The sequence below is a fragment of the Phyllobacterium chamaecytisi genome, from assembly GCF_020164455.1.
In the GTDB taxonomy this organism is placed as follows: domain Bacteria; phylum Pseudomonadota; class Alphaproteobacteria; order Rhizobiales; family Rhizobiaceae; genus Phyllobacterium; species Phyllobacterium chamaecytisi.
In genome coordinates, this window is sequence record NZ_JAIQWW010000004.1 from 114669 (window position 1) to 172339 (window position 57671).

Consider the following 57671-nt stretch of genomic DNA (forward strand, 5'->3'; position numbering starts at 1 on the left):
CGGTTTTTCTCTGAGCTGCCTCGTCCTCGATTTTCCGCGCAAGGATCGCTGTTCGGACGTGGATTGGTGGTCGACCGTTCGAGGCTTCGAAAACGCGCTGACAACCAACCGGGCCAAAGGCGCCATTGTCGCTTCGTTGTCAGAGAATATTCCGGAAGAATACATGTCCGGCCTGATGGCGAAAGGCATCGCACCGCTCTGCGGCATAACAGAAGCTTTTGATGCGGCGGAAGCCGCAGCTTTCATAGGCAAAGCGTGGAAGATGCCGCTTGCGGAAGCCGTGGCGGTTATCGAGGAGCAAGCCGAAGCTCGCACGCGTACCCCGGATGAAGCCGAAGCCAAGGCCGTTCTCAAGAGTGCCGGGCTTCCCGTGCCGGATGGACAGCGCTGCACCACGAGTCTGGAGGCTGTCGCCATCGCCAACGCGCTCGGCTATCCGGTCGCGCTCAAGGCGCTCGGCATCGCCCACAAATCCGAACAGAACGCCGTTCGGCTCAATCTGAAGGATGCCGATGCGGTCAGATCCTCCGCCGACGATCTTGCTGGTCTTGGCTCCGGCCTGTATGTCGAGCGCATGGTGATTGGCGCGGTCGCCGAGCTTATCGTCGGTATCATCGATGATCCGCAATTCGGTCCGGTCATGACACTCGGCACAGGCGGCGTTCTGGTGGAATTGCTGCAGGATACGGCAACCCTGCTGCTGCCTTCCAGCCGCGAGGATATCGAGACGGCACTGCGCTTGCTGCGCATGTTCCCGCTGCTCGATGGCTATCGCGGCAAGGCAAAGGCCGACCTAGGGGCTGCAATCGACGCAATCATGGGCATTGCCGCATTTGCTGTGAACAATTCGGGCCGAATTGCCGAACTTGATATCAATCCGCTGCTGGTCTGCCGGCAGGGCGATGGCGCGTGGATCGCCGATGCGTTGTTGGTGACAAAGGGAGAGCTGAAATGAGCGATGTAATCAGGACGCGCCGCGAAGGCGGCATTCTCGAAGTCACGCTGGACCGGCCAAAAGCCAATGCCATTGACCTGACGACGAGCCGTCTGATGGGTGAAACGTTCAAAAAATTCCGCGACGATCCCGAATTGCGTGTCGCCATCGTACAGACCGAAGGCGACAAGTTTTTCTGCGCCGGTTGGGACTTGAAGGCCGCAGCCGGCGGCGATGCGGTCGATGGTGATTATGGCGTCGGCGGCTTCGGCGGTCTGCAGGAACTGATCGACCTCAACAAGCCTGTTATCGCCGCTGTCAACGGCATGGCAGTCGGTGGCGGGTTCGAACTCGCCCTCTCCTGCGATCTGATCTATGCCTCCGACCATTCCAGCTTTGCCCTGCCGGAAATCCGCGCAGGCACCCTCGCCGATGCCGCAACGGTCAAGCTGCCGAAGCGCATCCCCTATCATGTCGCCATGGATCTGCTGCTGACAGGCCGCTGGATGGACGTTAGCGAGGCGCATCGTTGGGGTCTGGTCAATGAGGTCCTGCCGAAAGACAAGCTGATGGAGCGCGTCTGGGAAATCGCCCGCATGCTCGAAAGCGGCCCGCCGCTGGTTTTCGCCGCCATCAAGGAAGTGGCGCGCGAAGCCGAGAGCATGGGTTTCCAGGAAGCCATGAACTGGATTACCAAACGCAAATTCCGTACAGTCGACACGCTCTACGCATCCGAAGACGGCCAGGAAGGCTTCAAGGCCTTCGCCGAAAAGCGTGAGCCCGTCTGGAAGGGGAAATGACCACCGACTATTCCACACTGATCGACGAGGAAACCTGGGCGTTCATAGAACGTACCAACAGTTTTTACCCACCCGACGCCATCGAGCTTTCGATTGCCCAGCAACGGGAGGTTTACGACACCATGTGCCGCGGGTTCTTTGCCGGCTACCCCGAGGCGGTATCGTCGGCTGATCGCTTCATCGACAGCGGCAATCACAAAATCCCACTTCGCGTCTACGAAAAACGTGAGATCGATCCGGAAGCCATCTGCCTCTATTTTCATGGCGGCGGGTTCGTCGTTGGTGGTCTTGAGAGCCACGACGATGTCTGCGCCGAATTGTGCGACGGCACGGGCTTCCGCGTGATCTCGGTCGACTACAGGCTCGCACCCGAACACCTGCATCCATCCGCATTCAGGGATTGTCTGGCGGCATTCGAGCACGTGGCTTCTACTTCAGATTTGCCGATCGTTTTTTGTGGCGATAGCGCCGGCGGTAACCTGGCGGCTGCGGTCGTGCACCACGTGCGCCGCCATGAACGCGCGCCGGTTGGCCAAGTTCTCATCTATCCCGGGCTCGGCGGGGCGACCGATCAAGGCTCTTACCTGACCCACGCGGAAGCGCCGATGCTGACAACGCGGGACACGCTATACTATTTCAAAGTCCGCGGCGGCGGGTTCAACTGGTCGACCGACCCGCGTTTTGCACCATTGAACGATACGGATTTCGCCGATCTGCCCGCCACTGTCGTGATTTCAGCCGAATGCGATCCGCTATCGGACGATGGCCGGCACTATCGCGACAAAATCCTGGCAGCAGGCGGCAAGGCGATCTGGAACAACGAACCCGGTCTGGTACACGCCTACCTGCGTGCGCGCCACAGCGTGGAGCGCGCGCGCTCCAGCTTCCGGCGCATTGTGACGGCGGTACATCTGCTTGGCCAGGGCCGCTGGCCCGGCCAGCTCTAGCCTTTATCTCCCCCCTTTGTGGGGGAGAAAGCGATTTCAGCATCTTAGCTCTTGCTAAGTGCTAGAAATCGCCAGAGAGGGGACAGCGCATTTTGATCTCAAATCCCCTCTCTTGGATTTTCTAAGAGTTTAGCAAGGGCTAAACTCAAGAAAACCCTTTCTCTCCCACAAGGGGAGAGATAATCGGCATCAGTTCCCGGCGCTCGCCATACGCCGGTGTTTCATCGCATCCTCAAGCCATCCTAGCTCCATCTCCGGAACTGACGACAGCAACAGATCGGTATAATCGTCGAAAGGCGGCGCCAGGACTTCCGACTTCGGCCCGTAGCGCACCACCTCGCCCCGATACATCACCGCGATGGAATCGGCGATCGATTTCACCGTCGCGAGATCGTGCGTGATGAAGAGATACGCAACATTCTCATCCTTCTGCAGATCGAGCAGAAGCTTCAATATTCCGTCCGCCACGAGCGGGTCGAGTGCGCTGGTTACCTCGTCGCAAATGATGAGCTTCGGCTTTGCCGCCAGCGCCCGCGCGATGCACACGCGCTGCTTCTGGCCGCCGGAAAGCTCCGCCGGATATCGATCGGCAAAGCCCTTGCCCATCTCGATCTTTTCGAGGAGCTCCGTGACATGCCTGTCGCGCTCCTTGCCCCTCATCTTGAAATAGAACTCGAGCGGCCGGCCGATGATCGTGCCGATGGTCTGGCGCGGGTTCATGGCGGTATCCGCCATCTGGTAGATCATCTGCAACTCACGCAGATCGTTGCGCGTTCGGTTCGCCAGCCGGGGAGACAGCGTTCGCCCGTCGAATGTTATGCTGCCCTCCATCGGCGGCAACAGCCCGGTTATCGCGCGCGCCAGCGTGGATTTACCCGAACCGGATTCACCAACGACAGCCAGTGTCTGGCCAAGATGGATATCCACCGAGACGTTCTTCAGGACCTTCACCAGTCCGCCGCCATAGGCCGCCGTGACATTGTTGACGATCAGGATCGGCGCGTCGGTCGGGTTCTTTTGCTCGTGCGGGATATGATGCACGGAGACCAGCTGGTTGGTGTATTGCTGGCGTGGTTCCTTGATGATCTGATGCGTATCGCCGTATTCGACTTTCTTGCCGTGCCGCAAGACGATGATGTCATCCGCCACCTGCGCCACGACGGCGAGATCATGGGTGATGTAAAGGGCCGCAACATTCGTGTCGCGGATCGCATCCTTGATAGACGCCAGCACATCGATCTGCGTGGTCACATCGAGTGCGGTCGTCGGCTCGTCAAACACGATCAGATCCGGTTCCGAGCACAGCGCCATCGCGGTCATGGCTCGCTGCAACTGTCCGCCTGACACCTGATGCGGAAAACGCTGACCGAAAGTTTCCGGATTGGGCAGGCCAAGCTTCTTGAACAGGCCGATCGCACGTTTCTCGGCTACAGCCTTCGAGCAGATGCCGTGCAAGAGCGCCGCCTCGACCACCTGATCCATCAGCTTGCGCGCGGGATTGAAGGCCGCGGCAGCAGATTGTGCGACGTAGCAGACTTCACGTCCGCGCACCTGCCGCAGCAGTCTTGGCCCGCCCTTCAATATGTCTCGGCCATTAAGCAGGACTTCGCCGCCGGTAATCCGCACGCCGCCCCGCCCATAGCACATGCTGGAAAGGCCGATCGTCGACTTGCCTGCACCGGACTCGCCAATGAGCCCCAGCACCTTGCCGCGCTCGACCTTGACGGAAACATCGTCGACAATGACGACATTGCGCGGCGGTTCTCCGGGAGGGTAGCTCGTCGCCTCGATACGCAGATTGCGGATATCGAGCAGGGTTCCACTTCTGTCTACGGGACGTTTGGCCATTAGCCGCGCCCTCCCTTCAGGCTGGTGGTGCGATTGAGGATCCAGTCGGCAACCAGATTAACCGAAATGGCAAGGACGGCGATTGCCGCGGCCGGGATGAGCGCCGCCGGAATGCCAAAGACGATGCCTTCCTTGTTTTCCTTGACCATGCCGCCCCAATCCGCGTCCGGGGGCTGCACGCCAAGACCAAGGAAGGACAGCGCAGAGAGAAACAGCACCGCAAAAATGAAACGCAGCCCGAGCTCGGCGATCAGCGGCGTCAGTGCATTCGGCAGGATTTCCCGGAAGATAACCCACATGCGTCCCTCGCCGCGCAGTTTTGCCGCCTCGACGAAATCCATCACATTGATATCGACAGCGACAGCGCGCGCCAGCCGGTACACCCGCGTCGCATCGAGGAAGCCCATCACCAGGATGAGCGTCAAGACGTTGGCAGGCAGCACCGAAAGCACGACAAGGGCGAAGATCAGCGTTGGAATTGCCATGATCAGATCGACGAAGCGCGACATGAGCTGGTCGAACCAGCCGCCGATAACCGCTGCGGCAAAACCCAGCACAGAGCCCAGGATAAATGACAATGCCGTCGCCATGGCGGCGATAAAGATGGTGATACGCGCGCCGTAGATCATGCGCGACAGCAGATCGCGCCCGAGATTATCGGTGCCGAGCCAGTACTTTGCGGAACTGGGCTCCCACACATCGCCGACTGTTTCGCCAACCGAATATGGGGCAACCCAAGGAGCGAAGATTGCCGCGAAGAGAAACAACGCTGTGATGATGAGGCCGATCCATGCGCTGATCGGTATGGTCTTTATATTCAGCATCTGCCGGGCCTCACTTCGGATGTCTGAGGCGGGGATTGGAAACAATCGCCACGATATCAGCAACAATATTGAGGCTGATATAGACAGCCGCGAAAACCAGCCCGCATGCCTGAACGACCGGAACGTCGCGTTTGGCAACGTGATCGACCAGATATTGGCCCATGCCGGGATAGACAAAAATCACCTCGACGACGACCACGCCAACGATCAGGAACGCGAGATTGAGCATGACGACATTGACGATCGGCGCGATGGCATTGGGGAAGGCGTGCCGCGTGATGATCTGAAGTGGCGTCAGCCCCTTCAGCTCAGCCGTCTCGATATAGGCAGATTGCATCACGTTGAGGATTGCCGCTCGGGTCATGCGCATCATGTGTGCGAGCACGACAAGCGTCAGCACCGTGACCGGCAGGGCAATGGCGCTCAGTCGTTCACCAAATGGCATCCCCTCGTAAACTGTCGATACACTCGGAAACCATTGCAGCTGCACGGCAACGAAGTAGATCAGCAGATAACCGGTGAAGAATTCCGGCAATGAAGTCGAGGCGAGACCAAGCCCGGATATGATCTTGTCTACGGGGCCGTTACGGTAGCGAACGGCGAGCAGCCCGAGGCCGATTGCCAGCGGAACCGAAACGACCGCCGCCGCCGAAGCGAGGAACAGCGTGTTCCACAGCCGGTCCTTCAGCGATGTGGCGATGTCCTGCCCGCTGGAGAGAGCCGTGCCGAGATTGCCGGTCAGGATACCGCCAAGCCAACGGAAGTAGCGGATATAGGCCGGATCGTTGAGGCCCATGTCACGCCGCAGGTTCTCAAGTGCTTGCGGCGTGGCGGATTGTCCAAGAATGGACTGCGCGACGTCTCCAGGCAGAATCTGCGTGCCGACGAATATCAGCACGGAAACAGCAAGGAGAAGGAGTACGCCCATCGCAATGCGCTGGGCGACCAGTTTAAGGACAGGCGTACTCATCCGCCGCGGTCCTACGCGATCAGCCAGCAGCGCGACAAAGCGTAACCGCCGCTCATCTCCTGATTGCCGTCCGGCACCCAGCCGCCAACCTTCTTGCTCGTCGCGTCGATGAAGTCGTTGAACATCGGCACGATGACACCGCCCTCATCGCGTACAATGACATTCATGTCGCGATACATGGCCTTGCGCTTGGCTTCGTCCAGTTCGCCGCGCGCCTGCAACAGCAGTTTGTCGAACTTCTCGTTGAAGAAGCGCGTGTCGTTCCAGTCTGCCTTGGAATAATAGGCGGTCGAGAACATCTGGTCCTGCGTTGGCCGTCCGCCCCAATAGGATTCCGAGAATGGCTGCTTGTTCCAGACCTGCGACCAGTAACCGTCGCCAGGCTCGCGCTTGACTTCGATGGTGATGCCGGCCTTGGCAGCGCTCTGCTGATAAAGCTGCGCCGCATCGATTGCGCCGGGAAATGCAACATCGGAAGTACGAAGCAGCACGGCACCATCGTGGCCGGACTTCTTGTAATGGAATGCCGCCTTGTCCGGATCGTATTTGCGCTGTTCGATATCGTCCGAGAACAGCGGGTATGCCTTGTTGATCGGCGTGTCGTTACCCACGGAACCGTAGCCGCGCAGAATGGTCTTCACCATCTCTTCGCGGTTCATCGCGTATTTCAGTGCCAGCCGCAGATCCATGTTGTCGAATGGCGCGGTGTTGCAATGGGCGATGAAAACGTAGTGCCCCTTGCCCGCAACGTTCTGGATTGTAACGCCCGGCACACGCTTGACGAGATCGACGATCTTCGGCTCGACGCGGTTGATCATGTGTACCTGACCGGACTGCAGAGCCGCCGTGCGGGCAGTAGCGTCGTTGATGACGATGATTTCGATTTGCTCGGCATGGCCGCGCTTGTCGCCGTCCCAGTAGTTGGGGAATTTCGTCCCGATATGACGTACGCCCGGCTCATCCGTCACCACCTTGTATGGTCCGGTACCGATACCGGCAGTCGGCTTGTCCTTGCCGCCGCCCGGCTGGATCATCAGGTGGTAGTCATCCATCAGGAACGGCAGATCGGCATTGGCTTCTTTCAGTGTGAAAACAACGGTATCGCCGTCTTTCTTCACGCTTTCGATGCCGCCCATGACGCCGAGCGCACCGGATTTCGAATTGGCATCCGAATGACGCTCCATCGTGGCGACGACATCGTCCGGCGTCATCTCCTTGCCGTCATGGAACTGCACGCCCTTGCGGATCTTGAAGGTCCAGACCTTGGCATCGTCCGATGAACCCCATTCCGTCGCGAGTTTCGGATTGAGCTTGCCGTCGGGCTGGATCTCGACAAGCTGTTCGCCCCACTGGCGGCCGAACTTGTACGGAACCTGGCTCTGCCACGTCGCAGGATCAAGACTGTCAGTGGAAGCGCCGCCCTGCATGCCGGCTTTCAACGTTCCACCCTTGACCGGACCTTCGGCAAGCGCGGCACTTGAAAGCAGGGAGTTGGCGAAGACGGTGGTGACACCAAGTGCCGCGGCGCGGCCGAGAAAGTCGCGGCGCGAAAGCTTGCCAAGTGCAACCCTGCGGCTGAGATAATCGAGTTCGTTTGACATATCTATTCCCCTTCTTCTGCTTGCGACGCCCGGCGTCCCAATTCTGGTTTTTGTGAATTATGCGACCTGATATCCGTAAATTTCAACCCTTTAAGTTTGGTATTTAAGACAGCGCTGCAGATGCAGCACCTGCATTCAGATGTAGTTGCGTGCAATCGTCTCGGTAAAATCGCGCTCGAACACCGCATTGTCGTTCTCGTATGCTTCGATGCGCCCGGTCAGATAGAAATTGTGCTTGTCCGACCGCATCGTCGTGAATGTCTCGGTGCGGATTCGCCAGTTGTCGCGCCCCGAAACTTCGGTCCAATGGGTCTCGCCATAGGCGGAAAGCGGATCGTCGGCGTTGATTTCCCAGCGCTCGCGCGCAACGCCGCCATGGATCAGTCCATGATCCTTGTCCCGCGCTTCGCCGAAATCGTCTTCGATCACGAGACTGATCTTGCCTGTGACCTGGTCATGTTCGATCGACCGGCTGTTGCCGCCGGTGCGCAAGGTTTCAAGCTGCCACGGCGACGCGGCTTCCGGCTCGGGAAAGGTCCATTCGTCGCCTGTCGCCAGTTCCCGCGAAGGAACGCTGATCTGCCCGGCTTCTATCGTCAGGCTGACATTTTCCGGCGAGGGCCAGACCATCGGCCAATAGGACGACGAGACGGCCACCCGCAGCGTATGCCCGGCCGGCACGCGATAGGCGATATCGTCGAGCTTGAAGCTGACGTCGATCGCTTCTCCCGGCACAAGCGGCTCCGGCCTGTCGTGCCCGTGGCGATGGCACAGATTGAATACACCATAGGTGATGCGCGTCGACGCACCATCCGGATGTACATCGCAAAGCCGCACCGCGACCATTGCAACCGGCCTGTCGCTCGACAGTGTCAATTTGATCTCCGGCGCACCGACAATATCGATCGGCTCGTCCAGAACCGTGTCATAGCAAACCGACAGCGCATCGTCGCGGCGCTGGTCGCCGGGCATTTCCGGTCCGAGCCAGATCGCGCAGTATTCGCCGCCCATCATGCCGCAATCCTGCGGCGACGCCACGAGATGGGAAAAGCCGTCAGATGCCTCGGACGCAAGGGATTTGTCGGCTTGCAGATGCAGCACCTCCGACGCAATCGTTTTGGACGGCCATTCCTGTTCTGCGATCCAGCGACCCGGGCGTTCCGTGTACCAGCTTTTGGGACGCACCGAATCCATCAGATAACCGCGATAGGCTGGATCGTTCTCGACGCCGGTATCGATATCCTTGAGCCAGCGATCCCACCAGCGCAGCGCCTCCTGCAGGAAGCCGATACGCGGTTCCGGCACGGCAAAATGTGGATATTTGTGCACCCAGGGCCCGATGATACCCTTGACCGGTGCGGTGATGCCCGCCATTAGCCGCGGCACGGCATTCTTGTAGGCGTCGCCCCAGCCGCCCACGGCCAGTGTCGCTGCCTTGATCGCGGAAAAGTCCTCGCAGACCGAACCGCGCTGCCAATAGGCGTCGCGCGTCTGATGGTTGAGCCAGACGGCCGGCAGGAAAGGCTCGTTGTCGAGCCGATCGAGCCACATATCGCGCCATTTCTCGCCAGCGAGTGCCGGGTCTGGCGCGCGCGACGAATAGGCGAGCATCGTTGCGCCCCAGCCGAGATTTTCATTGAGCAGCAGGCCGCCCTTGTAGTGAATATCGTCGGCATAACGGTCATCGGTCGAGCAGAGCGTGATGATAGCCTTCAGCGCCTCCGGTTGCAGGGCCGCCACCTGCAGCGAGTTGAAGCCGCCCCAGGATATGCCCATCATGCCGACCTTCCCGGTCGACCAGGGTTGCGCTGCTATCCACTTGATCACCTCGCAGGCGTCGGCGAGTTCCTGCTCGGAATACTCGTCCTCCATCAGCCCTTCGGAGTCGCCATTGCCGCGCATGTCAACGCGCAGGCAGGCATATCCGTGACCAGCAAAATATGGGTGGGTTAGGTTGTCCCGAGCGGTGGTACCGTCGCGTTTGCGATAAGGGAGAAATTCGAGAATTGCAGGAACCGGAGTCTGCTCGGCATCGTCTGGCATCCAGACTCTCGCCGAAAGCCGGCAGCCGTCAGGCAGGATGATGCCCATATCGGCGTGCTCGTGGATATTATGCTGAAAAGTCTCGACTGTCCGCATTATCACCCTTCGCCTCGTCAAAGAGTCGGAAAATGGCGAATGCTCACCGGCTTTGCACCGCCGGTGATACGCGTCCCATTTTCTCGTCTTTTGCGAGGTGTTCCTTTTGCCCACACTATGCGCATCTGCTCAGCGACACGCCTCCAACACTTGCGACATAAGTCCCGTCATTTGCGCCACCACGAGAAAACGCTCAACCAAGCTTCGACGGTATCAGTCTTTCCACGCGCCGGAACAGCATGACGATGATACCCGTGATCACGAGATAGCCCACCGCCAGCAAAAGCAGCGGTTCGTATGTAAGAAACGTATCCTGCCTGACGCGCGATGCAACCGAGTATAGATCGACGACAGTAATCGTCGCGACCAACGGTGTGGATTTCAGCTGCAGCACGGCTTCGCCCGCCAGCGTCGGCAGCGCCCTGTGAATGGCTTGTGGCAACCAGATACGGCGAAAGATGGTAAAGCGCGGCATGCCGAAAGCGCGCGCGGACTCCAGTTGACCCTTGGGAACACCCGCAAAGGCGCCCCGCATCACCTCGCCCTCATAGCCGGCGTAAGACAGCGTCAAGGCAAGGACGGCATAGGGCCACGCTTGTCGCAGGTAAGGCCAGAGCTCGGATCCTCTGATCCACGGATATTGCGGGAACAGCGACCCGAGGCCGTAATAGAGCAGCCAAAGCTGCACGAGCAGCGGCGTACCGCGAATGACCGTACAGAACGCACGCGCCGGAATGGCCAGGAACGCCGGGCCGGATGCCTGCGCCAATCCCAGGGGCACCGCCAGCAGAAAACCAAGGACGACGGTCACGACCAGTATCCAGATCGTCCGCCACAGACCCTGCAAGATCAGACCGCCATATTGCGGCAGCCAGTCCCAGCGCATGAACAACGCCGCCGAAGCCACAAGCGCCAACCCGATGAGAATAAGCACGATGCGATGCGGCGGTAGCTTGCTTGCCAGACTGCTTGCGTCCTTTTCCTTGTGAATAGGAAAGGTCTCTATCGGAACTTCAATTTCGCTTTCGCCAAGCGCATTGGACATCAGCGCGCCTCCTTCACCGAAGGCATGCCGCGCCGCGCCCGTTTCTCAACCCATTCCAGAATGACACTGGAGAACAGCGTAATGAACAGATAGAGCGCACCGGCGGCGAGGTAGAACGTCATATAGGCTTTCGTCGTCCCGGCGGCCTGACGTGTTTCCAGCGTCAGTTCGCTGAAGCCCACGACTGCCAGCAGCGCTGTGTCCTTCGTTGAAATGAGCCAGAGATTGGCAAGTCCGGGCAACGCGTGCGGCAACATCGCCGGCAGCGTGATGCGGCGCATCATCAGCACAGGCGACATGCCGTAGGCCCTCGCCGCCTCGATCTCGCCTTGCGGGATGGCTTTGATTGCGCCCCGCAGCACTTCCGTCGCATAGGCACCCTGGACAAAACCGAGCACCACGATACCGGCAACGAGCCCGCTGATATCGACGCGCTGATAGCCCATCCCCTCAAGGATACGGTTGATCAGGTCCGTCCCCGCATAATAAAGCAGGATAATCATCACCAGCTCGGGAATTGCCCGCACCAGCGTCGTATAGATTGCGGCCAGATCGCGTGCGATCGGGCCGCCATAGAGTTTCGCGTATGAGCCGAATGTTCCGATAATCAGGCCCATGCCGAACGCGCCGAAGGCAATCTGCAGGGACCGCACCAACCCGCGCAAGAGATTGGCACCCCACCCTGGCGCAACAGGAGATAGAAGATCGAACATGCCGGTAATTCCGGCGGGGATAATCGATGCGTCGGCCAAGCCGTCCTCGATTCAGCGTCAAATGCAGGTTTCGAACAATAAAAAGGCCGGAGTTGGAAACCCAACGCCGGCCCAAACTCAATCAGCCGCCATACATGTCAATGGTGAAGTACTTCTTCGAGATTTCGTCATACTTCCCGTTGGCCCTGATTTCTTTGATCGCCGCGTTGAACTTTTCCTTCATCGCAGTGTCGCCCTTGCGTATGCCAACGCCAACGCCCGGTCCGAGGATCTCCAGATCATCGGCGACCTTGCCCTTGATGTCGCAGCAAGCCTTGCCTTCAGGCGTGTCAGCAAAGGTCTGCAGCGCCAGTCCATCGGCCTGGGTGGCGTCAATACGTCCAGCTGCCAGATCCTGGTTGGCCTCATCCTGAGTCTGATATTCCTTGATCTCGGCCGCGGTGTCAGCGAAATGCTTCTTCGCATAGGCCTGGTGCACGGTCGAAACCTGCACGCCAAGGATCTTGCCCTTCAGACCTTCGGGTGTCGCGTCCATCTTCTCTTCCTTGGAGCCGAGAATCAACGTCGGGGTATTGTAGTACTTGTCCGAAAAATCGATCGTCTTCTCGCGTTCCGCGGTGATCGACATCGAAGCTGCAATGATGTCGATCTTCTTCGTCGTCAGCGCCGGAATGATACCGTCCCACGAAACCGGCGTGATGACGCAATCAAGTTTGGCCGCTTCACACATTGCCATGGTGATGTCGATTTCCCAGCCCTGCCATTTGCCGGATGCATCGGGCGACGCGAAAGGCGGATAGGGTTCGGCGGCGATGCCAACCTTGACCTGTTCGGCATTGGCTGCGCCAAGGCCGGCAACCACAAGCACAACGGCTGCTGCCGTTGTTTTCAGAAAAGACTTCATTCTCATCTCCATTGGTTCAACTGTTCCCCAGGGTTGCTCCCTGTATTGCTATTAGTCACTTATGAAATAGTTCGGATAAACTGTTTCAAACGTTCAGATTTTGGCGATCCGAATAATTCTTCCGGAGGCCCTTCCTCTTCGACGATTCCATTGTGCAGGTACATCACATGGCTCGCCACTTCGCGGGCGAACTTCATCTCGTGGGTGACCAGCAGCATCGTCCGGCCCTCTTTCGCAAGATCGGCTATAACCTTCAGAACCTCGCCGACAAGCTCGGGGTCGAGCGCCGAAGTCGGCTCGTCGAACAGCATCACACGCGGCTGGATGGCCAGCGCCCGCGCGATGGCACCGCGCTGCTGCTGTCCGCCGGACATATAGGCGGGATAGACATCGCGCTTGGCGGAAAGGCCGACCCGCTCGAGAAGCTGCTCGCCGATGGCCATCGCCTCGTCGCGCTTCATGCCGAGCACGTGCACCGGCACTTCGATGACATTCTGGATCAGCGTCATGTGCTGCCACAGGTTGAAATTCTGGAACACCATGCCGAGCCGGCTGCGAATGCGCTCGATCTGGCGGCGATTGGCCGGCACCTGACCGCCGTGACCGTCGCTGACCATTTTGACATCTTCGCCATTGATGCGAATGACGCCGCTGGTGGGATTTTCAAGGAAATTTATGCAGCGCAGGAATGTCGACTTGCCCGAGCCGCTGCCGCCGATCATGGCGACGACATCGCCGTCCTTGGCGGACATGGAAACGCCTTTGAGCACTTCAAGCGCGCCGAACCGCTTGTGCAGGTTCTCGATGTGAATAGCTTCAGCCTGTTCAGCCGCGCCCGGTTGGAAAGGATCGGCCGCAACGGCTACAGTCGCCGTCATTCCGGGATTCCCGCGCATAGCTGTCGTGCTTGCTCAATCATCAGTTATTCGATCCGCCTCTTTTGTCAGCATGGGTCTTGATTGCCCGAATTTAGCCCATCACACCACTTGCGCTCTAATTATGCAAGCGTATAAATACACAGACCAGCAATTTTTCGAGAGCACCCCCAAAACATGACATTCGGTTCGCAGTCGATGGCCCTTCCCTTGAAACGCGTCATAATGCGCATGCCGGACAGGGTCATGGCCGGTGCCGAGCGTGACGTCTGGCACTATGGCCCGCAGTTCGATCCGCGCCGGGCGTCCGAGCAGCACAAGGTCTTCGCCGATCTTGTCGCCCGGTCCGGTGCCGACATTACCTGGATACGCGACGGCAATGACGCGCTATCGGATTCGATATTCACCCACGACCCGTCGCTCGTCACAGATAAAGGCGCCGTCCTCCTGCGCATGGGCAAGAACCTGCGCCTCGATGAGCCCGATCTGCATCACGAAACCTACCGCGAGATGGATGTGCCTGTTCTCGGCCGCATCGAAGCGCCGGGCACCGTGGAAGGCGGCGATTGCGTCTGGGTCGATAGCAATACCTTGGCGATCGGGCGCGGTGTCCGCACCAATCAGTCCGGCATCGAACAGCTTTCAGCCATCCTGAAGCCTCTCGGCATCACTGTCCTTGGCTTCGATCTGCCGCTCTGGCATGGCGAAGAAGCCTGCCTGCATCTGATGTCGATCATTTCCCCATTGGCCGAGGATCTGGCGCTGGTGCACCTGCCACTGCTGCCTGCCGCCTTCTACCAACTCCTGAAGGAGCGCGGCATCCGCCTCGTCGTGGCACCGGAAGAAGAGTTCGCCGCGAGCAACGGGCTTAACCTGAATGTTTTGCCGACTGCCCCTTACGAGGTGATCGCCGTCGCCGGTTTTGAAAAGACCAAGGCCGCCATGGAAGCTGCGGGCTGCACAGTCACCACATTCGAGGCCGATGCCCTGTGCATTGCGTGCGAGGGCGGCCCCACCTGCCTGACCCGCCCCGTCTGGCGCCAATGACGGAGTCCCGCTCTACCACACGCAAGAGCTTCCGCCGCGAGGGCGAAGACAAGCGCCGCGAGGATCTGATCGCGGCGACGCTCGAATGTGTGGCTGAGCGCGGCCTCGCTGGCGCAACTGTGCGCGAGATCGCTCTGCGCGCCGATGTAACTGCCGGTCTCATCCGCTATTATTTTCCGGCCAAGGACGATCTTATCGGCGCGGCCTATCGCGCGGTCATGAACCGCATGACTGTTCAGGCAAGCGATGCACTGAAGAGTGCCGCCGATGATCCGCGTGACCGTCTCAATGCTTTCGTGAAGGCCAACCTCGGTCAGCCGATCATGGATCCCAACAATCTTTCCCTGTGGGCCGGATTCATTGGCATGGTTCACGCCGATCCAGCCATGGCTTTGGCGCACCGCGACGGCTATCTTGGCTTCCGCGACGAGCTGGAAGCACTCATCCGCGAAGCGTTGCTCGCCGCCGGCAAGCCGGCGGAGCCAATTCATACCCGCCGCCACGCCATCGCCGTCAACGCGATTATCGACGGGCTTTGGCTTGAAGGTTGTCTTGCGGGTGATATTTTTGCCGAAGGAGAGTTGGCCGAGACCGGTATAGCCGCTATCGAAGCCGTTCTTGCAATTTCTCTCAATCCTGAAAAAGGAGGCGCGATATGATGCGCTATGCGTCTGTCACCGACCGTCTGGCCGGACTTGGATCCGACAAATGGGCTGTCCATTTCCGTGCTCGCCAGATGAAGCAGGCGGGACACGAGATCATCGAATTGACCATCGGTGAGCCTGACATTCCGACGCCGACCGACATGATCGACGTCGCCGAACGGGCGATGCGCGCTGGCCGCACCGGCTATTCCAGCGGTCGCGGCGAACCCGCATTGCTCGCCGCGCTTTCGGCGAAATACACCGCACGCACGGGACGCCAGATTGGTCCGGAAAACATCATGTGTTTCTCCGGCACGCAAACCGCCTTGTCGATGGTCATGATGGGACTTGCCGAGGAAGGCGACGAGATCATCACCGGCGATCCGCTCTACGCGACCTATGACGGCGTTGTCCGGGCAACCGGCGCGACGCGTGTTTCCGTCCCGCTGCGGCCCGAAAAAGGCTTCCGTATGCAGGCCGCAGACCTTGAAAAGGTCATCACGCCCAGATCCAGGGTCTTGCTGCTCAACAGTCCTCACAATCCCACCGGCGCTGTCCTCAGCGCCGCGGAGATAGCCGAAATCGGCGAAGTCTGCATCAGGCACAATCTCTGGATCGTGTCCGATGAAGTTTATGAACTGATGATCTACAACGGCACGTTCGCGTCGCCGCTGGACCGGGCGGAACTTGCCGATCGCACGATTGCCGTTGCCTCTATCTCGAAATCCCATGCCGCTCCGGGCTTCCGCAGCGGCTGGTGCATCGCCCCGAAGGAATTCACGGAGCGCCTGCTGCCGCTGTCCGAATCCATGCTTTTCGGCGGACAACCCTTCATCGCCGACATGACGGCCTATGCGCTCAGCCGCCCATCCACCGCGGCGGCCACGATGCGCGAGAGCTTTCTGCGCCGCGCCCAGCGCATCTCGGAACGTCTGGATGGCAAGGCAGGCATCGTTGCCAAAATTCCGCAAGCCGGCATGTTCATTCTTGCCGATATTCGTGCAACCGGGCTGTCCGGACAAGAATTCGCGATGCGCCTTCTCGAAGAGGAGCTCGTCGCGGTCATGCCGGGCGAGTCCTTCGGCGACAACCTTGCGGGCTATCTTCGCATGAGCCTCAGCATTGCCGATGACAAGATCGACGCCGCCTGCGCCGGTATCGTCCGCCTCGCATCGCGCCTGCAACAACGGAAATCCGCATGACCACTGTCGGTGAAGCCCTCGTCCACTTGCTCGAATCCTATGATGTAGATACGGTTTTCGGCATTCCCGGAGTCCACACCATCGAGCTCTACCGCGGCCTCGCCGGTTCGAAGATCCGTCACATCACGCCGCGCCACGAACAGGGTGCGGGCTTCATGGCCGATGGTTACGCGAGAGCCACCGGCAAGCCCGGCGTTGCTTTCGTCATCACCGGCCCGGGCATCACCAATACGATAACCGCGATGGGTCAGGCCCGCGCCGACTCGATCCCCATGCTGGTCATTTCCGGCGTGAACCAGCGTGATTCGCTCGGCAAGGGCATGGGTTTCCTGCACGAACTGCCCAATCAGCGCGCCATGTTGCAGACTGTCGCGATGTTCTCCCATCGCATCGAAAAGCCCGACGAGCTGCCCATCGTGCTCGCCAGAGCCTTTGCCCTGTTTGCCTCGCGCCGTCCCGGTCCCGTCCATATAGAGATTCCGCTGGACGTGATGGCGCTGCAGCTGGGTGGCGCGGAACGCCTGTCCTCCGATGCACCGATCCCGCACGCTTCGGCCGAGACCATGGCGGAACTGACGCGCCTTTGCCTCGGCGCCGAGCGGCCGGTGATCCTGATCGGCGGCGGCGCCAAGGCTGCTGCCAGCGCCCTGCAAGCCCTGGCGGAGAAGCTCGACGCGCCGATCATCGCGACGACCAATGCACGCGGCATCATGCACGCTCACCCCCTGCTCATACCGGCCAGCCCCAGTCTGAAGCCCTGCCGCGAACTACTTGCCAATAGTGACCTTGTAATCGCGATTGGCACGGAGATGGGCCCGACAGACTACGACATGTACGGCGATGGTGGTTTTCCTGAGCTGAAACGGCTCGTGCGCATCGATATCGACGCGGGACAACTCGACCGCCATCCGGCCTTCATGCCGATCGAAGCCTCGGCCAGGGAAACGGTCGAGGTACTTGCGGCCGCCCTTCCCGAACGCCGCAATTCCCATTCCGGCGTAGAGCGCGCCAGGCAAACGCGCGATGCGGCTTGGGCTCATATCGGCCAGCGCTACCAGGGCATGGTCCGCTTCCTCGATACCTTGCGCGATACTTTGCCAGCTTCGCTCATCGTCGGCGATTCCACGCAGGCCATCTATGCGGGCAATCTGTACTACGATCATGACCGCGTCGGCGGATATTTCAATGCCGCCACAGGGTTCGGTGCGCTTGGCTTTGGCCCGCCGGCCGCCATCGGCGCATCGCTGGGAAAGCCGGAAACATCGACGATCTGCATCGTCGGTGATGGAGGCTTCCAGTTCGTCCTCGGCGAACTCGGCGCGGCGGTCGATGAGCGTGTGCCTGTCATTTTCATTGTCTGGAACAATCAGGGCTATCAGGAAATCGAACGTGCCATGGTCGAGGTCGATATCGACCCGGTTGGTGTACGCCCATCAGCACCCGACTATCTGAAAATCGCGGAGGCTTACGGCGTTCCGTCAAAGCGTCTGGACAATCTCGAAAAATTGCCTGCCGCCTTGCTCGAAGCCAAGGCGAGAAAAACGCCATATCTCATTGAAATCGATGAGAAACTGTTCGGTTAGTGGATTGCCCGGCGGCCTACCCAAGAATTGATGGCGGCGTCGCAAAAAATCAAGCCTTTGCCGCATCCGGGCTTCTTGCCTGTCTGGCGTAAGACTATCGTTGAACAACCTTTCCACACCAACAAAATCAACAAAAGGGGATATCTCATGAAAGCATTATTGATGAGCGGCGTCATGGCGTTCGCGCTGCTCGGCGCCGCAGGCGGTGCATCGGCTGCCGAGTGCGGCAACGTCACCATCGCCAGCATGAACTGGCAGTCGGCGGAAGTACTCGCCAATCTCGACAAGATCATTCTCGAAACGGGTTATGGTTGCCAGGCTGAAATCATTCAGGGTGACACGATCCCTACCCTGACCTCCATGACGGAAAAGGGCCAGCCCGATATTGCCCCTGAAGGCTGGGTCGATTTCATGCGCGATATCATGGATAAGGCAGTTGCCGACGGCAAGCTCGTCTACGCCTCCAAGTCGCTCTCGGACGGCGGTGTACAGGGCTGGTGGATCCCGAAATATCTCGCCGACGCCCACCCCGACATCAAGACGATCGATGATGCGCTGAAGCATCCCGAACTCTTCCCCGCCCCTGAGGATCCCTCCAAGGGCGCCGTGTTCAATGGACCTGCTGGCTGGGGCGGCACCGTCGCAACCACGCAGTTCTTCAAGGCCTATGATGCCGAAAAGAAGGGCTTCACGCTCGTCGACACGGGTTCCGCCGCCGGCCTCGATGGCGCGCTGGCAAAAGCCTACGAGCGCAAGGAAGGCTGGATCGGCTATTATTGGGAACCGACTGCGCTCCTTGGCAAATATCCGATGGTGAAGCTCGACCATGGCGCGAAATTCGATTCCGCCGAATGGAAGCGCTGCAACACGGTTGCCGATTGCCCGGACCCGAAGAAGAACGATTGGGAAATCGCCGAAGTCGATACGGTTGTCACCAAGAAATTCAGCGAAACGTCCGGTCCGGCGATGGATTATCTCAAGGCCCGCTCGTGGGACAACAAGACCGTCAACACGCTTCTGGCCTGGATGACCGACAATCAGGCGACAGGGGAAGACGGCGCGAAATACTTCCTGAAGAACAATGAGCCTGTCTGGACAAAATGGGTCAGCGAAGATGCTGCAGAAAAGATCAAGGCCGCAATCAAGTAAGCAGACAGCCGATGCCGATTATCTCTCCCCTTGTGGGAGAGAAAGCGATTTCAGCATCTTAGCTTCTTCAGCTAAGTGCTAGAAATCGCCAGAGAGGGGATTTCAAACTCTCTACACCATCCCCTCTCTTGGATCTTCTAAGGATTTAGCAAGGGCTAAACCCAAGAAAATCCTATCTCCCCCACAAGGCGGGAAATAGCCCCGCTAAAACCTTGTGGCGTATCTCAGCCCATCATAAATCGCCGCGTGGATGTTGCGGGCGTGGACAGCATCGCCGATGCGCAGCAGATCGAACTTGCCCTCTCCCCGCACCGGAAAGATCGCGCCGCCATTGACCAGCCGGTCGTAATCCACGGCGCCGCCATTGCGCGACAATGGCTTCAACTCGCGGTAGAGATCATCGATCGGCAAAGTGCCGTGCTCGACAACCACCTGATCGACCAACCGCTCCTCGCGATACTCCGGCGCAAAATCCGAGCCGAGCGTCGCGACAAGCTGGTTGCCGTTGCGGGTGACGCTGACAAGCCGCGTATTGATCGTCACGCGCACGCCCGTTTCCTGAAAGGCGCGCATGTAGGGCACGTGGTTCATGCCGCCCATCTCCGGCGCGAAAAACCGCTCTGGACTGACAAGTTCCAGCTTTGAACCGGCCCGCGCGATCATTTCGGCCGCGCTCATGCCCTGGTGCCCGCCATTGTCGTCGTAGAGCAGCACATTCTCGCCCGGCTTCACCGCACCCGCCAGAATATCCCAGCTCGAGACCACCAGATCATCGCCCGCCGTCAATGGCGGGTTTTGCGGCAGACCGCCGGTAGCGATAACCACCACATCGGGCTCAAGCCCCAGCACGTCGCCGGCTTCCGCCCAGACATTGTAGCGCATTGAAACGCCGAGCCGTTCGAGTTCGTCCAGCCGCCAATCGACAATGCCGATCATCTCCTTGCGCCGCGGATTTTGCGATGCGAGCCGCACCTGCCCGCCCGCCTGATCCGATGCCTCCAGCACCGAGACCCTGTGACCGCCCTCGGCCGCAACGCGCGCAGCCTCGAGCCCTGCCGGGCCCGCGCCGACGACCACCACATTGCGTGCGGTCTGCGCCTTCGCAATCACATGCGGCATGGTCTGCTCGCGCCCGGTCGCCGCATTGTGCACGCACAGCGCCTCACCGCCCTCATAGATCCGGTCGAGGCAATAGGTGGCGCCGACGCAGGGCCGGATGCGATGTTCATCGCCCGCCATGATTTTGCGCACGATATGCGGATCGGCGAGATGCGCCCGCGTCATCCCGACCATGTCGAGCTTGCCCTCGGCCACCGCGTGGCGCGCCGTCGCCACATCGGCGATACGCGCCGCGTGAAATGTCGGAAATTTCGTTAGCTGGCGAATTTCACCGGCAAAATCCAGGTGCGGCGCCGACCGCATGCCCTGGATCGGAATAACCTCGTTCAGCGCCGCGTCCGTATCGATGTGGCCGCGAATGATGTTCAAAAAGTCGAACTTGCCGGAAGCCGCGATGCGCCGGGCGATCTCGACGCCCTCTTCCTTCGAAAGCCCCTGCTCCCAATCCTCGTCCGCCACCATGCGAATGCCGACGATGAAATCCGGGCCGACCAGTTTGCGCACTGCATCGATCACGGCCCAGGTGAAGCGCAGCCGGTTGTCCAGCGATCCGCCATAGTCATCGTCGCGATGATTGGTGGCTGGCGACCAGAAACCGTCCATCAGATGCCCGTAGGCCTCGAACTCGATGCCATCGAGCCCCGCCGCCTGCATACGCTGCGCAGCAGAGGCATAATCGCCGATGATACGCTCGATGTCCCATTCCTCCGCTTCCTTCGGAAAGGCGCGGTGCGCAGGCTCCCGTATAGGAGAAGCCGAAACCACCGGCAGCCAGTCCGCCTTGTTCCAGCTGGTGCGGCGGCCAAGATGCGTCAGCTGGATCATCACCGCAGCGCCGTGCTCATGGCAATCATCGCTGAGTTCGCGCAGCCAGGGCACGATCTCATCCTTGTAGGCATGGAGATTGCCGAAGGCCGGCGGCGACTCGCGCGAGACGACCGCAGACCCCGCCGTCATCGTCAGCGCGATACCGCCCTTGGCCTTTTCGGCGTGATAGAGCCGGTAGCGCTCCTTCGGCATGCCGTCTTCGGAATAGGCCGGCTCGTGGCTGGTCGACATGATGCGGTTTTTGAGCCGCAGATGTTTGAGCTGATAGGGTTGCAGCAGCGGATCGTCATGTGATGCCAATGGACCAGATTCCCTTTGTCCAGATTCCCTCTGTCTGGAATGATCCTAACCTTGTCGCGGCCTATTCAGTTTCTCCCCCGCGACGTGTTCTGGTACGGAGCCGCCACCTGATATATCGCGGCCTGCCCGATTTGGGCTGGTGCTATTTTAATTTGAGTAAGAATGGGTGGTCGAGACGCACTGTCCACTTCGCCGTTTCCGCTTAACGCACCATTCTTATGGCGTGATATGTGGCCCAGAATGCACTAACAATCGAACCGCATCGACGCGCAGTTTCCGTCCGTTTTCATTGCGTCTAATGACCAGCAATCGCTGTTAGTGTAGTCGGATCTGGAACTTCCATTTCATTAAGCATTGACGACACAGCGCTGTGGGCCATTCCGAGTATGGAGCCAGCTTGATCAACTGTTACAATTACCTCGGGATGGATCGTCGGATTGCGGTGCAAATCTTTCAGTTGGTTTAACGCGGATAATATTCGCGGGTCTGCCTTATCCTTCAAAGCATTGGTAAATGCCCCGATCGTTCGTAGAGCCGGTTCAGCTGCGCCTCCGGTGACCTGATGGTAGTACTTGCGCAGAACAGATTCGACAACACGAAAGCTGTGAAATGCTGACGCAGTTCCTAGTTCAAACGCCAAGGCTTTTGCAGCTTCCCGCGCATCGAATACCGCCTCCGGTACTTTGGTAGGCATATCAGAGGGAAAGAGTTTTTCGCCAGAATCGAGTAATGTTGAAGAATCGTACGCCTGTTTCTGCGACACAAAAAAAGCAGGAAGAACACCCAACTCCGCAAGTAGCACGGTCTTGAATTGATAATAGAGGTTCGAAATTGTGTTCACAGTAAACCATTGAATTTCTCGATCGAAATCACTGTTGGAGGTTTCATCGCGTATCGCTTGAAGGAGACGCATGCCTAATTCTCGGGAACTTCGAATGCTTGAAGCGAAAACTGACTGATTGAGAAACCCATCCAAAGTTTGCTCCGCCTGAAACATCTTTGATGCAGTATCTACATTAAACTTTCCCGTAGGCAGTGTTGTCAGCGGCTCAAACGCCGACGATAGTTGAAAAATATAAGGCAACAAAATTCTGATCATCAAAGCCTCCCCGATGCTTGCTCGGGGTTGTGGATAGCACTTAAATGTCCGGCGTGACAGGCTGATAGATTGCCCTGGTATTTCAATGGAGGTTCGAATTTCCAGATTCGATAACGCGGGATAAAAGCCGCGAAAGTTGAAACCGATTTCATACAATCTATACACACGCACAATACTAGTGAGTATTGCCGTAGCAGTGGATCAACTGGGCCCTGTGATGGTCGATTGGGACCGCACAGGCAAACTAAAAACAAAACGTGGGAGAATGTAATGATTCAGAAGAACGGCAAATTCCAGAAAGTGGTCGATACGCAACCAGGTAGCTTTGTTATCGCGAATCGTAACGGGGTATCATTCCACGGTTTTTTCTTTGGTTGGGGTGAAGACGAAGATTTGGACATGTATATTGTCAATCTGGACGATTTGAATGCAGTGCCATACGCTCCGAGCAATAATGACAGACTCTTCGTTCTTAATAATTGCAAGATAGTTGTAGATGCGAAAATCGCGTCTACCAGCTTTGTTGTGACCAACGCAAATGCTGGCAGCATCGCTATGTCCGCGGATTCTGATTATTTGGTGGTCAACCACAACCCAGGCACAGTCCCGATAGACATGGGTACCGGTCTGGTTCATATCGCTGGGCCGATAGGTGCCCTTGGCTTGGTAACCAGTTGGAAGCTCGTGCAGACGCGTGGAAATGAGCAAACGACAATTACTGAATTTCCGCCTCATCCCTAACCTGCATTCAGATCACGAGGTTCGGTCGCGACTGCGGCGCGTAAAAGGCGTGATCGGCAAAATGGCGGCACAGGTCGCCATTTTTGCAAGGCAATCAGCGTCAGATGAAATGCGGTCGAGATGGACCACCCTTTTCATCGCAACTTGCTAACATTAAGAGTTTCCCTTTAACGTCATTTTCAAATGCCTGCCGAGAATCTTCGCAAATCTCCCTCAGTCAGTTGCAGCCCCTGTTGAGAAAGAATTTTTCCACCGATCTGAGAGCGCTGCCGGAATATTCCATCGGATCCAGATCGGCTATCAAATCGGAGAACGCAAGATTTGCGTTGGGACTGTCGATATATCTCTGAAGCAGTGCGCAATGCTTGTTTTCCTTTGCAACACGCAGGGCGACAGCTTCAAGAAACCCGATGCAAAAACCGTGTTTCAGCTCATCTTTCCTGTCTCTGCACATTGCCTGAAGTTTGGCGAAGGTCGGCTCTTCTGCGAGCGCAAGGTTACCGAAGCTCGCGCCGAGCACGAGGGTCAGGGCAATGGTCGTTCCAATGATCCGACTGACCCTTATACGCGAGCTTTCTCTCTTGCCGACCTTCCCGGCATCGTGAACAACAGACGGCATTTTCTCCCTCCCGACTTCTGGGCAAATATCGCTTACCGCCTGCAGCGGTCATCGCATGGATTGGCGACATCAACAAAGCCGCTTCAAACGCGATCTGAACCCCAGTTCAGGAAAAAGCCGACATCGCCGGGCATTCCGCCGGGGAAACTGATGACCATCGCCTTGAGCTTGAAACCCTGCGGCTTGGCAAGTTTCTGATAGCGTTCATAAAATTCCTTTGCCTTGCCTTGCAGTGTTTCCGGCCAGTCTTTGTCGCCGCTGTTTATTGCGCGACCGCTGTCCGAGCAAAGGTCCGATGAGAAGCTGTAGACCATGGCCTCGAATTTCCCCGCCTGGACAGCATTTGCCACAAGCCGGCGAACCGCGAGAACGTCTGCTTCGCTGACGTGGTTCTTGAGGAAATCTTCAGCGAAGTCGGTAGCCTTCTTCTCCTGTACTGCCTTTGCTTTCGCCTGTTTTTCGTCTTCCTCCCTTGCACGCCGAATGACTTCCTTGCGAATTTCCTCTGCGCTTGGGGGCATCGCGTTCATATCTAGATGTTCTTTTTTCTCTGGCATCTTCTTGATCCTTCTGATGGACGAAGTGTTTGACGGATATCGTCTTCAAAGCACGTCGGGGACCACGGCAGCGGTAGCCTCTGGCGCGACATAGTCGTTGGGCCGCTTTTGCCGCTTGCCGAGATCCGGCTCGTCAAACTTGACCCGTTCGTAGGGGATCGACTTGAGGATGTGCGAAATGCAGTTGATGCGCGCGCGCTCCTTGTCGTCGGACGGCACAATCCACCACGGAGCATCGGGCCTGTCCGTCACCTTGAGCATCTCGTCGTAAGCGCGTGAATAGTCCCACCAGCGTTGATACGACGTGACATCCATCGGACTGAGTTTCCACTGGCGCAAGGGGTCGTCGATGCGACGGCGGAACCGGCGCTCCTGCTCTTCCTCGCCGACAGTGAGGAAATACTTGAGTAATATGATGCCGCTTTCAACAATCGCCGCCTCAAAGAGCGGGGTAAGTTCAAGAAACCGTCGCGTTGTCTTTCCGGAACAGAAACCCATGACGCGCTCAACGCCTGCGCGGTTGTACCAACTCCTGTCGAAGATCACGATCTCGCCCGCCGCCGGAAAATGTTGAATGTAGCGCTGCATGAACATCTGCGATTTCTCCCGGTCGCTTGGCGAAGGAAGCGCAATGACGCGGAACACGCGCGGGCTTACCCGCTCCGTGATCCGTTTGATCATGCCGCCTTTTCCCGCCGCATCACGGCCCTCGAACAGGATGATGACGCGTGCTCCGGATTTCTTCACCCATGCCTGCAGATGCGCCAGCTCGATCTGAAGCTTTTTCATCTGCTTGTTGTATCGGTCCTTGCCGAGCTTCTTGTGCTCGACATGCTCCTCTTCCTGCAATGTATTGTCGTGTTTGTTCATCACATTATCCTCCCTCTGGTGTCTGCACTTGAAGTCCTTGTGAAGCTGCAACCGTTCCCTCGGAAAGTCCGTTCTGCCGGGCCTCAAAGCCGCGGATTGCATCCTCCACATCCTCAAAAACATATTGTGGACCGATGCGGTCCAGGAGACCGCTCCGTTCGAGCATCATCTTCACCTCCGCGTGCAGCTCGGCGATGCCCAGTGTCATTCCGTCCGCTGCCAGATCGCCTCTGATATCATCGAGCATGGCAAGCGCTGTGCTGTCGATCTGGGCAATTGCACTCGCGTCAATAACGAACCAGCGGGTCCCGGCAGGTAAACCGGAGGCAATGGTTCTGATGCGCTCCCGAACGTAGTCGGCATTGAAAAACAACAGGCTGCCCTGGATTATATAGAGGGCGAGACCCGGGATCGGGCGGGCCTCAGGAAAGCGGTGCAGCTTGTAGAGGCCGTCACGACTGCCGAGACGGCCGAGTAGAGCATCCCGCGGAAACATCATCTGACGCACGAGGTGAACAAGCGTTGCGGCGATAGCGATCACCACCCCGGCAAGTACACCGAAGCTTATGGCTCCCCACATGGTGATAAGCGCAAAAACGAACTCGGTGCGGCTGATACGCCAGATGTGTCGCAACTCTGCGATATCGATCAGGCTGATGGCAGCGGCTACCAGAATGGCACCAAGTGCGGGGATGGGGAGAATCCGCATCGCATCGCTAAAATAGAGTAGCGTGGCTATCAGCGCTGCAGCCGAGACAAGCCCTACCACCTGAGATTTGCCGCCTGCCGATAAAGAGATCGCCGTCCGGGAGTCCGACGCGCTGATCGGAAATGCCCCAAAGAGGCCAGCGGCAATATTGCCCGCGCCCAGCCCGATCAGTTCCTGATTGGCGTCGACATGTTCACCGGAGCGCCCCGCGAAACTGCGGGCTGCAACAATGCCCGATCCGAAGCTGACCAGAAAAACAGCCGCTGCGCCCAGCACAATTTGATCCAGTGGAAGTGCGGCTACAGAAGGTATCGAGATGGATGGCAGCGCAAAGGGGATGTCGCCGACAACGGCAATGCCCATCTGCTGGAAATTGAAAAGTACCGACAGGATGGCCGAAACCACAACGACAATGACCGGGCCCGGTACGGGCAGGCGCGAAGCCCTGACCACCTGCAAAATAATGAACATGGACAACCCGAGCAGAAGCGAAGGCCAATTTATGGCGGCGCTCTCATTAATGAGTTCGAGGAACGGCGCTATGAGCCCGTCCGCTTGAATGGACAACCCTGTCAGGCGGCCAATCTGTCCAACGATGATCGATACGGAAATACCGGCAAAGAAACCGACGAGGATCGGGCGCGAAAGAAACGTTGCCACAACGCCGAGATGCAACAGACGAGCTGCCAGGCATATCGCGCCGACAACGAGTGCGATCAGCGATGCAACCATGGCACGGTCTACCGCTGCGTCCGCTGGCACGGATGCTACGATCGATGTTACGGCCGCGGCCAGCACGGTCATGGTTGCCGCGTCCGGGCCGACTATCAGGATCCTGGAAGGACCGAACAACGCGTAACCTATCGGAGCCGCTATGCTTGCATAGAGTCCCGTTTCCAGAGGCAGGCCGACAATCGCCGGGTAGGCAATGGCACTTGGCAAGCCAACTGCGGCAACGGCGAGCCCGGCCGATATATCACTCGGTAGCCAACTGGCTCGATATCCCCTCAGGCTCCTGAAAACGGGGATGGACAAGGTCATGGCCTGGACCTCTGGCTCGTGGCGACTATCATTGTCGGTGCTCCAGAAAACGCTTCTGATCCAACTGCTTATTCGCAGTTTCAACGACGCAGCTATAGTCTGCGAAGATCTGGCGTTCCCGTAGCTTCGTCCATGTTTACTGGAGGCGCAAGTACGTTACGGTAACAACCTTGCACAGAGGTTTGCCATACCCGCCGGGTTAGTCGGGTAAAACGCAAAATGGCGGCACATGGCCGCCATTTTTTGCAATACAATCATCACTTTATAAAGTGAGAATGGTGCGGTCGAGAAGACTCGAACTTCCACGTCTTTCGACACAGCGACCTCAACGCTGCGCGTCTACCAATTCCGCCACGACCGCACTGTGGTAGAAGCCGAACATGTCGGCTTGGCGCTAGTAGCAAATAGGTTTCAGCTAAACAAGCCCTATCGTCGACTATCGCAATTGTTTTTCATCAATGCGGGCGAAACACGCCCAAGCTCCCATCCGACTGGAAATTGCCTGAGAAAAGGTCCATATCCGGCGCACCCATTCTGAATATCGCCAAACGTTCGGCGCAGCCAACCACAACCGGATATGAATTTCGCATCATGAAGACCAACCGCGACGATCTCGCCCCCGCATTCCTCGCCCGGGACTTGTCGCCCCCCGTCGAATGGCTGATCGCCGACGGCCTCACCGATTATGATGCGGCTCTCGCCTTCATGGAGAGCCGCGTTGCGGCGATCAGGGACGGCACGGCGCGCGAGCTCGTCTGGCTCGTCGAGCATCCGCCGCTCTATACGGCCGGCACCAGCGCCAAGGCGGGCGATCTCCTCGTCTCCGACAGGTTTCCCGTTTACGAGACGGGGCGCGGCGGCGAATACACCTATCATGGTCCGGGCCAGCGCGTTGCCTATGTGATGCTCGATCTGAAGCGGCGCCGGGAGGATATCCGCGCCTTCGTCACCGCGCTCGAACAATGGATCATCGCCACCCTCGCCGCGTTCAACGTCCGGGGCGAGCGGCGCGAGGATCGCGTCGGCGTCTGGGTGATGCGGCCGGAGCGGCCTGCCCTGCCCGATGGCTCACCGGCCGAGGACAAGATCGCCGCCATCGGCATCCGCCTGCGCAAATGGGTCAGCTTCCACGGCATCTCGATCAATGTCGAACCGGAGCTCGCGCATTTCGACGGCATCGTGCCGTGCGGCGTACGCGGCCACGGCGTCACCAGCCTTGTCGATCTCGGCCTGCCGGTGGATATGCACGACCTTGACCGGGCTTTGTATGATGCCTTCGAGGATGTGTTTGGGGCGGTGGAGCGTTAGTGCGTTTCAAGCATTCTTGAAACTCACCCCTCCTCGCCGTCATCCTCGGGCTTGACCCGAGGACCCACATTATTCCGAGAACATGCCAATGGGTCCTCGGCTCAAGCCCGAGGATGACGACAGAAAAGGTGGATTGGCAAAGGTCTCTAGATGAACTCCATGATCACCGCGTCCACCGCCAGGCTATCGCCCTGCTTGGCGTTGATCACCGACACTGTCAGATCGCGGTCGGCGCGCAAGACGTTCTCCATCTTCATCGCCTCGACGATTGCCAGTGTCTCGCCCGCCTTGACCTCCTGACCCTTGGTCACATTGATCGAGACGATCAGCCCCGGCATCGGGCAGAGCAAGAGTTTCGACGTATCCGGCGGTATCTTCACCGGCATCAGCTTTTCCAGCGCCGCCACGTGCTTCTGCATGGCGTGCGCGATGATCGACATGCCCCGCCAGTCGATGCGCATGCCATTGAGTACCGGGCGCAATTGCGCCTTCACCGCGCGCTTGTCGATATAACCGCTCCATACGGCATCGCCGGGCTGCCAGTCGCTGCGAATGGTCATCACATCGCCGCCACGAATTGAAAGTTCGATCTTCACCGGCGGTTTGGCCGCACAGTTTGCAATCGTGATCGGCACGTAATCGTCCTTGATGCGCACTTCCCATTCGGTACGCATCTTGCCCGTGTGCGGCCGCAAACGATCGCCGAGCCGATCCAGCCGCTCCTTGCGCACCAGTTCGACAGCCAGCGCAATCGCCGCCAAGATATCCAGATCGTCCGGTGACGGCGAAATCGGCTTGAATCCATCCGGAAATTCCTCGGCGATGAACGCGGTCGAAAGCCTTCCCTCGCGCCAGCGCGGGTGCTGCATCAGCGCGGCGAGAAACGGGATGTTGTGCGCGATGCCATCGACGACGAATGTATCCAGCGCATCCGCCATCGCATCGATGGCCTCGAGCCTCGTCGGCGCCCAGGTACAGAGCTTGGCGACCATCGGATCGTAGAACATCGAGATTTCCGAGCCCTCAGTCACGCCCGTATCGTTGCGGATGACAGCCTTGCCAACCGGCCCCTCCGCCGGCGGGCGATAGCGCGTCAGCCGCCCGATCGATGGCAGGAAATTGCGATACGGGTCTTCCGCGTAGAGCCGGCTTTCGACAGCCCAGCCATTGAGCTTCACATCCGCCTGTTTGATCGCCAGCTTTTCACCAGCTGCGATGCGGATCATCAGTTCGACCAGATCGATCCCGGTGATCAGTTCGGTCACCGGGTGTTCCACCTGCAGGCGCGTGTTCATCTCGAGGAAATAGAAATTGCGGTCCTTGTCGACGATGAACTCGACCGTTCCGGCGCTCTGGTAATCCACCGCCTTGGCCAGCGCCACCGCCTGCTCGCCCATGGCCTTGCGGGTCGCCTCATCCAGAAAGGGTGACGGCGCTTCCTCCACCACCTTCTGGTTGCGGCGCTGCACCGAACACTCGCGCTCGCCAAGATAGATGGAGTTGCCGAAAGCATCCGCCAGCACCTGGATTTCTATGTGACGCGGATCGACGATGAACTTCTCGATGAAAACCCGCTCATCGCCGAAAGAACTGCGTGCCTCGGAGGTCGCGCGTTCGAAACCGTCGCGCACTTCCGATTTGTTCCAGGCGATGCGCATGCCCTTGCCGCCGCCCCCTGCGGAAGCCTTGATCATCACCGGGTAGCCGATCTCGCCGGCAATCCGCTCCGCATGGGCCGGGTTGGTGATGACGTCGAGAAAGCCCGGAACCGTGCTCACCTTGGCTGCGTTGGCGAATTTTTTCGATTCGATCTTGTCGCCCATGGCGATGATCGCCTTGGGTTTTGGCCCGATGAAAATGATGCCCTGCTTTTCCAGTGCCTCGCAAAAGGAGGCCCGCTCGGAGAGAAACCCGTAGCCGGGGTGAACGGCTTCCGCGCCGGTCTCCTTGCATGCGGCGATGATCTTGTCCGCCACGAGATAGCTTTCGGCAGCAGCAGCCGGCCCGATATGCACGGCCTCGTCGGCCATCTCCACATGCACCGCATCGCGATCCGCATCGGAATAAACCGCAACCGTGGCAATCCCCATCTTGCGCGCAGTTTTGATGACGCGGCAGGCAATCTCGCCGCGGTTGGCAATCAGTATCTTTTTGAACAAAGCAAACCTCCCAACAGGTCTTTGTTTCTATTGCCAAACTTCGTTCTACTCAACTGCTTCTTGTCAGTTATACGCAGGCTCGCTCGCTTTTCGTTTCCCCTCTCGCCAGATCAGATAGGCGCCGGAAGCGACGATGATGGCGATCCCCAGCCACTTCGATGCGGTGGGAAATTCCCCGAAAACAAAGAGCCCGATGAGCACTGCCATGACGATTTCGAGATATTGAAACGGCGCCAGCAGCGAGGCGGGGGCAAGGCGCGACGCATTGGTGATCAGCTGGTGTCCGGTTGTCGCAATGACCCCCATCGCGAACAGCAAAGACCACGACAGGGCGTTGGCGGGAAGGCCGAATGTCATATCGCTGATTTCAAAGGCCGCGCCGAAGAACAGGGCGACGAGAGTCGTGAGCGTACCGCCCACCCCCGCATATAACTGCATGACAAGCGTTGTGTCGGCAGTGCCATACCTTCGGTTCAGGATAAGGTAAAAGGCAAAGGATGCTGCCGTGCCGAGTGGCAAAAGCGAAACCCAGCCGAACAATTCCCAGCTGGGCTGAATGACGATCAGCGTGCCGATGAACCCGATGGCGACGGCCGTCCACCTGCGCCAGCCGACATGTTCCTTCAGCAGGATTGCGGAAAGGGTGGTCAGCATCAACGGTTCAACGAAGAACACCGCTATGGCATCCGCCAATGGCATGTATTTGATCGCCGCATAGAAACAAAGCCCACCGACACCCATGAGAACGCCGCGAAACAGGTTACCCCAAAGCTTGACGGGTCTTAGGGATTTGACCCCGGTCATGGCAACGATGATCATTGCGGCAAGCATGGCCTGAAATCCGAAACGGAAAAGCGTCACGGTTGCCGGCGAGACGCTGTCCACCGTCGAAAGCCATTTGGCAATGGCGTCCATCACGGGCAGGAAGAACATGGCCGCCGCCATCATCGAAACACCCTGCACCTGCTGTGCGGTTGTATTTTCCATGTTCATCATTCCCTTGGACGCCGCGACGACGTGGCTTGCTGGAATATCGCCCCCGCCGTGGTTCGACAAGCTCACCATGAGGGAGGTTGTTGATTAAATGTGGCAGTTCCGTCTGGAAGACACCCCCTGCAATCAATCCACATCCCTCATGGTGAGCTTGTCGAACCACGCACATGGAATCGATGCAATTGCATTTTTCAAACTTTGGTTGAATTGCCCGAACCGACTATCGTTTCTACGGTCTCGCATGTTGGGCGAGGTCCTTATGGAAGTAACCGTTTATATTCTTCGTTGTGCGGATGGGTCATATTACACAGGACTCACGAAGCAAGAAGTCGAAGGCCGGGTGTGGGAGCACAACGCGGCGATCAACAATGGTTACACACGCTCGCGGCTTCCTGTTGAACTTGTTTTTACCGAGACGTACGATCGCATTTTGGATGCGATCGCGCGGGAACGGCAAATCAAAGGATGGTCGCGTGTGAAGAAGCAGGCACTTATTGCCATGAACTATGAAGGACTTCCCGAGCTCTCCAGGAGTCGCTCAAAGCGCTCAGAATGATTTTTATAGTTAGTAGGTGGTAGGCTTGGCAAAACCGCCATGTGCGTGGTTCGACAAGCTCACCATGAGGGAGGTGGAGTGCTGCAAGGTTATCACCAACGTTTGAGCCATCCCAGCATTCAAGCTCCCCTGCAATCAACCAACCTCCCTCATGGTGAGCTTTTTCATCGTGAGCCTGTCGAACGACGAACCACGCACATGGCAGTTTTGCCACGTTTTACTCTCCCGATGCTTTGCGTCAGTTTTTCAGCCACACTTGAATGTCAGCGTCTGCGCGTATAGTTCTGTGGGTGACTACCGGAACAGACAGCGAACTCCCATCGCGTTTCGCCATGAAGCGTGCAAATATCAAGGGTGATTCGAATCTCTATGAAGTTGGCCGAACAAGACCATGGATGACAATAACGACCTCTTTTCAGCGATCGTGAAAACCGCCCGCGAACGGCAGGCGGCGAGTGAACCAGCACGCCCTGAGTCCGTTGCCCCCGCCGCGCCTGGCAAATCCGCGCGTGCGACGCCCGAAGCCAGCGGCAATTACAATGCCGCCGATATCGAGGTGCTGGAAGGGCTGGAGCCGGTTCGCCGCCGTCCGGGCATGTATATTGGCGGCACGGACGAGCGCGCGCTGCATCATCTGTTCGCTGAAGTCATCGATAACTCCATGGATGAGGCCGTTGCCGGTCACGCCAATTTCATCGATATCGATCTCGACGAAAACGGCTATCTGTCGGTCACGGATAATGGTCGCGGCATGCCGGTCGATCCGCATCCGAAATTCAAGGACAAATCCGCGCTCGAAGTCATCATGACGATGCTGCACGCGGGTGGCAAGTTCGACTCCAAGGTCTATGAAACCTCCGGCGGCCTGCATGGCGTCGGTGTTTCGGTCGTCAACGCGCTCTCGGACCATGTTGAGGTCGAGGTCGCGCGCAACCGCCGCCTTTATCGCCAGCGCTTTTCGCGCGGCAAGGCGCTTGGACCGCTCGAAGAAGTCGGCGAAGTGCAGAACCGCCGCGGAACGCGTGTGACCTTCCATCCGGACGCCGAGATTTTCGGTCAGGGCGCCAAGTTCGATCCCGCGCGGCTTTACAAGATGGCGCGCTCGAAAGCCTATCTCTTCGGCGGCGTCGAGATCAGGTGGAACTGCGCCCCGTCGCTGCTTGATCCGAAGGATCCGACGCCGGACAAGGCCGTCTTCCATTTCCCGGGCGGCCTCAAGGATTATCTTGGCGCCTCGCTCGGCAAGGATTTTCAGATCACGCGCGAGATGTTTGCCGGAAAGACGGAAAAAACCAGCGGCCATGGCGCCATGGAATGGGCTGTCGCCTGGTATGGCGGGGATGGTTTCGTCAATTCCTATTGCAATACCATTCCGACCGGCGAAGGCGGCACCCATGAAGCGGGGCTGCGCATCGCGCTCACCCGCGGGCTCAAGGCCTATGCGGAACTCACCGGCAACAAGCGCGCCTCGATCATCACCACCGATGACGTAATGATCTCCTCTGCCGCCATGCTCTCGGTATTCATCCGCGAGCCGGAATTCGTTGGCCAGACCAAGGACAAGCTGGCGACTGTCGAAGCGCAGCGCATCGTTGAAAATGTCATTCGCGATCCATTCGATCATTGGCTCGCCGCCTCGCCGCAGGAAGCATCGAAGCTGCTCGACTGGGTGGTGGACCGGGCTGAAGAGCGCGTCAAACGCCGCCAGGAAAAAGAGGTCAATCGCAAATCTGCCGTCAAGAAGCTGCGCCTGCCGGGCAAGCTTGCCGATTGCAGCCAGACCGGGGCGCTGGGCGCCGAGCTTTTCATCGTTGAGGGCGACAGCGCTGGCGGCTCCGCCAAGCAGGCGCGCGATCGCGCCACACAGGCCGTGCTGCCGCTGCGCGGCAAGATTTTGAATGTGGTCAGTGCCGGACGCGAAAAGATGACGGCCAACCAGCAGATCGGTGATCTCATCCTTGCACTCGGTTGCGGCACCCGCTCCAAATACCGCGACGAAGACCTGCGCTACGACCGCATCATCATCATGACCGACGCCGACGTCGATGGCGCGCATATCGCATCGCTGCTGATCACCTTCTTCTATCAGGAAATGCCAGAGCTTATCCGCAACGGCCACCTCTTCCTCGGTGTCCCCCCGCTCTACCGTCTGGCGCAGGGCGGCAAGGTCGCCTATGCCCGCAACGATGCGCACAAGGACGAGCTCCTGAAGACGCTGTTTACCGGCAAGGGCAAAGTCGAGATCGGCCGATTCAAGGGCCTTGGCGAAATGCGCGCCGACCAGCTCAAGGAAACGACGATGGACCGCAAGAAGCGCACCTTGCTGCGTGTCCAGATCGATGAGGAATGGGCCAACGAAACCAAACTCGCCGTAGACGATCTGATGGGCACCCGCCCCGATGCGCGGTTTCGCTTCATCCAGGATCGCGCCGCGTTTGTTGAGGAACTGGATATTTAGGCAAGAAAGGGGATTGTGGTCGAACTAAGCCAGTAATGCGCTACACTGCCCAATCATCATAGTCTGGCGTTTAGACCATTATCTCTAAACATGAACTTAGAAATGATTCTCGCTAGGAACAACGCGCTGGAGTCAAAAAAACCAACGCCGTCATCCCTAACCACACATTGTTCTGGTGCCGCTGGGTTAACAAGCAATATTACGCTGTCACCGATTATTGATTTATCTCGAAGATTGATGCTTCCGCTATCAAGAACTTCCTGGCAAACAATGTATCGTTGTATTCAAACTGCACCGTTAACGCCATAACGTCAGTATCACCGCCAGTGGCTGCATATATATTATGTATTGTCGCTTTAACAACAAGCCAATTTGTCGAACGCACTATAAAATACACCTTAATAAACCAAAAAAATAGAATTACAAACATTATGAATATTACAAGAATTAACCAGTCAGCCATAATCAAGACATACCTAGGGGTCAGAGCCCATTGATTTAACCGAAATGGTATGGGGCTTGCTGTTCGGAAACAAGTAGCTTTTCTCGCATCTTTTGCCGTTCGGCGTTTCGGTCGAGTCCTCAGTTCCTCCGTCGGAAAAAACACGCTTGTGCATGTCATGTTCCCGCGATCCTATAAGTGAAAGCTGTATTTCCAGCTGCCGTAAACGGGAGGGCAAAACCAATGACGCTGAAATGTATCAATCCTGACGGTATCTCGCCCCCGCAGACCTACAGCCATGTGATCGTTGCTACAGGCAGCCGAATGGTTTTTATCGCCGGACAGGTGGCTGAAGACAGCCAGGGTAAGCTTGTTGGTCGCGGTGATATGACGGCGCAGGCCCGTCAGGTATTTGCAAATATCGGGCGGGCGCTTGCCGCTGCGGGCGCCGAACCTCGACAGGTTACGAAGCTGACAATCTTCGTCGCCAATTACCAGCGCGAGCACCTAGCCATGATCGAAGAAGGACGCGCTGCCTTGTTCAAAGATCACAAGCCAACCGACACGCTGGTCGGTGTCGCTGCGCTGACCAACCCCGATTACCTTCTGGAAGTTGACGCAGTGGCGGTACTAGAGTGATATACATCAAAAGTATTAGTCCTTGAACTATGCCTCCAACAGGAGTACATCATAAAGACTAGGCGCGGCTCCTCCTCCCTGCTTTTGGCGCGCGCCTGGTTCCCCCCATTAAGCCGGACGCAAGTCCGGCTATTTTTTAGACCCGAAGCTCTCGAAAAGATTAATTGAACGATCGTTAAATTAATTCCTCGGCGAGATACGCTTTTCCTGGCGGTTTTTCGGCATTTCAATCCATTGAACCGCTATTTCAAAACTATTCTGATGCAAGTCCGAGCGATTCCTGCGCAAGGAATTCCGATTCCTATGCAAGAATCCCCGAAACCGGCGCAGAATTTTCAACCGCCAGCTTCAACTTGATTGCACCGAGTTGCGCTCAGATATGCAGTGCGTGTCCCAGCGCCTTGAGGGCGGCTTCCTGAAAACCTTCGCTCTGTGTCGGGTGGGCGTGGATCGTCCCGGCGATATCTTCCAGTCGTGCACCCATCTCCAGGGCAAGGGCAAAGGAGGCCGAGAGCTCGGATACACCCTGCCCGACCGCCTGGATTCCGAGGATAAGATGGTTGCCGGCAGCGGCGACGACTCGGACGAAACCCTCCTCGCCTTCCTGTGTCATTGCGCGGCCATTGGCGGCAAAGGGAAACAGGCCGATCTTGATTTCGTGTCCGGCTTCCTTTGCCTCTTCGGGAGAAAAGCCAACAGAAACAATCTCCGGATCGGTAAAACACACTGCCGCGATAGCGCGTTTATCCCAGCTGCGGTTTTCGCCGGCAATGATTTCCGCCACCATTTCGCCTTGCGCCATGGCCCGGTGTGCGAGCATGGGTTCGCCGGTCACGTCGCCAATGGCATAAACGCCGCGCATCGAGGTGCGGCACTTATCATCGATTCTGACGAACTTTCCGTCCATGTCGAGGTCGATTTCCTCAAGTCCCCAGCCGGTCGTCACCGGCTTGCGGCCGACAGTAACCAGCACCTTGTCAGCCGGGATTCTCTCGTCCTTGCCGTCCGCGGTTTCGATCAGCAACGCATCGCCCTTTGTGCTCATGCCCTTGGCCTTGGCTCCGGTCAGTATCGTCATACCTAACTCATTGATATGCTTGACGATTGGCCGGGTCAGCTCCGCATCGTACTGCGGCAGGATTTTGGGCAATGCCTCGACGACCGTCACTTTGGAGCCGAGCTTGGCAAAGGCTGTCCCGAGTTCGAGACCGATATAACCGCCTCCGACAACGACCAGTTTCTGCGGGATTTTCTGCAGAGCCAGCGCCTCGGTCGAGGAAATGACATCGCCGCCAAACGGCAGCGAGGGAATCTCGACAGGAGCCGAACCCGTTGCAATCACTACGTTTTCTGCTCTGATAATCTGCTGGCCAGTCAGTGTTTCGACCTCGACGGTCTTGCCGTCGCGAAACCTGGCCTTGCCGGTGACGATCTTGACATTGGCCTTCTTGAGCAGCCCGGCGACGCCATTGTTCAGGCGGCTGACAATCCCGTCTTTCCACGCAATGGTCTTCGAAAAGTCGATTGCCGGCTCACTCACGGAAATACCGAGAGGCGTATGATTGGCGGCGAAATGCGCAACCTTTTCAAACTCTTGCGCGGCGTGGATCAGTGCTTTGGAAGGGATGCACCCGACCATCAGGCAGGTGCCGCCAACCTTTGCCGCTTCAACAATGACCGTATCGACATTCAGCTGGCCAGCCCGAATGGCGCAGATATAGCCGCCGGGACCCGCGCCGATGACCAGCAGTTTGCAGGAGATGTCCTTCATCGCTCAACCTTCCACAAAAATCAGCGCTGGCGTTTCAAGCAGCGTCTTGATTCGCTGAATGAAAACAGCAGCATCCCAGCCGTCGATAACGCGATGGTCGAAACTCGAGGACAGGTTCATCATCTTGCGGGGGATAAAGTTCGTTCCATCCCACATCGGCCGTGTCATGATCTTGTTGACGCCAATGATCGCCACTTCCGGATAGTTGATGACAGGCGTCGTCACCACACCGCCCATGCTGCCGAGCGACGTGATCGTGATCGTCGACCCGCTCAGCTGCTCGCGCGTTGCCGTACCGGTTTTGGCCGCATCTGCCAGCAAATTGGCCTCCGCAGCGCAATCCCACAGCGTGCGGGCCTCGGCATGCTTGACCACCGGAACCACCAAGCCGTTCGGCGTCTGCGCCGCGATGCCGATGTGGACGCCGCCATGCTGGTGGATGACATTGGCTTCGTCGTCGTAAAGCGCATTGAGCTGCGGCTGATCGGCAATTGCCCGCACCATCGCCCGCATCAGAAACGGCAGAATGGTCAGTTTTGACTGCTCGGCGCGCTTGTTGGCATTGAGTGTCGCGCGCAATTCCTCCAGCGACGAGACATCGATTTCCTCGACATAGGTGATGTGCGGAATGTGCGATTTGGCAATCGCCATTTTCTCCGCGATCTTGCGGCGCAGGCCTACTACCTTGATTTCCTTGACGGAATTGTCGGGAGCAAGTGCCGTAATACCGGGCTTTTGCTTGCCCCGCGCGAAGAAGGCTTCAAGATCTTCATGGCTAATCCGCCCGGCCGGACCCGTGCCGCTGACCTGACGAAGGTCCACGCCGGCCTCTTTGGCCCGCAACCGAACGGCTGGAGACGCAAGCGGCTTCTCGCCTTCATCGCGCGGCGCGTTGGCGCTAAAAGGACTTGTTACAACCGACGTTTTTTGCGCAGCCGGAGGAGCTATTGGCTTTGATTTTTCCGCTGGAGCTTTCGGCGCTTGGGCCTTTTTCTCCGCCTCTGGTGCCGGCGCCTCGGCCTTCACCGGTTTAGCTGGAGCGGCCTCGACCACGTGGCCTTCGCCTTCAATCTTCAAGCGGACCAGCGGCGATCCAATGGCAAGGACCTGACCAATCTCGCCGCCGAGCCAGATGATCTCGCCGTCAACTGGCGACGGAATCTCGACCGTCGCCTTGTCGGTCATCACAGCGGCAAGCACCGTGTCCTCGCGGACCAGATCGCCGATTTTCACATTCCATTCAACGAGTTCGGCTTCCGCAACGCCTTCACCGACATCCGGCAGCTTGATGATATACTCACCCATAGCGCTATCCCTCCAGCGTTTCGACGAGCGCGCGTCCAAGACGTAACGGTCCCGGGAAATAATCCCATTCCTGCGCGTGCGGATAAGGCGTATCCCACCCGGTCACCCGCGCGACCGGCGCTTCGAGCTTGTAGAAGCAATGTTCCTGGACCAATGCCGCAAGTTCGGCGCCAAAACCCGAGGTCAACGTTGCTTCGTGCACCACGACGCAACGGCCGGTCTTTGAAACGGATTCGATGATGGTTTCGAGATCGAGCGGCAAAAGCGTGCGGAGATCGATGATTTCCGCGTCTATGCCGTGTTCCTCTGCAGCGGCTTCGGCCACGTAAACCATTGTGCCATAAGCAAGAATCGTGAGTTTCGAACCTTCGCGGCGCTTGATCGCCTTGCCAAGCGGTACCGTATAATGACCGTCCGGAACTTCGCCGAGATCGTGCTTCGACCAAGGCGTTACCGGCCTGTCATAGTGTCCGTCGAACGGCCCATTATAGAGCCGCTTGGGTTCAAGGAAGATCACCGGGTCGGGATCTTCGATCGCCGAAATCAGCAAGCCCTTGGCGTCATGCGGATTGGAGGGAACCACCACTTTCAGCCCGGAAACATGGGTAAACAAAGCCTCAGGGCTTTGACTGTGGGTCTGACCGCCAAATATACCGCCGCCAACCGGCATTCGCACAACGATCGGGCAGGTAAAGTCACCATTGGACCTGTACCGCAGGCGTGCCGCCTCCGAAACGATCTGGTCATATGCCGGATAGACATAATCGGCGAACTGGATCTCGATGCAGGGTTTCAGGCCATAGGCGGCCATGCCGATCGCCGCGCCGACAATACCTGCCTCGCTGATCGGCGCATCGAAGCATCGCGTCTTGCCATATTTCGCCTGCAGTCCCTGGGTACAGCGGAAAACACCACCGAAAAAGCCCACATCTTCACCGAACACGACAACATTGTCATCGCGTTCCATCATGATATCCATCGCATCGCGAATAGCTTCAATCATAGTCTTACGCGGCATCTGTCAGACTCCTGCCTGCTGGCGCTGGCGACGCAGATGCGGCGGCATTTCCTCGTAGACACCCTCGAACATGTCGCGGGCGGATGGCTTGCCTCCCGCATGCAATGTGCCGAAGCTTTCCGCTTCTTTTTGCGCTGCAACGACAGTGTCGAGAATTTCCGCCTCCGTCTGCTTGTGACGATCATCGGACCAGACACTGCGCCCGATCAGATGGTTCTTCAGCCGGATGACAGGGTCACCCAGTGGCCAGGCATCGGATTCTGTTTTGGGCCGGTATGCCGATGGATCATCGGAAGTGGAATGCGCGCCGGCACGGTAGGTAACATACTCGATCAACGTGGGCCCGAGATTGCGCCGGGCACGCTCGATGGCCCATTTTGCCACCGCAAAAACCGCCAGATAGTCGTTACCGTCAACACGCAGCGCCGGAATGCCAAATCCGAGACCACGCGCCGCAAATGTGCCCGAGCCGCCCCGTGCGATGCCCTGAAAAGTAGAAATCGCCCACTGGTTATTGACGATGTTCAGCACGATCGGCGCTTTGTAGGTCGATGCGAACACCAGCGATGCATGAAAATCGGATTCGGCCGTGGACCCGTCGCCAATCCATCCAGCCGCAATCTTGGTGTCATGTTTGATAGCCGATGCCATCGCCCATCCGACTGCCTGGATATATTGTGTCGCAAGGTTTCCCGAGATTGAAAAGAAGCCATGCTCTTTCGATGAATACATGATCGGCAGCTGGCGGCCTTTAAGCGGATCGCGCTCGTTGGAGTAGATCTGGCACATCATCTCGACCATCGGATAGTCATCTGCAATCAAAAGGCCAGCCTGCCGGTAGGTCGGAAAATTCATGTCACCGGGCGCAAGCGCCTTGCGAAAGGCGCAGCTCACGGCTTCTTCGCCAAGATGCTGCATATAGAACGAGGTTTTGCCTTGGCGCTGGGCGATTTGCATCCGCGCATCGAATGTGCGCAGCGTCATCATATGCCGCAGCCCCTCGATCAATTGATCGTCGGTCAACAGACCCGCCCACGGGCCGACAGCTTCACCGTCGCGGTTTAGAACCCGAATGATCGAGAAGGCCAGATCGCGTATGTCCTCGGGATTGGCATCGACTTCCGGACGCCGTATCGCGCCGGCCTCATCAAGCTCCACATTGGAAAAATCTGGCGCACCGCCGGGCCGCACCGCCGGTTCGGGCACGTGCAGGCTAAGCGGCCCAAATTCACCATCATCGGACATAATACAGACCTCCCAATCACGCGTATCGTGCCGTACACTATCATGAAAAATCACGCGGGCAGCATTGGCTTTTCCAAGGAATTCCGGACGGTTACCACGCTTTTCTGATGAGATATTCCGTATAACACCCTGAACTTGTTGAAAGTTCCGGCGAATATTTTATGGGCGGGTGAAATCGAGCCCGGCAAAAAAGCAATTTTTCGCCACTTCACCGGCAGCGCGCGCATTTATGCGATCAAAGCCTGAATGGATTTTGTAATGAAATGTTCGGCGGAAGGGCCAGAGCCTGACCGAAAATTCGACAGGGGGTGGCGAAAATGGTGATTTCCGAGCACCGAAGCGGAGCGTACGTTGGGTACGTGAGCATCGGAGCGCAGAAAAGCGCCATTTGCAGCCCGCCTTGGCGAATTTACGTTCAGGCTCTTACGCGGCGGCGATTGCCATTGCATGATCCCGCGCATCTTCCCGAATTGCCTCGAGATATATCCTCTTGAGCAGCGATAGCATGTCGTCATTGGCAGCGGCAGGAACAGCACCATTGGTAGCCGGCGCGACGTGCTCGATCATTCTGCGCACAATTTCCTGCGAATTGATAACCAGTTTGCCATTGGCAACGCCGTGCCAACTGTTGAGCGCCACTCGCAGCGGCTGATGCGTACTTGCGGGAAGGCCGGCAGCGCTGAACAATGCACACAATGCCGTGGCCCGGCCATCGATCAAAAGGCTTCGCACGCGCGCCAGGCTATAGCCCGAGAGCATAACAAGGATCGCACCGAAGAAATCGATCTTTCCGCACGCAACGATCCGGATGACGAATGCAGTCGTGAGGTCACCGCGCAACTGCAGGTGCTCGATCAATGCCGGATATTCCTCAACCGAGGTCTCCGCCACAAGGGTGATCGATGCCTTGACGCAAGCTTCCTGCGTAACGCGCCTTGCCCGCCGCTCGCCCATCAATGCCACAACAATGTCCATCTGGCACAGCGCTTCGGCGATGCAGATTGCCAAGGCATGGCGGCAATCGGCAGGCAATCGCTCATTGTCGACAAGGAGGGCGCGAATTTCAGCCACATGACCCAAGCGCTCGATCAAGCGGCGAAAGCTGATGTGAGCTATCTGCGCCTGGGTGTTGGCCAGAAGCTCCAGCACGGCAATGGTCTCGCCGATCTCAATGATTGCAGCGCTGACCGCAATTGATACCTTGGGCCTCGCCGCTATGACTTTCTGTGCGTCGCCACTTCCGCCGGCTACACAATCGATCAGATCGGCATCGCTGAGAAGCACGGATCGCGCCAGCATATAGGTGGCGATCTCTATTTGATCGCGGGCAAGACCGGCAACGATGTGAATTGGGGCATGAGCGCTTGTGGAGAACACGTCGGCAAGCGCCAACCGCACTTTTGGCGAAGGATCGTCCAGGAGCAGCGTCAATACGGTCTCTGTGGCACAACGTTCGTCGAAATCGAGGTCGGAATGCAGGTAAATATGGGCCAACGCAGCCGCTGCATGACAACGCTGCGCAACCGAAACATTATCAATCATTTTCAGATAGTGCTGTACCGACATTTATCTTGCGCCCCACAGTCTTTGTTAAATTAGACTTTAGTGGCAAAAGGTTTACGAACGGTTCACCATGTCGATTAACCATAACAAGGCGGCAGCACGCACGTGTTGCGATCCCGGTAAAGCCGACCTAGACTCCTGCAAAAGAGGAGACGCGAGAAATCATGGCAGGGCTATATCTGGAAGACTTTGAAATCGGACATGTATTCCAGCACGCGCTGCGCAAGACTGTCACCGAGAGCGACAACATGCTGTTTACGGTCATGACCCTCAATCCGCAGCCGCTGCACATCGATTTCGAATATGCCAGCAAGACAGAATGGGGCAAGCCGCTGGTGAATTCGTTGTTTACGCTTGGCCTGATGATTGGCATTTCGGTCAACGATACAACTGTGGGCACGACGATTGCCAATCTTGGCATGACCGACGTGACATTCCCCGCCCCGCTGTTTCATGGCGATACCGTGCGGGTCGAAACACAGGTGATCTCGGCCCGAAAATCCAAATCAAAGCCGGATCGGGGCATCGTCGAATTCGAGCACCGGGCTTTCAATCAATTCGGTGTACTTGTCGCGAAATGCACACGGCAAGCCATGATGAAATCGAAGGCCGCCGCCTGATGCGCTCGCTCTTGTTCGTTCCGGGCGATTCTGAAAAGAAGCTGGAGAAGGGCTTGACCAGCGGGGCCGACGTCTTGCTGATCGACCTTGAGGATTCGGTGAGTGTCGAGCGCAAGGAAGCGGCAAGAACAATAGCCGCCGAGTTTCTTGCTGCAAACCGAGACAGGCCCTCGCCGCGCCTGTTCGTTCGCATCAATGACCTCACCAGCGGTCTGGCGGATGACGACCTAGCGGCGGTGATGCCATCCCTTCCCCATGGAATTCTCCTGCCAAAATCCAACAGCGGCAAGGATGTGACACGGCTCTCGGCCAAACTCAACGTTTGCGAAGCGCGTACAGGCGTCGAGGAAGGATCGACACAGATAATCGCCATCATCACCGAAACTGCGATCGGGACACTCTCGGCGGCGAGTTATCCTGGCGCATCAACCCGTCTGATTGGCTTGAGCTGGGGGGCGGAAGACCTGTCTGCGGCAATCGGCGCTCGCACCGCCCGCAACGAGTCCGGGCGTTATACGGATATCTTCCGGCTGGCTCGGGCAGTGACGATCCTCGGTGCATCGGCGGCAGATGTTGCCTCGATTGACACGGTCTATATCAACTACCGCGATGATGAGGGGCTCGCGCGTGAATGCGCTGAGGCTGAACGCGACGGGTTTACCGCCAAGCTGGCCATTCATCCAGCGCAGATACCGATCATCAATCACGCGTTTACACCGTCGCCGGAGTCCGTGGCGCATGCCCGAAGGATAATTGACGCGTTTGCCGCTGACCCCGCTGCCGGTGTGATCGGTATCGATGGCGAGATGGTCGACCGTCCGCATCTGCGACGGGCAGAGCGGCTTATCGCTCGTTCAGCTCGCTGATTCATCCCACTTTGGGCGGAACATCTGGAACGTGTCGGAAACCGAAGCGAAATCCATATAGCCGAGGCGTGAAACCGGCTGGGCTTTCGTCATGTCCACGAGGCCGCCGGTCAGGATTTCTTCGCTTATATGCACGCCAACCACTTCGCCGATGACCATGATCGAAGCCACCGGGTTACCGTGGCGATCTTTCGGATTGCGGATTTCGGTCACGACGCATTCCAGCGTCGAAAAGGCTTCAGCCACACGCGGCGCATTGATCATCGTGCAGTCGACCGGCGTCAGCCCGGAGTACTCGAACTCGCTGACGCCGCGCGGTGCATTCACCGACGTTGCGTTCATGGCGACGGCAAGGTTTGCGCTGACCAGATTAGCGGCGAACTCGCCGGTCTCTTCGATAAAGGACACACTGTCCTTGTGACCCTCGGAACAAAACATGATGAGACAAGGCTTGGTGCTGATCATGTTGAAAAAGGAGTATGGCGCGAGATTGACCTTGCCGTCCTTCGAGCGGCTGGAAATCCATCCGATCGGTCTCGGGGCAACTATAGCCTTCAACGGATCATGCGGCAGGCCGTGGCCATCCTCGTATTTGTAGAACATCTAGGGTCCTAGCCTTCCCACGGGCCCGAATATTCCGACAGTATATCCTTGATCTCGGGTCGCGGACGTTCCGGAACCTTCTGGGCGCAAGTACCTATATGGACGAAGCCGGTTACGCGCTCATGCGGCGCCAGCCCAAGCAGTGCGCGGCCCTTTTCATCGGATGCGTACCAGTTGCTGATCCAGTTGGTGGCATAGCCAAGCGCGTTGGCCGCAAGAGAAAGCTTCATCGCCGCGGCGCCGGAAGACAGGAACTGCTCCCATTCCGGAATATGATGCTCGACCGGCGAGAAAACCACGCCAATCACCAATGGTGCGCGGGCGAAGCGCTTGAGTTCCTGATCGCGGCGCTGCTCAGTCAGCGGACCTTCGCGCTCTTCAGCAAGATCGGCAAGATATTTGCCAATCTGAACACGCGCTTCTCCCCGGTAGAGGATAAAGCGCCAAGGAGTGAGCCGGCCATGATCGGGCACCCGCGAGGCGATACGAATCATCGTCTGGATTTCATCGTCCGAAGGCGCCGGAAGACCAATGGCCGAGATAGGCGTCGAACTGCGGGTTGACAGGAATTCTATGATCGAATTGGGAGCGGATGTATCCATGTTTTAAAACGGCGGTCCTGATTTAAGTCGTATACTTGCTTGCGCGGACAATGTGGTGGTTTCATCCGCCAAGTAAAGGTAGCACGCTAAGAAAAAGCCTTGAAATTGCCATCGGCTTCGGATCAAACCGTTTCATGGGTGTATTCCAGTTTATTTCAATGGGCGGCAAGTCCCTAAAATGTGCGCTGCTGCTTGTAACCATGGGGTTCGCCAGCATCTCCGGCGCATCCGCGCAGGCGCTTGCGCCCGAATTACCTGAAGTGCCGCCACTCGATATTCCCAACATCCCCAATCTTAAAGGGTACGCCAATCCGAAGGCTCCCGAGAACAACCCGTTTGCCAACGAACCGGAACTCGTGCTGTCAGCCAAACTTTCCGACAAGGGCCAAGCAATTCCACGTGGTCTCGTTTGGCGTGTATTCTCACCGGAGCCAAGCGGCGACGGCAAACTGGCACTGCTGGCGACTGCCAAGGGTGGAACGACCTCGTTCAACCTGGCTCCCGGCAGCTATCTGGTACATGTAGCTTTCGGTCGCGCAGGCGCGACGAAGCGAATTACCATGACCCGCGCCAAGCGCACGGAAACGATGATCCTCGATGCCGGCGGAGTGAAACTCAACGCGACCCTTTCAGGCGGCGGGCGCATACCGCCGGATCAGCTGCGATTTTCCATCTATGAAGATCACGCCGACCAGAGCGGCGAACGTGCACTGATCATCCCGGACGTCAAACCTGATAGCGTGGTGCGCCTCAATACCGGCACCTACCAGATCGTCTCCAACTACGGCACCGCGAACGCTGTGATCCGCTCGGATATCCGTGTCGAGGCCGGCAAAATCACGGAAGCCAACGTGGAACACCGTGCCGCATTGCTGACGATGAAGCTCGTGCGCGAGGCTGGCGGCGAGGCGCTGGCCGATACTGCCTGGTCCGTCCTGACGACGTCCGGCGACATCGTGCGGGAAAGCGTCGGCGCCTTTGCTTCGATCGTCCTGGCGGAAGGCGAGTATGTCATCATCGCCAAGAACAAGGACCGCATCTACCAGCGCGATTTCAAGGTCGTCGCCGGCCGCAATCAGGATGTTGAAGTGATCGCATCCGAAGCCGCAAGCTCACCGGCAACGACGAACCAACCTGCCGAGGGCGAAGAGCCACTTGATTGATCAATAGGCTCTGTGCTCCAGCGAGAAAACCGCATTGTAAAGATATTCGAGCAATTGCTTGCGGTCTTCCAGCGGCTTCAATTCGTCCCAGCTAATAACCCGGCCGATCCGCACATTGATTGCCTTACCGGACAATCTGCGAAATTCGCGTATCAGCAGCGAAATGCGCAAAGTCATCGAAACTTTGCTCGCGAGGTGGAAGAAGCGCCCGTTCTGTCCGCCGAAATAGACCGGGATCACCGAGGCCTTAGCTTGCTGCACGAGCTTTGCCGGAAAAATCTTCCAGGGCAAATCCTCTGCCCTGCCAAAGCCCTTGGGCGCTGTCGCAACACCACCGGCCGGAAAGACGACGATCGTTACGCCCTGCTTCAAAAGCCGCACGGCCTCGTGACGGGTCGCCATATTCATCGTCATGGCTTCCTTCGTTTCGTCGAAACAGACAGGAAGCGCATAGGGACGAATTTCCGGCACCTTCATCAGATCATTGTTGATGAGAACGCGGAATGGCCGACCGAGCTGCTCGGCCAATGCCAGAGACGCAATGCCGTCGCCGATGCCAAAAGGATGGTTGGCTATGATCACCAACGGCGTATCGGGAAGATTTTGCGGTGGCCACTGGTCCTGAACGTCGAGACGGATGTTGATCAGATCCATCATGCGACAGAAAACATCGATACCCGCTGGGACGATGTCGCTCCGCCACGTATTATAGAGCCCGGCATAGTAGTTGCGACCGGAAAGGCCTTCGATCGAGCGGATAAGCCATTGGGTCAGGCGGGTCTGCGTGTCGTTGGCATAAGAAAGCTCTGGAAACTGCACGTGGACTCCGCAAAATATTGAAACAGCTCAGATTTTCTCAACACTATATGACAGCGTGATGAAGCCACCACGCTGTCATATTTCATGTTCGCTTAGATCACTCGGCCGCCGCGCGCAACAGATCCGGCGGCGTTGCTTCGCTCCTGAGCTGCTCGATCGCATCATCCAGCTTCAACGAGGTCTGGTTCTGCGAACCGAGGCGGCGCATATTGACGGAACGCTCCTCGGCTTCGCGCATGCCGCAAACGAGTATGACCGGCACCTTCTGCAGGGAATGCTCCCGAACCTTGTAGTTGATCTTCTCGTTGCGGAAGTCGGTGATGACCTGCAGACCGGCGGCCTTCAGCTCCTTGGCGACCTGCTTGCCATATTCATCGGCTTCCGAAGTGATCGTTGCGACCACAACTTGCACCGGCGCAAACCACAGCGGCATGTGACCTGAATAGTTCTCGATCAGGATGCCGAGAAAACGTTCCATCGAACCGCAAATGGCGCGATGGATCATCACCGGCTGCTTCTTCTCCGAGGTGGAGTCGATGTAGAAAGCGCCGAAACGCTCAGGGAGGTTGAAATCCACCTGCGTCGTGCCGCATTGCCAGTCGCGCCCGATAGCATCACGCAGCACATATTCGAACTTGGGACCGTAGAAGGCACCCTCGCCCGGATTGATCGACGTCTTGATCTTGCCGCCAGACTGTTCCTCAATCGTCTTGAGTACCTGGCCCATGACTTCTTCGGCGCGGTCCCACAACTCATCCGAACCGACGCGCTTATCGGGACGCGTCGACAGTTTCACCGTGATGCCTTCAAATCCGAAATCGGCATAGGTCGTGAGGATCAGATCGTTGATGCGCAGGCATTCCGCCGCCATCTGCTCGTCAGTGCAGAAAATATGTGCATCGTCCTGCGTGAAGCCACGCACGCGCATCAGGCCATGCAACGCGCCCGAAGGCTCATAGCGATGCACGTTGCCGAATTCCGCAAGCTTCACCGGCAGATCGCGGTATGATTTCAGCCCATGCTTGAAGATCATGACATGGCCGGGACAGTTCATGGGCTTCAGCGCAAACACACGCTCGTCGTCGGTCTCGTCACCGGCGACAGTAACCTTGAACATATTATCACGGTACCAGCCCCAATGACCGGACGTCTCCCACAGCGATTTGTCGAGCACCTGCGGCGCATTGACTTCGCTGTAACCATGGCTGTCCAGCCGACGCCGCATGTAGCTGACGAGGCTCTGGAACATCTTCCAGCCTTTCGGATGCCAGAATACTACGCCCGGGCCCTCTTCCTGGAAGTGGAACAGATCCATTTCGCGCCCGAGACGACGGTGATCGCGCTTCTCCGCCTCTTCCAGCATGTGCAGATAGGAATTGAGATCAGCATCATTGTTGAAAGCCGTCCCATAGATACGGCTCAGCATCGGATTGTTGCTGTCGCCGCGCCAGTAGGCACCCGCAACCTTCATCAACTTGAAGGAATTGCCAATCTGGCCGGTCGAGACCATATGCGGGCCGCGGCAAAGATCGTACCAGTCGCCTTGGCGATAGATCTTCAGATCCTGGCCTTCGGGAATGGCATCGACGAGCTCCACCTTATATGCCTCGCCCTTCTCGGCGAAAACCTTGCGCGCCTTTTCGCGTGACCAGATTTCCTTCGTGAACGGCTTGTTGCGGGCAATGATCTCCCGCATCTTCTTCTCGATCACCGGCAGGTCATCCGGCGTGAATGGTTCGTTCTTGGCGAAATCGTAGTAAAAGCCATTCTCGATCACCGGGCCGATCGTGACCTGTGTTCCGGGAAACAACTCCTGCACCGCCTCGGCGAGAACATGGGCACAATCATGCCGGATCAATTCCAACGCGCGCGGGTCTTCCCGCGTCAGGATTTCGATCGAGCCTGAACCCTGCAACGGATCGGACAGATCGCGCACAGTGCCATCCACCGCATAGGCGACAGCTTTCTTGGCAAGTGATTTGGAAATGGATTCAGCAAGTTCCGCGCCGGTCATGGCAGCGTCATATTCGCGCTTCGAGCCATCGGGGAATTGCATGGATACAGTTTTGGCAACTGTTTGTGACATCGATTTTCTCCTATCCAGTCCCGCCAACGATTGCGGGTGGTATCCAGCTTGCCGGAAACCGCTCCGGCGGGCGCACTTCTAAATGCTGTTTTGTCCGGCGTAAAGTGCTTAAAGTTCAAGTCTGAGGGCGATGAAGGCTCCAAAAGCGCCAGGGCATATACCAAAGAAACCGCCCATCCAGTACGGTCGGGACCGGATCCAGCCCGTGCGTACCGCCTGGCCCGCAGCGGACAAACCGGAAGAGACCCATCCAACCTCCGGTCCACAGGCCATAGCGGGCGACGGATTCGTAAGTATATTCCGAGCAGGTGGGAATATGGCGGCAGGAATTTCCAATAAATCCGGACAAGGTGAGCTGGTAGAGTCTGATCAGCCCTGTTCCTAACAAGCGTCCTGGCGTTTTCCGCCAGGATCCTTGCCAGTTACGCGAATATTTGCTGACAATCTTCGGCGTATGATCATGTACTGGTTTTTCACACATCGGTTTCAGGCTGCGGCTTCGGCGTTTTTCTTCTCGATCTGGTCAAGGCAATCCACCACAGCGTCAAATGTCAGCATCGTGGAATTGTGGCGCGCTTTATAGTCGCGCACCGGCTCAAGAAACTTCAGATCTTCGAACCTGCCCTCCGGCGGCGTACCGTTTTCCTTCAGCATCTTGAACATTCGGTCCCTGACGTCGCGCAGCTCCTGTGCCGTCGCGCCGATGACATGCCGCGCCATGATCGACGACGAAGCTTGCCCCAACGCGCAAGCCTTCACATCATGGGCAAAATCTGAAACGACGCCATCCTCAACCTTGAGGTCGACGGTAACAGTCGAGCCACAAAGTTTTGAATGAGCGGTGGCCGATGCATCCGGCTCCTCGAGACGCCCGAGCCGCTGGATGTTTCCGGCAAATTCCAGGATACGCGTGTTGTAGACGTCATTGATCATAATGAATGCCCGTTTTTCGACACAGTGTTCACCGCAAACGCGTCATTGTGCATCGCTTTGACCCTATGAATCCCGATTTCAATCTCTATATAGTATTGGAGCGCACCAGCACAAAGTCGCATGTATTAAATTTTCGCGATGCGTTATTGTGTTGGTCGGGGCTGGAAACGTCTTCCAGCTCGCCTTCAATACACCGTCCGTTCCGATGGAGCGACTATCGTGTATTGCCGTTTAACTCGTCGCTCCTTTGAGGGCGGCTACGGGAGATCGCGATGGATGCTATAATCAAAGTCCTGCAATCGGCAGCCGCCAAGCAGGACAATAATCGACGCCCCACTCAGGAAGAAGCCGAAGCAGCCGTTCGCACGCTACTGCTTTGGGCTGGCGATAATCCGGACCGCGAAGGTCTGTTGGATACGCCGCAACGAGTGGCCAACACATACAAGGAATTGTTCTCCGGTTATGCGCAGGATCCGGCCGACGTGCTCGGCCGTACCTTCGAGGAAGTCGCCGGATACGAGGACATGATCCTCATTCAGGATATTCCGTTCTTCTCGCACTGCGAACATCATATGGTGCCGATCATCGGCAAGGCGCATGTGGCTTACCTGCCCGATGGCGAGAAGGTCGTTGGCTTGTCGAAAATCGCCCGCGTGGTCGACATGTTTGCGCACCGCCTGCAGACACAGGAAAGCATGACAGCGCAGATCGCCAATGCAATCCAGGAGTCGCTGCGCCCGCGCGGTGTTGCGGTCATGATCGAGGCGGAACACATGTGCATGGCTATGCGCGGCATCCGCAAAGCCGGTTCGACGACCACCACGACGACCTTTACCGGATCGTTCAAGACTGAAATCAACGAGCAGGTACGGTTCATGACACTCGTCAGGGGCCGTTAGTTTCCAGAATTGGTATTATGCCGAACGATTTGTTCTCCGCTTCCCTGAGCGACAAACATAACAATGAAGAAGGCGCGGTGTTCGCACCGCGCTTCGATGCGTCCGGATTGGTAACGACGGTCGTTACAGATGCCAGTGACGGCCAACTGCTGATGGTCGCGCACATGAACGCTGATGCGCTGAAATTGACGCTGGAAACCGGCATCGCACATTATTGGTCGCGCTCACGTAAGTCCCTCTGGAAAAAGGGCGAAACATCCGGAAATTTACAGACGGTGGTCGAAATGCGCACCGACTGCGACCAGGATGCCCTGTGGTTGAAAGTAACTGTCGCCGGCGATGGCCCGACCTGCCACACCGGACGCCGCTCGTGCTTTTATCGTCAGATCGTCACGACGAATGGAACATCATCATTGGTAATGCAGTTAGAGACAAAGTAGAGGCCTTCCTGGCCGTGAAACCACTACAGCTCCTTGTATCCGAAAAGATGGCCTCACACCATTTCGACCCCATAACGCATTCACGACCTAGCCATACGGACAATAATGGTCAGGAAAACCTCTATGCCTCGCAACCGCCATCATCGTCTTTTGTAATCCCATTTCATTGGTTGGCTAATGGGTCACAAATCCGCAATATTCATCCTTTGGATACCAATACAAAGGAATAATGAAAGAGCAGTGTTTCAGGAGTATATGTCATGCTCGAATGGGCATCGCGCCGGATGCGCGCGGCAGAACCGATCGGTATCGATAACACTCCGGACGTGCCAGTAATCACGCCGGAAGTGCCTCGCGACCGCAAGACGCCCATTGCGCTTGCGCTTGGTGGCGGCGCTGCCCGCGGTTGGGCGCATATCGGCGTACTGCGTGCCCTTGATGAGGCTGGCATAGAAATTTCCATGATTGCCGGAACATCGATCGGCGCCCTTGTTGGCGGTTGCTATCTGGGCGGCAAGCTTGATCAGCTTGAGGATTTTGCCCGCAGCCTGACCAAGCGAGGCCTTTTCAGCCTGCTCGACCTGCGTTTTCGGGGCAACGGCCTTTTCGGCGGCATGAAACTCGATCGCCGCCTGCGCGAGCACCTCGAAGAACTCGCTATTGAAGATCTGCCAAAGCGCTTTATTGCCGTATGCACCGAGATCAATACCGGTCATGAAATCTGGTTGACACGAGGCAGCCTGATAACCGCGATGCGGGCTTCCTATGCCTTGCCCGGCGTGTTCGAACCTGTCGAATGCAATGGCAGGACACTCGTCGATGGTGCACTGGTAAACCCGGTTCCCGTCGCGGTCTGCCGGTCTTACGAGCATCCGCTGGTTGTCGCCGTCAACCTGCACTATGACCAGTTTGGCCGAGCCGCTGTCATCAAGCATGCAGCGGAAGCTCCAAATCCTGGTTTGGTCGATGGCGAAGCAGTTCGTGCCCACCCTTCCTATTCCAAGCGGCTGGGCATCACCGGTGTCATGATGGAATCGTTCAACATAATCCAGGACCGGATTTCACGTGCACGTATGGCAGGAGATCCGCCTGACATCATGCTGATGCCGAAGATCGGTCATGTTGGTCTCGCTGAATTCCATCGTGCCGACGAGGCGATCAAACTCGGCTATGAAGAAACCATGGCGCGCGTCGGCGAACTGGAGCGCATGCAAAAACTCGTTTTTTGAACCGCTTCAGGCAGTGGCGATATAGCTGCGAATCTCTTCCGACTCGCGCTCCACTTCCTCGATACGAAGTTTGACGACATCACCGATCGAGACAATTCCGTGCAAATGCCCGTCCTTTTCCACGGGCAGATGGCGAAACCGGCCTTGCGTCATGATTTCCATGACCTGATTAATAGTGTGCTTCTCACTGCAGACCTTGACCTTCATGGTCATGCTTTCCGAAATCGGCTTCCATAAGGCATCGGCCCCCTGGGCGGCAATTTGCCTGACAACGTCGCGTTCGGACAAAATGCCCTTGATGGCATTGTTCCGGTCACAAACGACAATTGCACCGATCTTGTGCTTTGCGAGGATCGTAATTGCATCGCCGAGCGTCGTCTCCGGCGGCGTGCTGAATACGTCATAGCCTTTTCGTTCGAGAATCAGTTTGACAGTCATGTACATCCTCCTTGCACATTGGCTTCTCGATCACCGTATCATCCCCCGGATACATCCGATGATCTAATTCATGGTGCGCGTATGCGCTGCCTATTGCAACTATTTTGCAATTATACCATCAATTCCGGATCCATTCGACCATTGTCACGCCTGTCGAACAAGGAAATGCCCAGAAAGCCGACAAGGAAGCCGCCAATATGCGCTTCCCAGGCAATCGTCGCAGAACTATCGACGCCGACGGAGAGCATTCCGGTTAGAATATTGGTGACAAACCACACGCCGAGGAAGGTCAGGACGGTTCGCATGCGAAGCGCCACCACGATAGGCAGGATATCGCCGACAAAGGCCGCAGAATTGCGCAAGGGGGAGCGGCGGAAACCGAAGCGCGCCGCCGCACCCATCATGCCGGAAATCGCGCCTGACGCACCCACCAAAGGTGCGATACTGTCCGGATAGACGGCAAAATGCGTCATCACGGCAGCGATCGATGTTACGATCCAGAACAGGGTCGTCCGCAACGGACCAATCCGCGCCGCCAGTGGTGACCCGAAGGCAGCCAGCCAGATCATATTGAGCGCTATATGGGCGATGCTCCCATGCATCAGTGAGTAGGTCACGGTTGTCAGCCAGGCGGCCGGTGATGTGAACCCGCCATACTCTGAAAAACGGGCCGGAATGAAAGCGAAATTCAAAAGAAATTCATTGTTCTGCTCATCGCTCAGGACATAGGTTTCCAGAACGAAGACAACGCCGCATAGGCCCATGATGGCCAATATGACACCCGGAATATTGAAGATCGGCTCGCCCCTTGTGGACCGGTTCCGGATATCCGCTGGATCGTTCATTCTTGTTCATGGCCTTTGTTGCTGATGACGAACGCTATCTGGTTCGGGTCTCGGGTGCAAAGCCCCACGAACAGAAAAAAGACCGCTCAGTGGGTCTGGGCGGCCTCGAATTTCAGGATAGTTGATCATGCAAACTCTAGTGAAAGCACTGTCTCACAGCGCGGCTCACGGCTCAATCGAAACCACTTGTTAACCTTAATCGGCTGCCGCGGTGGAGACTACGCCATCTTTGGTGGCGCCAGCAGTTTGTCAGTGACAGAGTCCGGATGACAAGAAGAATCGCGTTGAGCGCCGAAAGCAGATGAACCCTATGCGGCATGATGGAACAAGCGAGCTTTTTGCCTATTGGAACAGGCTGCGCGGCACCCGCGCCGCGCCGGAGCGCCGGGAGATAGCACCCGCTTCGATCAGGAAATATCTCGCCGATACCTTTATCGTCCAGGCAATCGGATCGGGCGAGCCGCGCTTCCGCCTCGCCGGAACCCGCATATGTTCGGTCTATGGCCGGGAATTGAGGAGCGCGTCGTTTGGCTCACTCTGGCAGATAAAGGACCGAAGCAATATCGTACGCCTCATCAAGAACAGCATGACGAACAAGTCCGTCGTTCAGCTGACGTACGAAGGTAAGAGTACTCGTGGCCGCCGAGCCCTGTTCGAATTGATTCTTTTGCCACTCGCCAGCGAGGCCAATGAACGGCATCTCATAGGGATGATCATTTCACTGGGAAGGCCTTTCTGGCTCGAATCCGATCCTATCGTCGAAAACCGCCTCCAATCGATTTCGATCATCGATCCGCGTTACCCGGCGCGCAGCTTGGCCGGTGATTCCATTCTTACAGGTCCAGAGAATACGGCATCCGCAACCCTGCCCGCCGCGCGGACGATCATCAGCCGCAAGGTCGGGCATCTGCGCGTATTCGACGGCGGAAAAACCATCGACTAGGTTAGCAATTTCTAAGCAACGGCCGTCATCGTTACCTTCGCGTTAAGACTTGTGACGTAATCTTTCAACATCAGACACTGTCGATTCCCATATCTGGACAGCCTTCATGCAAATATACCGTGACGTTTCGAGCCCCAATCTTGCCGCCGCGGGCAAGTACTATAGCGTGAAAGTGCAACTATATGGTCGCTTCATGCTGGAGGATCGTACCGAGCACGTCTGCCAGATCGATGAAATGTCGCCCGGCGATGTCATCATCACCACGGATGTGATGGCGAACAATGGCGAGCGGGTTGTTGCCTACATTGACCATATTGGCCGCGTTGAAGGCACTATCGAGCGCATGGTCAATGGCGGGTTTCAAGTTTCCCTGACCGCATCGGATCGTAAGAAGAACAAGATTGCCGCGCAACTGACGTGGCTCGCCAATAAACATGAGCTGGACATGCCGGAAGACCGGCGTCACCAACGTGTTGCGCCGCGCAATCCTATCACGACGCTGTCGATGGCCGATGGCAGGCAATATCCTTGCCGTATCCTCGACCTCTCCATATCGGGAGCGGCCGTTGAATTGCGCATGCGCCCTGCCCTGAACAGCCAGGTTATCCTAGGTTCCATGCGTGGCCGTGTCGTCCGTCACTTCGAAGAAGGCATCGCAATCGAATTCGCAACAGTGCAAAGCCGCGAAGCGATCGATATCGCCTTCGAAGGGTAAAACCCTCTGCTCCCTGGATAAATTCCCCCAACCCGACGAAATCGGCTGCATTCCGTCGTGATTTTTTTCACATCCCGGATATTTTTTTGACAAAATTGCTGCCGAATTTCGGCAAGGTATCGCTCATCAGCGATCAGGCATTAAACCATCGTAAAGCAATTAATATTCGAATAAATGAATGCTTAATCGTATTAAGCTTCATTGAATACAATATATATCGTATTTAAATAAAACAGTAATATATATTAATACTTAGTTATAGTCTAATTAGTTTATTTTTTGCTACTAACTTGATTCATATTTACTCATCGACATTTCCGCTCGGTCAAACTCTCTCTGCCATTGTCGCCTCAACCGGGGAGACGACGGGAAATGATAAAAAATACAATCTTGCTTGGAGCGGCGTTCTTTTTGATGTGCATGACCGCACAAGCCGATTCGAACATGGCATTCATGAAGACAGGCGGGCGTACGTCTCAGCCGATCGGACATTACGAATTTTGCCAGTCCTATAGAACCGAATGCAATATAAAGAGCAGCGATGACAGCCCTGCACACTTAACCCCGAAGATCTGGAACCTCATGGTTCAAATCAACAGTCAGGTGAATGCACAGATCCAGCCCGCGACAGATATGGACATCTGGGGCAAGGCGGAAGTCTGGTCCTATCCGACGACTGTCGGCGATTGCGAAGACTACGTCCTTCTGAAGCGGAAGCTGCTCAATCAGAGCGGCGTGCCGATCAGTGATCTCCTGATCACTGTCGTTCGCCAGATGAACGGCGAAGGCCATGCGGTTCTCACCGTTCGCACGGATCGCGGCGATTACGTTCTCGACAACCTTGAACTAAGCATAAAGCCGTGGAACGAAACCAGCTACGACTATTTGAAGCGTCAGGCGGCGAACAATACCGGCGCATGGGTCTCGATCAATGACGAGCGCCAGCTCCTGGTCGGCAGTATCAAATAGGAACTTCGACCTCAAAGCCGGCCCAGATCGGGGCCGGCTTTTTTGCTGTCAGTCTATTTCCATGCCTCGCATGAAACGCCTGCCATTCTCGACATAATGAGCAGCCGAAAGCCTGAGACCCTCGATCGCCGTCTCGTCTAACGTCCGTATGACCCTTGCCGGTGAACCGACGATCAGTGAATTGTCCGGAAACTCCTTCCGCTCGGTGACGAGTGCGCCCGCGCCGACAAAGGAATTCCTGCCAATTCTTGCGCCATTCAGGACGATGGCACCAATGCCGACCAGCGAATTATCGCCGATCGTGCAGCCATGGAGCATGGCGCGATGCCCAATCGTGCAGCCCTCGCCAACTGTCAGCGGATAGCCCATATCCGTGTGCATGGCGGTATGTTCTTGAACATTGGTGTCGCGACCGATGCGAATCAACTCGTTGTCGCCGCGCAGTACTACGCCAAACCAGATATTGGCGTTTTCACCCAGGAATACCTTGCCGACAATGGTAGCGTCCGGCGCTATCCAATTTGACGCCCGATGCTCAAATTCCGGTGAATGCCCGTCAAGTATGAAAATCGGCATGGCTTCTCCTTGGATTCGCATGGCGAGCTTAGCGAAGGGCGGGAGGCTTGGCGAGGCCACCTTCACTTTCGATTAACCATAAATCAGCACATGTCGCGTTAAGTTGAGTGCACTCAACACGGTTGGTCCGAAAGTCATGCAGTATCGAGCACAAAGAATAGAGCCGATTTTTGGCAGAGTACTCCGGCGACGCGTCTTTTACTCCATCGCAACGCTGGCGCTTCTATCATTGTGTTTGACCATCGCCGGACGTTATCTCGGTCACGCGATCTCGCTTGGCGGCCATACGGAAGACGCAACGCCTCGGGAGATCGTCATTGGCAATAATGTGCTTGAGCTTCCGGCAAACACAATCCGCTT

Annotated in this window: 54 protein-coding genes and 1 tRNA gene (2 of these 55 cut by a window edge); 23 read left to right on the forward strand and 32 right to left on the reverse strand. The window is 57.3% G+C overall.

The genetic code is table 11. The features are described from left to right. The 3 genes in view from LB462_RS07915 to LB462_RS07925 are tightly spaced (each overlapping or abutting the next) and all read left to right on the forward strand, a layout consistent with a single transcriptional unit that may run on beyond the window. Positions 1 to 955 carry the 3' portion of an acetate--CoA ligase family protein gene (locus LB462_RS07915; RefSeq protein WP_224506748.1) on the forward strand. The gene continues 1124 nt to the left of window position 1, outside the view, so 955 of the gene's 2079 nt are visible here — the last part of the coding sequence; its start codon lies off the left edge, out of view; it ends in the stop codon at positions 953 to 955. Beyond that, positions 952 to 1734, forward strand: a complete 783-nt coding sequence (locus LB462_RS07920; RefSeq protein ID WP_224506749.1) for a carnitinyl-CoA dehydratase — start codon at positions 952 to 954, stop codon at positions 1732 to 1734. Before LB462_RS07915 ends, LB462_RS07920 begins: the two co-directional genes overlap by 4 nt. Next, complete coding sequence (locus LB462_RS07925; RefSeq protein WP_224506750.1) at positions 1731 to 2681, forward strand: alpha/beta hydrolase; 951 nt, start codon at positions 1731 to 1733, stop codon at positions 2679 to 2681. The genes LB462_RS07920 and LB462_RS07925 overlap by 4 nt, the downstream gene beginning before the upstream one ends. 189 nt (positions 2682 to 2870) lie before the next feature. Here the strand turns inward: LB462_RS07925 and LB462_RS07930 are convergent, their stop codons facing one another. The 9 genes from LB462_RS07930 to LB462_RS07970 all read right to left on the reverse strand — a co-directional run bounded on the left by LB462_RS07930 (position 2871) and on the right by LB462_RS07970 (position 13603). Then, positions 2871 to 4529, reverse strand: a complete 1659-nt coding sequence (locus LB462_RS07930; RefSeq protein ID WP_224506751.1) for an ABC transporter ATP-binding protein — start codon at positions 4527 to 4529, stop codon at positions 2871 to 2873. After that, positions 4529 to 5353 (reverse strand): ABC transporter permease, encoded by an 825-nt coding sequence (locus LB462_RS07935; RefSeq protein ID WP_224506752.1) that lies wholly within the window; start codon positions 5351 to 5353, stop codon positions 4529 to 4531. Before LB462_RS07935 ends, LB462_RS07930 begins: the two co-directional genes overlap by 1 nt. A 10-nt stretch (positions 5354 to 5363) precedes the next feature. Further along, positions 5364 to 6323 carry an ABC transporter permease gene (locus LB462_RS07940; protein ID WP_112529377.1) on the reverse strand — a complete coding sequence of 320 codons (960 nt, stop codon included), beginning with the start codon at positions 6321 to 6323 and terminating at the stop codon, positions 5364 to 5366. An 11-nt stretch (positions 6324 to 6334) separates the two neighbouring features. Further along, entirely contained in the window at positions 6335 to 7924 is a 1590-nt protein-coding gene (locus LB462_RS07945) for an ABC transporter substrate-binding protein (protein WP_224506753.1), read from the reverse strand. Positions 7925 to 8059: 135 nt separating this feature from the next. Then, positions 8060 to 10063, reverse strand: a complete 2004-nt coding sequence (locus LB462_RS07950) for a CocE/NonD family hydrolase (protein WP_224506754.1) — start codon at positions 10061 to 10063, stop codon at positions 8060 to 8062. A 193-nt stretch (positions 10064 to 10256) separates the two neighbouring features. After that, positions 10257 to 11108, reverse strand: a complete 852-nt coding sequence (locus tag LB462_RS07955) for an ABC transporter permease (RefSeq protein ID WP_224506755.1) — start codon at positions 11106 to 11108, stop codon at positions 10257 to 10259. Then, on the reverse strand, positions 11108 to 11821 hold the full coding sequence (locus LB462_RS07960) for an ABC transporter permease (protein WP_224507104.1): 714 nt from the start codon (positions 11819 to 11821) through the stop codon (positions 11108 to 11110). The genes LB462_RS07955 and LB462_RS07960 overlap by 1 nt, the downstream gene beginning before the upstream one ends. 121 nt (positions 11822 to 11942) lie before the next feature. Beyond that, the gene (locus tag LB462_RS07965) at positions 11943 to 12725 is read right to left on the reverse strand and encodes a transporter substrate-binding domain-containing protein (protein WP_224506756.1); all 783 of its coding nucleotides are present in this window, start codon (positions 12723 to 12725) and stop codon (positions 11943 to 11945) included. 59 nt (positions 12726 to 12784) lie between these two features. Continuing rightward, positions 12785 to 13603 carry an ABC transporter ATP-binding protein gene (locus LB462_RS07970; protein WP_224506757.1) on the reverse strand — a complete coding sequence of 273 codons (819 nt, stop codon included), beginning with the start codon at positions 13601 to 13603 and terminating at the stop codon, positions 12785 to 12787. Between the two features lie 174 nt (positions 13604 to 13777). Between LB462_RS07970 and LB462_RS07975 the strand changes: the two genes are divergently transcribed. The 5 genes from LB462_RS07975 (at position 13778) to LB462_RS07995 (ending at position 19225) form a co-directional block, all read left to right on the forward strand. After that, the gene (locus LB462_RS07975) at positions 13778 to 14647 is read left to right on the forward strand and encodes a dimethylarginine dimethylaminohydrolase family protein (RefSeq protein WP_224506758.1); all 870 of its coding nucleotides are present in this window, start codon (positions 13778 to 13780) and stop codon (positions 14645 to 14647) included. Next, on the forward strand, positions 14644 to 15306 hold the full coding sequence (locus LB462_RS07980; protein WP_210003613.1) for a TetR family transcriptional regulator C-terminal domain-containing protein: 663 nt from the start codon (positions 14644 to 14646) through the stop codon (positions 15304 to 15306). Before LB462_RS07975 ends, LB462_RS07980 begins: the two co-directional genes overlap by 4 nt. Further along, a complete protein-coding gene (locus tag LB462_RS07985; RefSeq protein ID WP_224507106.1) occupies positions 15306 to 16493 on the forward strand; it encodes a pyridoxal phosphate-dependent aminotransferase in 1188 nt (395 codons plus the stop codon). Before LB462_RS07980 ends, LB462_RS07985 begins: the two co-directional genes overlap by 1 nt. Next, entirely contained in the window at positions 16490 to 18076 is a 1587-nt protein-coding gene (locus tag LB462_RS07990) for a 5-guanidino-2-oxopentanoate decarboxylase (protein WP_224506759.1), read from the forward strand. Before LB462_RS07985 ends, LB462_RS07990 begins: the two co-directional genes overlap by 4 nt. Positions 18077 to 18223: 147 nt before the next feature. Then, complete coding sequence (locus LB462_RS07995; RefSeq protein ID WP_224506760.1) at positions 18224 to 19225, forward strand: ABC transporter substrate-binding protein; 1002 nt, start codon at positions 18224 to 18226, stop codon at positions 19223 to 19225. Positions 19226 to 19429: 204 nt separating this feature from the next. Here LB462_RS07995 and LB462_RS08000 read toward each other — a convergent pair whose 3' ends face one another. Beyond that, positions 19430 to 21472, reverse strand: coding sequence for an NADH:flavin oxidoreductase (locus LB462_RS08000; RefSeq protein WP_224506761.1), 2043 nt, complete (start codon positions 21470 to 21472; stop codon positions 19430 to 19432). 295 nt (positions 21473 to 21767) lie between these two features. After that, complete coding sequence (locus LB462_RS08005) at positions 21768 to 22571, reverse strand: hypothetical protein (RefSeq protein ID WP_224506762.1); 804 nt, start codon at positions 22569 to 22571, stop codon at positions 21768 to 21770. 270 nt (positions 22572 to 22841) lie between these two features. Here LB462_RS08005 and LB462_RS08010 point away from each other — a divergent pair, with 270 nt between their 5' ends. Further along, a complete protein-coding gene (locus tag LB462_RS08010; RefSeq protein ID WP_224506763.1) occupies positions 22842 to 23312 on the forward strand; it encodes a hypothetical protein in 471 nt (156 codons plus the stop codon). Positions 23313 to 23529: 217 nt separating this feature from the next. Here the strand turns inward: LB462_RS08010 and LB462_RS08015 are convergent, their stop codons facing one another. The 5 genes from LB462_RS08015 to LB462_RS08035 form a co-directional block, all read right to left on the reverse strand. Then, positions 23530 to 23931, reverse strand: coding sequence for a hypothetical protein (locus tag LB462_RS08015; RefSeq protein WP_224506764.1), 402 nt, complete (start codon positions 23929 to 23931; stop codon positions 23530 to 23532). A gap of 83 nt (positions 23932 to 24014) precedes the next feature. Continuing rightward, the gene (locus tag LB462_RS08020) at positions 24015 to 24488 is read right to left on the reverse strand and encodes a histidine kinase (protein WP_224506765.1); all 474 of its coding nucleotides are present in this window, start codon (positions 24486 to 24488) and stop codon (positions 24015 to 24017) included. 45 nt (positions 24489 to 24533) lie between these two features. Beyond that, positions 24534 to 25358, reverse strand: a complete 825-nt coding sequence (gene ppk2 / locus LB462_RS08025; protein ID WP_224506766.1) for a polyphosphate kinase 2 — start codon at positions 25356 to 25358, stop codon at positions 24534 to 24536. Between the two features lie 4 nt (positions 25359 to 25362). Continuing rightward, a complete protein-coding gene (locus LB462_RS08030; RefSeq protein WP_224506767.1) occupies positions 25363 to 27108 on the reverse strand; it encodes a SulP family inorganic anion transporter in 1746 nt (581 codons plus the stop codon). 276 nt (positions 27109 to 27384) lie between these two features. Next, positions 27385 to 27469: transfer RNA gene (locus tag LB462_RS08035), tRNA-Leu, on the reverse strand. Between the two features lie 230 nt (positions 27470 to 27699). On the opposite strand from LB462_RS08035, the gene lipB reads away from it, so the two are divergent. Beyond that, complete coding sequence (lipB, locus tag LB462_RS08040) at positions 27700 to 28416, forward strand: lipoyl(octanoyl) transferase LipB (protein WP_224507108.1); 717 nt, start codon at positions 27700 to 27702, stop codon at positions 28414 to 28416. 146 nt (positions 28417 to 28562) lie between these two features. On the opposite strand, the gene LB462_RS08045 is transcribed toward lipB, so the two are convergent. Next, positions 28563 to 30575, reverse strand: a complete 2013-nt coding sequence (locus LB462_RS08045; RefSeq protein ID WP_224506768.1) for an acetyl-CoA carboxylase biotin carboxylase subunit — start codon at positions 30573 to 30575, stop codon at positions 28563 to 28565. Between the two features lie 63 nt (positions 30576 to 30638). After that, a complete protein-coding gene (locus tag LB462_RS08050) occupies positions 30639 to 31562 on the reverse strand; it encodes a DMT family transporter (RefSeq protein WP_224506769.1) in 924 nt (307 codons plus the stop codon). 265 nt (positions 31563 to 31827) lie between these two features. On the opposite strand from LB462_RS08050, the gene LB462_RS08055 reads away from it, so the two are divergent. The 3 genes from LB462_RS08055 to LB462_RS08065 all read left to right on the forward strand — a co-directional run bounded on the left by LB462_RS08055 (position 31828) and on the right by LB462_RS08065 (position 35663). Further along, the gene (locus tag LB462_RS08055; RefSeq protein ID WP_224506770.1) at positions 31828 to 32124 is read left to right on the forward strand and encodes a GIY-YIG nuclease family protein; all 297 of its coding nucleotides are present in this window, start codon (positions 31828 to 31830) and stop codon (positions 32122 to 32124) included. A gap of 391 nt (positions 32125 to 32515) precedes the next feature. Beyond that, complete coding sequence (gene parE / locus LB462_RS08060; RefSeq protein WP_224506771.1) at positions 32516 to 34582, forward strand: DNA topoisomerase IV subunit B; 2067 nt, start codon at positions 32516 to 32518, stop codon at positions 34580 to 34582. A gap of 685 nt (positions 34583 to 35267) precedes the next feature. After that, positions 35268 to 35663, forward strand: a complete 396-nt coding sequence (locus tag LB462_RS08065) for a RidA family protein (protein WP_224506772.1) — start codon at positions 35268 to 35270, stop codon at positions 35661 to 35663. A gap of 373 nt (positions 35664 to 36036) precedes the next feature. Here the strand turns inward: LB462_RS08065 and lpdA are convergent, their stop codons facing one another. The 5 genes from lpdA to LB462_RS08090 all read right to left on the reverse strand — a co-directional run bounded on the left by lpdA (position 36037) and on the right by LB462_RS08090 (position 42568). Beyond that, positions 36037 to 37434, reverse strand: coding sequence for a dihydrolipoyl dehydrogenase (gene lpdA, locus LB462_RS08070; protein ID WP_224506773.1), 1398 nt, complete (start codon positions 37432 to 37434; stop codon positions 36037 to 36039). Between the two features lie 3 nt (positions 37435 to 37437). Then, complete coding sequence (locus tag LB462_RS08075) at positions 37438 to 38739, reverse strand: dihydrolipoamide acetyltransferase family protein (RefSeq protein ID WP_224506774.1); 1302 nt, start codon at positions 38737 to 38739, stop codon at positions 37438 to 37440. Between the two features lie 4 nt (positions 38740 to 38743). Then, positions 38744 to 39757, reverse strand: a complete 1014-nt coding sequence (locus tag LB462_RS08080) for an alpha-ketoacid dehydrogenase subunit beta (RefSeq protein WP_114429978.1) — start codon at positions 39755 to 39757, stop codon at positions 38744 to 38746. Positions 39758 to 39760: 3 nt separating this feature from the next. Further along, positions 39761 to 41002 (reverse strand): 3-methyl-2-oxobutanoate dehydrogenase (2-methylpropanoyl-transferring) subunit alpha, encoded by a 1242-nt coding sequence (locus tag LB462_RS08085; protein WP_224506775.1) that lies wholly within the window; start codon positions 41000 to 41002, stop codon positions 39761 to 39763. A 423-nt stretch (positions 41003 to 41425) separates the two neighbouring features. Further along, positions 41426 to 42568: a DUF2336 domain-containing protein gene (locus tag LB462_RS08090; RefSeq protein WP_224506776.1), complete on the reverse strand. Its 1143-nt coding sequence runs from the start codon at positions 42566 to 42568 to the stop codon at positions 41426 to 41428. A 158-nt stretch (positions 42569 to 42726) separates the two neighbouring features. Between LB462_RS08090 and LB462_RS08095 the strand changes: the two genes are divergently transcribed. Together LB462_RS08095 and LB462_RS08100 are read left to right on the forward strand one after the other, a co-directional pair. Further along, positions 42727 to 43185, forward strand: a complete 459-nt coding sequence (locus LB462_RS08095; RefSeq protein WP_370637096.1) for a MaoC family dehydratase — start codon at positions 42727 to 42729, stop codon at positions 43183 to 43185. After that, complete coding sequence (locus tag LB462_RS08100) at positions 43185 to 44051, forward strand: HpcH/HpaI aldolase/citrate lyase family protein (RefSeq protein ID WP_224507110.1); 867 nt, start codon at positions 43185 to 43187, stop codon at positions 44049 to 44051. Before LB462_RS08095 ends, LB462_RS08100 begins: the two co-directional genes overlap by 1 nt. On the opposite strand, the gene LB462_RS08105 is transcribed toward LB462_RS08100, so the two are convergent. Together LB462_RS08105 and LB462_RS08110 are read right to left on the reverse strand one after the other, a co-directional pair. Beyond that, positions 44040 to 44654 (reverse strand): flavin reductase family protein, encoded by a 615-nt coding sequence (locus tag LB462_RS08105; RefSeq protein WP_224506778.1) that lies wholly within the window; start codon positions 44652 to 44654, stop codon positions 44040 to 44042. The two genes, LB462_RS08100 and LB462_RS08105, sit on opposite strands and share 12 nt — an antisense overlap. A gap of 8 nt (positions 44655 to 44662) precedes the next feature. Continuing rightward, positions 44663 to 45256, reverse strand: a complete 594-nt coding sequence (locus tag LB462_RS08110; protein ID WP_112531332.1) for a nitroreductase family protein — start codon at positions 45254 to 45256, stop codon at positions 44663 to 44665. 158 nt (positions 45257 to 45414) lie between these two features. On the opposite strand from LB462_RS08110, the gene LB462_RS08115 reads away from it, so the two are divergent. After that, entirely contained in the window at positions 45415 to 46419 is a 1005-nt protein-coding gene (locus tag LB462_RS08115) for an RgsD C-terminal domain-containing protein (protein ID WP_370637097.1), read from the forward strand. On the opposite strand, the gene LB462_RS08120 is transcribed toward LB462_RS08115, so the two are convergent. The 4 genes from LB462_RS08120 to LB462_RS08135 form a co-directional block, all read right to left on the reverse strand. Then, positions 46420 to 47238, reverse strand: coding sequence for a lysophospholipid acyltransferase family protein (locus LB462_RS08120; protein WP_224506779.1), 819 nt, complete (start codon positions 47236 to 47238; stop codon positions 46420 to 46422). A gap of 97 nt (positions 47239 to 47335) precedes the next feature. Continuing rightward, positions 47336 to 49324, reverse strand: coding sequence for a threonine--tRNA ligase (gene thrS / locus LB462_RS08125; protein ID WP_224506780.1), 1989 nt, complete (start codon positions 49322 to 49324; stop codon positions 47336 to 47338). Positions 49325 to 49439: 115 nt separating this feature from the next. Beyond that, the gene (yidD, locus tag LB462_RS08130) at positions 49440 to 49805 is read right to left on the reverse strand and encodes a membrane protein insertion efficiency factor YidD (protein ID WP_224506781.1); all 366 of its coding nucleotides are present in this window, start codon (positions 49803 to 49805) and stop codon (positions 49440 to 49442) included. A gap of 5 nt (positions 49806 to 49810) precedes the next feature. Continuing rightward, on the reverse strand, positions 49811 to 50257 hold the full coding sequence (locus LB462_RS08135; RefSeq protein WP_112531327.1) for an iron-sulfur cluster assembly scaffold protein: 447 nt from the start codon (positions 50255 to 50257) through the stop codon (positions 49811 to 49813). A 272-nt stretch (positions 50258 to 50529) separates the two neighbouring features. Here LB462_RS08135 and folE point away from each other — a divergent pair, with 272 nt between their 5' ends. The 3 genes from folE (at position 50530) to LB462_RS08150 (ending at position 52825) form a co-directional block, all read left to right on the forward strand. Next, the gene (gene folE / locus LB462_RS08140; protein WP_112531326.1) at positions 50530 to 51156 is read left to right on the forward strand and encodes a GTP cyclohydrolase I FolE; all 627 of its coding nucleotides are present in this window, start codon (positions 50530 to 50532) and stop codon (positions 51154 to 51156) included. Positions 51157 to 51173: 17 nt separating this feature from the next. Then, the gene (gene hisI / locus LB462_RS08145) at positions 51174 to 51596 is read left to right on the forward strand and encodes a phosphoribosyl-AMP cyclohydrolase (protein ID WP_224506782.1); all 423 of its coding nucleotides are present in this window, start codon (positions 51174 to 51176) and stop codon (positions 51594 to 51596) included. Between the two features lie 260 nt (positions 51597 to 51856). Continuing rightward, the gene (locus LB462_RS08150; protein ID WP_224506783.1) at positions 51857 to 52825 is read left to right on the forward strand and encodes a patatin family protein; all 969 of its coding nucleotides are present in this window, start codon (positions 51857 to 51859) and stop codon (positions 52823 to 52825) included. A 6-nt stretch (positions 52826 to 52831) separates the two neighbouring features. On the opposite strand, the gene LB462_RS08155 is transcribed toward LB462_RS08150, so the two are convergent. Further along, positions 52832 to 53263, reverse strand: coding sequence for a CBS domain-containing protein (locus tag LB462_RS08155; protein WP_224506784.1), 432 nt, complete (start codon positions 53261 to 53263; stop codon positions 52832 to 52834). A gap of 110 nt (positions 53264 to 53373) precedes the next feature. Then, the gene (locus LB462_RS08160) at positions 53374 to 54108 is read right to left on the reverse strand and encodes a rhomboid family intramembrane serine protease (protein WP_224506785.1); all 735 of its coding nucleotides are present in this window, start codon (positions 54106 to 54108) and stop codon (positions 53374 to 53376) included. A gap of 310 nt (positions 54109 to 54418) precedes the next feature. Between LB462_RS08160 and LB462_RS08165 the strand changes: the two genes are divergently transcribed. From LB462_RS08165 to LB462_RS08175, 3 genes are all read left to right on the forward strand, one after another. Beyond that, positions 54419 to 55051: a PAS domain-containing protein gene (locus tag LB462_RS08165; protein WP_224506787.1), complete on the forward strand. Its 633-nt coding sequence runs from the start codon at positions 54419 to 54421 to the stop codon at positions 55049 to 55051. A 106-nt stretch (positions 55052 to 55157) separates the two neighbouring features. After that, entirely contained in the window at positions 55158 to 55766 is a 609-nt protein-coding gene (locus LB462_RS08170; protein ID WP_224506789.1) for a PilZ domain-containing protein, read from the forward strand. A gap of 372 nt (positions 55767 to 56138) precedes the next feature. Continuing rightward, positions 56139 to 56735: a transglutaminase-like cysteine peptidase gene (locus LB462_RS08175; RefSeq protein ID WP_224506792.1), complete on the forward strand. Its 597-nt coding sequence runs from the start codon at positions 56139 to 56141 to the stop codon at positions 56733 to 56735. 48 nt (positions 56736 to 56783) lie between these two features. On the opposite strand, the gene LB462_RS08180 is transcribed toward LB462_RS08175, so the two are convergent. Beyond that, positions 56784 to 57311 (reverse strand): gamma carbonic anhydrase family protein, encoded by a 528-nt coding sequence (locus LB462_RS08180; protein WP_224506793.1) that lies wholly within the window; start codon positions 57309 to 57311, stop codon positions 56784 to 56786. A 136-nt stretch (positions 57312 to 57447) separates the two neighbouring features. On the opposite strand from LB462_RS08180, the gene LB462_RS08185 reads away from it, so the two are divergent. Further along, positions 57448 to 57671 carry the 5' end (the start) of a hypothetical protein gene (locus LB462_RS08185; RefSeq protein ID WP_224506795.1) on the forward strand. Its footprint extends 502 nt past the window's final position, so only the first 224 of its 726 coding nucleotides appear in the window; its start codon is at positions 57448 to 57450; its stop codon lies beyond the right edge, outside the window.

Bases quoted from the DNA above. Each gene is read 5' to 3' on its own strand.
- LB462_RS07920 (WP_224506749.1), top strand. From the start codon at position 952: ATGAGCGATGTAATCAGGACGCGCCGCGAAGGCGGCATTCTCGAAGTC.
- LB462_RS07925 (WP_224506750.1), top strand. From the start codon at position 1,731: ATGACCACCGACTATTCCACACTGATCGACGAGGAAACCTGGGCGTTC.
- LB462_RS07930 (WP_224506751.1), bottom strand. From the start codon at position 4,529: ATGGCCAAACGTCCCGTAGACAGAAGTGGAACCCTGCTCGATATCCGC.
- LB462_RS07935 (WP_224506752.1), bottom strand. From the start codon at position 5,353: ATGCTGAATATAAAGACCATACCGATCAGCGCATGGATCGGCCTCATC.
- LB462_RS07940 (WP_112529377.1), bottom strand. From the start codon at position 6,323: ATGAGTACGCCTGTCCTTAAACTGGTCGCCCAGCGCATTGCGATGGGC.
- LB462_RS07945 (WP_224506753.1), bottom strand. From the start codon at position 7,924: ATGTCAAACGAACTCGATTATCTCAGCCGCAGGGTTGCACTTGGCAAG.
- LB462_RS07950 (WP_224506754.1), bottom strand. From the start codon at position 10,063: ATGCGGACAGTCGAGACTTTTCAGCATAATATCCACGAGCACGCCGAT.
- LB462_RS07955 (WP_224506755.1), bottom strand. From the start codon at position 11,108: ATGTCCAATGCGCTTGGCGAAAGCGAAATTGAAGTTCCGATAGAGACC.
- LB462_RS07960 (WP_224507104.1), bottom strand. From the start codon at position 11,821: ATGTTCGATCTTCTATCTCCTGTTGCGCCAGGGTGGGGTGCCAATCTC.
- LB462_RS07965 (WP_224506756.1), bottom strand. From the start codon at position 12,725: ATGAAGTCTTTTCTGAAAACAACGGCAGCAGCCGTTGTGCTTGTGGTT.
- LB462_RS07970 (WP_224506757.1), bottom strand. From the start codon at position 13,603: ATGACGGCGACTGTAGCCGTTGCGGCCGATCCTTTCCAACCGGGCGCG.
- LB462_RS07975 (WP_224506758.1), top strand. From the start codon at position 13,778: ATGACATTCGGTTCGCAGTCGATGGCCCTTCCCTTGAAACGCGTCATA.
- LB462_RS07980 (WP_210003613.1), top strand. From the start codon at position 14,644: ATGACGGAGTCCCGCTCTACCACACGCAAGAGCTTCCGCCGCGAGGGC.
- LB462_RS07985 (WP_224507106.1), top strand. From the start codon at position 15,306: ATGCGCTATGCGTCTGTCACCGACCGTCTGGCCGGACTTGGATCCGAC.
- LB462_RS07990 (WP_224506759.1), top strand. From the start codon at position 16,490: ATGACCACTGTCGGTGAAGCCCTCGTCCACTTGCTCGAATCCTATGAT.
- LB462_RS07995 (WP_224506760.1), top strand. From the start codon at position 18,224: ATGAAAGCATTATTGATGAGCGGCGTCATGGCGTTCGCGCTGCTCGGC.
- LB462_RS08005 (WP_224506762.1), bottom strand. From the start codon at position 22,571: ATGATCAGAATTTTGTTGCCTTATATTTTTCAACTATCGTCGGCGTTT.
- LB462_RS08010 (WP_224506763.1), top strand. From the start codon at position 22,842: ATGATTCAGAAGAACGGCAAATTCCAGAAAGTGGTCGATACGCAACCA.
- LB462_RS08015 (WP_224506764.1), bottom strand. From the start codon at position 23,931: ATGCCGTCTGTTGTTCACGATGCCGGGAAGGTCGGCAAGAGAGAAAGC.
- LB462_RS08020 (WP_224506765.1), bottom strand. From the start codon at position 24,488: ATGCCAGAGAAAAAAGAACATCTAGATATGAACGCGATGCCCCCAAGC.
- ppk2 (WP_224506766.1), bottom strand. From the start codon at position 25,358: ATGAACAAACACGACAATACATTGCAGGAAGAGGAGCATGTCGAGCAC.
- LB462_RS08030 (WP_224506767.1), bottom strand. From the start codon at position 27,108: ATGACCTTGTCCATCCCCGTTTTCAGGAGCCTGAGGGGATATCGAGCC.
- lipB (WP_224507108.1), top strand. From the start codon at position 27,700: ATGAAGACCAACCGCGACGATCTCGCCCCCGCATTCCTCGCCCGGGAC.
- LB462_RS08050 (WP_224506769.1), bottom strand. From the start codon at position 31,562: ATGGAAAATACAACCGCACAGCAGGTGCAGGGTGTTTCGATGATGGCG.
- LB462_RS08055 (WP_224506770.1), top strand. From the start codon at position 31,828: ATGGAAGTAACCGTTTATATTCTTCGTTGTGCGGATGGGTCATATTAC.
- parE (WP_224506771.1), top strand. From the start codon at position 32,516: ATGGATGACAATAACGACCTCTTTTCAGCGATCGTGAAAACCGCCCGC.
- LB462_RS08065 (WP_224506772.1), top strand. From the start codon at position 35,268: ATGACGCTGAAATGTATCAATCCTGACGGTATCTCGCCCCCGCAGACC.
- lpdA (WP_224506773.1), bottom strand. From the start codon at position 37,434: ATGAAGGACATCTCCTGCAAACTGCTGGTCATCGGCGCGGGTCCCGGC.
- LB462_RS08075 (WP_224506774.1), bottom strand. From the start codon at position 38,739: ATGGGTGAGTATATCATCAAGCTGCCGGATGTCGGTGAAGGCGTTGCG.
- LB462_RS08080 (WP_114429978.1), bottom strand. From the start codon at position 39,757: ATGCCGCGTAAGACTATGATTGAAGCTATTCGCGATGCGATGGATATC.
- LB462_RS08085 (WP_224506775.1), bottom strand. From the start codon at position 41,002: ATGTCCGATGATGGTGAATTTGGGCCGCTTAGCCTGCACGTGCCCGAA.
- LB462_RS08090 (WP_224506776.1), bottom strand. From the start codon at position 42,568: ATGTCGGTACAGCACTATCTGAAAATGATTGATAATGTTTCGGTTGCG.
- LB462_RS08100 (WP_224507110.1), top strand. From the start codon at position 43,185: ATGCGCTCGCTCTTGTTCGTTCCGGGCGATTCTGAAAAGAAGCTGGAG.
- LB462_RS08105 (WP_224506778.1), bottom strand. From the start codon at position 44,654: ATGTTCTACAAATACGAGGATGGCCACGGCCTGCCGCATGATCCGTTG.
- LB462_RS08110 (WP_112531332.1), bottom strand. From the start codon at position 45,256: ATGGATACATCCGCTCCCAATTCGATCATAGAATTCCTGTCAACCCGC.
- LB462_RS08115 (WP_370637097.1), top strand. From the start codon at position 45,415: ATGGGCGGCAAGTCCCTAAAATGTGCGCTGCTGCTTGTAACCATGGGG.
- thrS (WP_224506780.1), bottom strand. From the start codon at position 49,324: ATGTCACAAACAGTTGCCAAAACTGTATCCATGCAATTCCCCGATGGC.
- yidD (WP_224506781.1), bottom strand. From the start codon at position 49,805: ATGTGTGAAAAACCAGTACATGATCATACGCCGAAGATTGTCAGCAAA.
- LB462_RS08135 (WP_112531327.1), bottom strand. From the start codon at position 50,257: ATGATCAATGACGTCTACAACACGCGTATCCTGGAATTTGCCGGAAAC.
- folE (WP_112531326.1), top strand. From the start codon at position 50,530: ATGGATGCTATAATCAAAGTCCTGCAATCGGCAGCCGCCAAGCAGGAC.
- hisI (WP_224506782.1), top strand. From the start codon at position 51,174: ATGCCGAACGATTTGTTCTCCGCTTCCCTGAGCGACAAACATAACAAT.
- LB462_RS08150 (WP_224506783.1), top strand. From the start codon at position 51,857: ATGCTCGAATGGGCATCGCGCCGGATGCGCGCGGCAGAACCGATCGGT.
- LB462_RS08155 (WP_224506784.1), bottom strand. From the start codon at position 53,263: ATGACTGTCAAACTGATTCTCGAACGAAAAGGCTATGACGTATTCAGC.
- LB462_RS08160 (WP_224506785.1), bottom strand. From the start codon at position 54,108: ATGAACGATCCAGCGGATATCCGGAACCGGTCCACAAGGGGCGAGCCG.
- LB462_RS08165 (WP_224506787.1), top strand. From the start codon at position 54,419: ATGCGGCATGATGGAACAAGCGAGCTTTTTGCCTATTGGAACAGGCTG.
- LB462_RS08170 (WP_224506789.1), top strand. From the start codon at position 55,158: ATGCAAATATACCGTGACGTTTCGAGCCCCAATCTTGCCGCCGCGGGC.
- LB462_RS08175 (WP_224506792.1), top strand. From the start codon at position 56,139: ATGATAAAAAATACAATCTTGCTTGGAGCGGCGTTCTTTTTGATGTGC.
- LB462_RS08180 (WP_224506793.1), bottom strand. From the start codon at position 57,311: ATGCCGATTTTCATACTTGACGGGCATTCACCGGAATTTGAGCATCGG.